Source organism: Cupriavidus gilardii (genome assembly GCF_008801915.1).
Taxonomy (GTDB): Bacteria; Pseudomonadota; Gammaproteobacteria; order Burkholderiales; family Burkholderiaceae; genus Cupriavidus; species Cupriavidus gilardii.
The window spans coordinates 1-57008 of sequence record NZ_VZOV01000024.1; the positions used below are offsets into that span (position 1 = coordinate 1).

A 57008-nucleotide genomic window follows, 5' to 3' on the forward strand; every position below is an offset into this window, starting at 1 on the left:
CGGCCCGCTCCGGCTTCGGCGCCGGCGCCGGCCGTGCCCCCAAACCCGGCAGCGACCGTGTCCGCGACGACGCGCGGCGCCCCGCCCCGGCCCGCAGCCCCGCGCGCCCGCCGTCGAACGCGCATGCCGCCGGCGCGGCGCATGAGCCCGATGGCCTGGTGCGCCTGTCCAAGCGGATGTCCGAACTGGGCCTGTGCTCGCGCCGCGAGGCCGACGAATGGATTCCGCGCGGCTGGGTGCTGGTCGACGGCAAGCCGGTGACCGAGCTTGGCACGCGCATCCGCCCGGACGCGACGATCGAGATCCATCAGGCTGCCCGCTCCGAGCAAGGGGAGCGCGTCACGGTGCTGCTGCACAAGCCTGTCGGCTATGTGTCCGGCCAGGCCGAGGAAGGCTATCAGCCGGCCGCCGTGCTGTTTGCCGCCGAGAACCAGTGGGAAAACGATCCGACCCGCAAGCGCTATGCGCCCTGGCAACACAAGGGCCTGGCCCCGGCCGGACGCCTCGACATCGATTCGACCGGCCTGCTGGTGCTGACCCAGGACGGCCGCATTGCCCGCCAGCTGATCGGCGAGGACTCGAACATCGAGAAGGAGTACCTGGTGCGGGTGGTCTGGGAAGATGCGCCCGATGGGCCGGTCGAGCGCAATGTTTCCGCCGTGTTCCCCGCCGACCGGCTGGACAAGCTGCGCCACGGCCTGTCGCTGGACGGCGAGCCGCTGAAGCCGGCCAAGGTCAGCTGGCAGAACGAGGAACAGCTGCGTTTCGTGCTGCGCGAAGGCAAGAAGCGGCAGATCCGCAGGATGTGCGAGCAGGTCGGCCTGAAGGTGGTCGGACTGAAGCGCGTCCGCATGGGCCGGATCGTGCTCGGCGACCTGCCGGTCGGCCAGTGGCGCTTCCTCGGGCCGTTCGAGAAGTTCTGAGGCCCGGTGCCGGGACCGGCCGCTGCGCGGTCCCGGCCGATCCCGCCTTTTATCGCGCTTGCTGATCGGCCATCGGCTATCGGCTGTCGGCTATCGCCTCTTGCCCTGTTGCCGAGGCGACGGCCCGCGAGCTCAATCGTCCGACGGCACCCCGTTCAGCTCGGGAAACAGCACCTCGGTAAAACCGAACTTGCTGAAGTCCTTGACCCGCATCGGATACAGGATGCCGCGCAGGTGGTCGCACTCGTGCTGCACCACGCGCGCATGGAAGCCCTCGGCGACGCGCTCGATGCGCTGCCCCATCAGATCGAAGCCGGTATAGCGCAGGCTGGTATGGCGCGGCACCATGCCGCGCAGTCCCGGCACCGACAGGCAGCCCTCCCAGCCGTCCTCCATCTCGTCGGACAGCGGCGTCAGCTCGGGATTGATCAGCACCGTCTTGGGCACCTGCGGGGCATCGGGATAGCGCGGGTTGCGTTCGAAGCCGAAGATCACGACCTGCAGGTCCACGCCGATCTGCGGCGCGGCCAGCCCGGCGCCATTGGCATGGTCCATCGTGTCGAACATGTCCTCGATCAGCGTGCGAAGTTCGGGGGTATTGAAGCGCTGGACCGGGCGGGCAACCTGCAGCAGCCGGGGGTCGCCCATCTTCAGAATGTCGCGAATCATTGCTTGTCCTCTGCCTGGGCGGCCGGCGGTCGTACCGGCGGCCGCATGCGGTGGTTCTCCACCGAGATCCGGTCGATTATAGCCAGCGCTGCGCGCCGACGGCCGCGGGGCGCGCGGGTGCCAGGATCGGACCCATGCTCACGCCGCGAAGATCCTGTCCACGTCGACGTTGACCGAGCGCAGGCGTTCGAGCGGCACATGCGGCGTCAGATAGCGCAGCATCGTCTGCGCGCGCGACTCCAGCATGGGACAGCCGAATGTCCACTGCTTGTCGCCGTCCCACATGTCGAGCAGCGGCGCAAACAGGTTCGCGACAATTTGCCGGATGCGAAGCGGCCACGGCACCGGCGACGGCGCGGCCGACACCCGGCACGCGAGACGTCCGGCGCGCCGCTCGACGCTGCCCCTGTGAGACCGGATGCTGCGCAGGATGCCGGTATCCGCATCGGCGAGATATTCGAGCCGAAATGTCTGGCCGCGAAAGACAAAGACCTGCTCGTGCCGCTGCGCCGGTTGCTGCCGCAAGCGCTCGCGCAAGCCGTCGAGCTTGACGCGGACGGCCGGCCAATCGGCGCATGGTGCGGGTTGTGCTGCGATCGGACTCATGGGTGTCTCCTGGTGATGGGAAGAACCCGGCGAGGTTAATCGCGCGGCGGAGGCCGGTTCTTTCGGAATCGCCCCTGCCCCTTTGCTTTGCCGACCGGCGATCCGGCGTCCCACTGGACAGCGCCGCCAATCGCGGCCAGCGCAGTCCTTCGCGCAGTCCTTCGCACCGGCTTCAGCGGTGGCTTCGGCATCAGCCTCCCGCCACCCCGTGCTGCTGCAGCAGCGCCATCATGCCGGCCTCGTCCAGCACCGGCACGCCAAGCTCCTGCGCCTTGGCCAGCTTGCTGCCGGCCTCTTCGCCCGCCACCACGTAGTCGGTCTTCTTCGACACCGAGCCCGCGACCTTGGCGCCGGCTCCTTCGAGCAACGCCTTGGCCTCCTCGCGCGACAGCGTCGGCAACGTGCCGGTCAGCACGAAGGTCTTGCCGGCCAGCGGCGCCGGCGCGCGCGCGGCCGGCTCGCTCTCGGGCCAATGCACGCCGGCGGCGCGCAGCTGCTCGATGACCTCGACGTTGTGCGCCTCGGCAAAGAAATGCGCGATCGACTGCGCGACCACCGGACCGACGTCGTTGACCTCAAGCAGTGCGGCTTCGTCCGCCGCCATCAGCCCGTCGAGCTTGCCGAAATGCCGGGCCAGGTCCTTGGCGGTCGCCTCGCCGACATGGCGGATGCCCAGCGCGAAGATGAAGCGGTTCAGCGTGGTGGCGCGCGACGCGTCGATCGCGGCGACCAGGTTGCTGGCCGACTTGTCGGCCATGCGGTCCAGCGCCGCCAGCTTGGCCACGCCGAGCTTGTACAGGTCGGCGGGCGTACGGACGATGCCCTGCTCGACCAGCTGGTCGACCACCTTTTCGCCGAGCCCTTCGATATCCATCGCGCGGCGCTGCGCGAAATGCAGCAGCGCCTGCTTGCGCTGCGCCGCGCAGATCAGCCCGCCGGTGCAGCGTGCGATCGCCTCGTCCTCGAGCCGCTCGATATGCGAGCCGCACACCGGGCACTCGGTGGGCATCACGAACGGCCGCGCCTCGGCGGGCCGGCGCTCCGGCACCACCGCGACCACTTCCGGAATCACGTCGCCGGCGCGGCGCACGATCACGGTGTCGCCGATATGCACGTCCTTGCGGCGGATTTCGTCCTCGTTGTGCAGCGTGGCATTGGTCACCGTGACGCCGCCGACGAACACCGGCGCCAGCCGCGCCACCGGCGTGATCGCGCCGGTGCGGCCCACCTGGACTTCGATGTCCTCGACCACCGTGGTCATTTCCTGCGCCGGGAACTTGTGCGCCAGCGCAAAGCGCGGCGCGCGCGAGACGAAGCCCAGGCGTTCCTGCTCGTCGACCGCATTGACCTTGTAGACCACGCCGTCGATGTCATAGGGCAAGCTGTCGCGCTTCCTGCCGACGCCGCGGTAGAAGCCGAGCAGCCCCTGCGCGCCCTTGACCACGGCGCGCTCGGCGCAGACCGGCAGGCCGAGCGCGGCAAAGCGTTCGAGCAGCGCCTCGTGGGTGGCCGGGCGCGGCTCGCCGTCAAGCTCGCCAAGACCATAGGCAAAGAACGACAGCGGACGGCGCGCGGTGATGCGCGGATCGAGCTGGCGCAGGCTGCCGGCCGCGGCGTTGCGCGGATTGACGAAGGTCTTCTCGCCGGCCTCGGCCTGGCGCGCATTGAGCCGGTCGAAATCGCGCCGGTACATGAAGACCTCGCCGCGCACCTCGATCACCGCCGGCGCGCCGGCCTTCAGCTTCAGCGGAATCGCCTTGATCGTGCGCACATTGGCGGTCACGTCCTCGCCGGTCTCGCCATCGCCGCGCGTGGCGGCCTGCACCAGCCGGCCGTTTTCGTAGCGCAGCGACATCGCGAGGCCGTCGAACTTCAGCTCGCAGGCATATTCGACCGCGTCGGCGGCCGAGAACAGGTCCGCGGCGCCCTCGGCGGCGACGGTGCGGCCCAGGCCCTGCGCGCAGCGGCGATCGAAACCGATCACGTCGTCGTCGTCGAACGCATTGTTCAGCGACAGCATCGGCAGCCGGTGCCGCACCGTCGCGAACGCCGTCAGCGGCTGCCCGCCGACGCGCTGGGTCGGCGACTCAGGCGTCAGCAGTTCCGGATGCGTGGCCTCCAGCTCCTGCAGTTCGCGGAACAGCGCGTCGTAATCGGCGTCCGGAATGGTCGGCGCGTCGAGCACGTAATACTGGTAGTTGTGGTGCTCGATCTGCTCGCGCAGCCAGTCGGCGCGCGCGGCCGGGGTATCGGGCTTGTCGGCGGAATTGTCCGGACGCGCGGCTTCGGCCGCGTCGGCTGCTTTGGCCGCAGCGGTCCGCGGCGCATCGGCCGGAGTGGGAGCGCCGTGTTTCTTTGCTGGCATGGGCGTGGGCGGTACGAAAAAGCGGTCGGCTGACGGACGGCGAAACGGGCGATGAAAGCGGACGGCGAAAGCGAACGACTGAAAGCGGTGCGGGTCCGCCCGTCAGCTGCTGAACAGGCGCAATGCCACCGGCGATCCGGCCGGCATGCCGCGCGCCTCGAGCTTGTCGTAGAGCGCCTGCAGCTGCTGGAAGATCGCGACGAACGACGTCTCGGTCAGCGGCCGGTGATTGTCGTCGACCAGTCTTGCGCCCATCCGCTGCGCCAGGCTGTCGCCATACTCGCACATCGTCTTCAGCGGCTTGACCGCCTGGGAGGCCTGCGGCACGTCCAGCAGCAGCGTGATCTGGCTGCCCGCCTTGACGGTCAGATCGTCGCGCAGGAAGTTGGTATCGCCGAACTGCAGCGTAAACAGCGCGCGCTGGATGCCGTCGGGGCCGGCCTGGTAGCGGGTGAAGCGGGTGCCGTCGCGCGACAGCACCAGGCCGTCCTGCGTGGCGACGTTCTGCACATAGGCGGCCGACCACGGCGCGCCGTCGGACACCACGTTGACGCCCAGCTGCACGTCGCAGGCGGCGGCGAAGCCGTCGAGCTCGCGTGCATTGGCGACGGTCTCGCTCATGTCGGGCAGTTCGGCCGACGCATCGAGCGATTCGGCCAGCGCCTCGACCGCGTTGACGAACTCGGAGAATTCCAGCGCGTTCAGCGGACCGCCGCGATTGGCCAGCTGCACCGCGACCTGCAGGTCTTCGTACTGATGGCCGGCGGTCACCGGCTCCCACGCGTTGGCGGGCTCGTACAGGCCCTCGATGTGGACCTGCTTGGTGCCGGCCCGGCGCAGGCGCCCGGTCAGCGGCAGGATGCGGTCGCCCGAGGCCTTGCGTTCCAGATGCAGCGGCACGATGCAGTCGATCAGCGGATCGATGACCGCGGGCCTGGGCTGCCCGTCTGCCACGATCGGCTCGGCCACCGGTTCGGGCTGCGGCGCCGCGGCCGGCGCGGCGGCCGTGGCGGAAGGCTCTGCCCGCGCCGTTTTCGGTGCCTCGCCCGCGTCGGCAGGCGTATCCTGGCCGGCGTGCGGGGCGGGGGGCGCGCCGGGAGTGCGCACGGACGGCGCGCTGCGCGCGACACCATCGGCGACTTCCTCGGCCAGCAGCTCGTCGGCATCGGCGCTGCCGGCCATCAGCGGCGAAGCCGCCTGCGCCGCCTGGGCGTCGTCATCGAGCGGCGGCACCGACAGCTTCGGCTCCTTGCGCTGGATCGTTTCGGGACGCGGCGGCTCGTGCAGCTTGGCGCTGACTTCGGGCTTGATTTCCTCGCCCACCACCGGCTCGCGCATCGGCGGCAGGTCGTCCTCGGGTTGCAGCGCGCGCGGACGACGCGACTTGCGGATCTGCCATTGGTTGTAGGCCACCACCAGCAGCAGCAGCACGATGCCGGCGACGACCAGCGCGGTTTGGAGATCCATTACGCGCGCCCTCCACGGTTCGGCGAAAACGCCAGCCGATGCTTGCGCCCATGCGTCAATCGAAGCGATCCGGTCATGCCGCCTCCGCCATCGAAACGGCCGCGTCCATGTCGACGGCGACGATCCGCGACACCCCCTGCTCCTGCATCGTGACGCCGATCAGCTGGTGCGCCATTTCCATTGCAATCTTGTTGTGTGAGATGAAGACGAACTGCGTCTTGTCGGACATGCGCGCGACCATATTGGCGTAGCGCTCGGTATTGGCGTCGTCCAGCGGCGCGTCGACCTCGTCGAGCAGACAGAACGGTGCCGGGTTCAGCTGGAACATCGCGAACACCAGCGCGATCGCGGTCAGCGCCTTTTCGCCGCCCGACAGCAGGTGGATCGTCGAGTTCTTCTTGCCCGGGGGCTGCGCCATCACCTGCACGCCGGCATCGAGGATCTCCTCGCCGGTCATGATCAGCCTGGCCTGGCCGCCGCCGAACAGCTGCGGGAACAGTTCGCCGAAATGATGGTTGACCTGGTCGAAGGTGCCCTGCAGCAGCGCACGCGTTTCCTGGTCGATCTTGTGGATCGCGTCTTCCAGCGTCTGGATCGCGTCGTTCAGGTCGGCCGACTGCGCGTCGAGGAAGGTCTTGCGTTCGCGCGCCGCCGCCAGTTCCTCGAGCGCGGCCATGTTGACCGGGCCGAGCGCGTTGATCGCGTTGTTGATCCGCGTGACCTCGCCCTGCAGATAGGAGGGCTTCAGGTTGGCGCCAAGCTCGCCGGTCAGCTTGCCGGCCAGCGCGGCCTCGTCGACCTCGGCCGCGGCCAGCTGCTCGGCGAACTGCTCCTGCGCCAGGCGCGCGGCCTGCTCCTTGAGCTGCAGTTCGGTGATGCGGTCGCGCAGCGGCTGCAGGCTGCGCTCGGCGGCCAGGCGCTGCTCGTCGGACTGGCGCAGCTGCGCCGACAGCGCGTCGAGCTCGATGCGGGCCGCGGCCAGCTTCTGCTCGCGTTCGGCACGCAGTTCCAGCGCTTCCTGCAGCCCGGTATGCGCGGTCTGCTCGTTGATCGTTTCCAGCTCGGCGCGCGCGTTCTCCAGCGATTCGGCGATGCGCTCGCTCTGGTCGCCCGCGACCTGGATATTGCGGCGCAGCTCGTCGATGCGGGCGGCCAGATTGCGCTCGGCGAACACGGCCTCCTGGGCGGCGCGTTCCAGATCGCGCAACTGCTGGCGCGCGTCGGACAGCTTCGCATCCAGCGCTTCGTAGGCCATCTGGTGGTCTTCGTGCGCGGCCTGCATCTCGGCCAGCTCGGCATCGTGCCGCTCGAAGTTGGCCTCCGATTCGGCCTTCAGCGCGCGCTGCTCGTCGATCTGCGCGGCGATCTCCTCCAGCTCCTCGCGGATCTGGCTGCTGCGCGCGGCGTAGCGCTCCATCGCCTGCGACAGCTTGAGCACGTCCATCTGCAGCCCATGGACGCGCCGCGTGACGCGCTCGCTGTCGGCGCGCGCCTCCACCAGCTTGCGGCTGCCCTCGGTAAAGGCAGCCTCGGCGCGCACCGCCTGGGCCTTGGCCTCGTCGGCCAGCAGCGTCTGCGCGCGGGCCTGCTTCTGCAGATTCTCGATTTCCTGCTCGCGCGCCAGCATGCCGGCCTGCTCGGAGTCGGCGGCATACAGATGCACCGAGCTGCGGCCGACCAGATGGCCTTCGGCGACGACGAAGGTCGCGCCCTCGGGCAGGCTCGCGCGGGCCGCGAGCGCCTGCTCCATGCTATCCGCGGTGTAGACGTCGGCCAGCCAGTCCTGCATCACCGCGCGGATGCCCGGCTCGGTGATCTGCAGCAGCGACATCAGCGGACGCAGTCCGGCCGGCGCTTCGCCGGGGCGTGCCGCCGGCGGCGGCGCGTAGAAGGCCAGCTTGGCCGGTGGCGCGTCGGTCAGCAGCCCCTTGACCCAGTCGAGGCTGGACACTTCCAGCGCGGCCAGCTTTTCGCGCAGCACCGACTCGAGCGCGTTTTCCCAGCCCGGTTCGATATGGATCTTCTTCCACAGGCGCGGCAGCTCGGACAGGCCGTGCCTGGCCAGCCAGGGCTGGACCTTGCCTTCGCTCTGCACGTTCTCCTGCAGCTGGCGCAGCGCGGCCAGGCGCGCCTCGAGCGCCGCGATCGCCGCGGCTTCGCTCTGCACGCGCTCCTGCGCGGCGCGGCGTTCCGCGTCGAGCCGCGGCAGATTGTCCTCGGCCTCGGCCAGCGCGGCCTGGGCGTCCTCGAGCATCGCCTCGTGTTCGGCCAGCTCGGCGCGCAGTTCCTCCAGCCTGACGTCGTCGGGCCGGTCCAGGCCCTTTTCCTCGCCGGACAGGCGTTCGCGGCGCTGCTCCAGCTGCTGCAGCATCTGGTCGGCGTTGCGCTGGTGCGCGGCCTCGAGCTTGAGCGCCTGCTCGGCCTGCATGATGCCGGCGCGCTGCTCGTTCAGCAGCGCCTGCGCGTCGCGCCATTGGGCTTCCAGCGTCGGCAGCGCTTCGCTCTGCTGCTCGACCGCCTGCTGCGCCTCGATGGTGCGGCCCTCGGCCAGCGCCAGTTCCTCTTCGGCCTGCTCGAGCTCGTCCCCGGCCTGCTGGGCCTTGGCCTGCCACTGCTCGCGCTGCGCCGTCAGCGCGGCGATCTGCGCCTGCACGCGGTTGCGCGACTCGACCACATAGCGGATCTCGGCCTCGAGCTTGCTGACCTCGGTATTGGCCTCGTAGAGCGCGCCCTGGGCGGCGTGCATGCCGTCGGAAGCGGCGTAGTGCGCGGCGCGCAGCGTCTCCAGCTCGGCCTCGACGTGGCGCAGCTGCGCGGTCTGCGCTTCCAGGTCGATCTGGGCCTGCTCGATCGCGCGCTGATGGCGTTCCTGCTCGGCCAGCGCCTCGCGCTTGCGCAGCAGCCACAGCAGATGCTGCTTCTCCTCGCCCTCGGCCTGCAGTGCCTTGAAGCGCTGCGCGACCTCGGCCTGGCCCTCGAGCTTGTCGAGGTTGGCCGACAGCTCGCGCAGGATGTCCTCGACCCGGGTCAGGTTCTCGCGCGTGTCCGACAGCCGGTTCTCGGTCTCCCGGCGGCGTTCCTTGTATTTGGAGACGCCGGCCGCTTCCTCGAGGAAGATCCGCATGTCGTCGGGCTTGGCCTCGATGATCCGCGAGATCATGCCCTGGCCGATGATCGCGTAGGCGCGCGGACCCAGGCCCGTGCCCAGGAAGATGTCCTGGATGTCGCGCCGGCGCACCGGCTGGTTGTTGATGTAGTAGGACGAGGTGCCGTCGCGGGTCAGCACGCGCTTGACCGCGATCTCGGCGTACTGGCTCCACTGCCCGGCGGCACGGCCTTCGGCGTTGTCGAACACCAGCTCGACGCTGGCGCGGCCGGCCGGCTTGCGCGCGGTGGAACCGTTGAAGATGACGTCCTGCATCGATTCGCCGCGCAGCTCGGAAGCGCGGGACTCGCCGAGCACCCAGCGCACCGCATCGATGATGTTGGACTTGCCGCAGCCGTTGGGACCGACGATGCCGACCAGTTGGCCGGGCACTTGGAAATTGGTGGGATCGACAAAGGACTTGAAGCCCGCCAGCTTGATCGAGGACAGTCGCACGGTTGGTCTTGAATGGGTTCGAATCCGTGGTGAGGCACGCCCGCGAGCGGCACCCAGAAAGGCCGGGCAGCCTGCGCGACGCCCTGTGCCGACGTGCCGTCCGCACCGCATTCGTCGCGCACTTGTGCCCGAAAATTGGCGCTAATCATACCATCGGTGTGACGCCGTCCAGCCGGATTTACCGGCAGTTACGGGGACGTTGCCGGCCGCTTCCCGCGCCATCCGGGCCGCATCCCGGCCGCATCCGGTGCGCTTCGGCAGCGGTGCCGACGGCACCCCGGCGGCATCCCGGGTACCTCCCGGCGCCAGACCGTGATGGCGGCCCCTACTGCCCTTGCTGCCCCTGCAGGCCGGTACACCGGGCGCCGTCGGCCGCCCGCACCGGCCCGCCGCGGCGGTGCACCAGACCCGACAGCGCCCCGGCCGCCACGATGCACAGGCCGCCGGCCGCCTCCTTCCAGCTCAGCGTCTCGGTCGCCAGCCACCACGACGACACCGCGGCGACCACGATCTCGAACAGCATCAGCAGCGAGACCCGGTTCGCCGGCAGATGCTGCAGGCCGTACTGGACGATCGCGTTGCCGACCACCAGCGTGGCCGCCAGGCCCAGCACCAGCAGCGGCGCCGCCACGCGGGCCTCGGGTGCGATCGTCACCGCGCCGGCGTCCAGCCACAGCGAGGCGACGCCGCCGACCAGCGTGCCGCCGCCGAACACCATCAGCGTGCGCAGCCGCGCGTCCATCTCCGGAAAGCGCTGCCCGGCGCGGCGCGACAGCACGTTGTTGAACGCGAAGGCGATGCCCGCCACCAGACCGGCCCATTCGGCCGCATCGCGCGGCAGCGGCACGCCGACCTCGGGCGTCCACAGCATCAGGCCGGCGCCGAACATCGCCAGCGCCACCAGCATCAGGCCCGCCGGCGAGACGCGCTCGCCGATCAGCAGCCGCGCCACCAGCACGGTCCACACCGGGGTCAGATAGAACAGCAGCAGCACCCGCATCACATGACCGTGGACGCTGCCCCAGACAAAGCCGGCATTGGTGACGCCGGCCGCCAGCGCGATCGCGACGAACAGCCACGACCGGCGCAGGCCGCGCAGCTGCCGCCGCAGCACCAACAGCGCCAGCACGGCGGCGACCGCGCTGACCACCGCCGCGGCCTTCATGCCGCCGAGGCCCCAGGCGTCCAGCAATCGATAGGGATACCAGGCGATGCCCCATACCGAGGCGCCGAGCAGGATCGACAGGGAAGCCTTGAAGCTGTCGGCGTCATGGAGGGCGCCGGGCTGCACATTGGCGTTGGAATGGCTCATGGAATGGAAAACACTGGAGGCGGCACCCGGGAAACGGTGCCTGACATGGCTCTGGGTGGTTCGGGGTGCCCGACCGGGGCCCGTCAAGCCGCTCAAGCCCGTTGGCCCAGATCGGGCCGAATGGGCCGCATGGGCTGGAGGGGCCGAACAGGCCGGATGGGCCGGACGGGCCGGATGGGCCGGATGGGCCGGACGTGGGCGGATCGGGCCGGAGAGCGCGCGGCCCGCCGGTCCCTCGGCGCGGCGCCTCGTCCCCAGCCTCGTCCCTTATAATGCTGCGTTTCGACAGGCCTTCGACCCATCATGAACCCGCGTCTCGATTTGCTGCAGCCCTACCCGTTCGAGAAACTGAAGGCCCTGTTTGCGGGAATCGAGCCGAACGGCGCGCTGCGGCCGATCAGTTTCGGCATCGGCGAGCCCAAGCATCCGACCCCGCGTTTCATCCGCGATGCGCTGGCCGAGTCGCTTGGCGGGCTGGCGAATTATCCCACAACGGCCGGTTCCGAAGCGCTGCGCCAATGCATCGCCGGCTGGCTGGAACGCCGCTACGGCCTGCCCCGCGTCGACCCCGCCAGCCAGGTGCTGCCGGTCACCGGCTCGCGCGAGGCGCTGTTCGCCTTCGCCCAGACCGTGGTCGACGGTACCCGCCCCGGCGCGCTGGTGCTGTGCCCGAACCCGTTCTATCAGATCTATGAAGGCGCCGCGCTGCTCGCCGGCGCGACGCCGGTGTTCGCCAACAGCGATCCGTCCCGCAATTTCGCCCCCGCCTTCGACCGCATTGCCGACGACGTCTGGCCGCGCGTGCAGCTGGTCTACGTCTGCTCGCCCGGCAATCCGACCGGCGCGGTGCTGTCGCTGGAGGACTGGCGCCAGCTGTTCGCGCTGTCGGACCGCCACGGCTTCGTGATCGCCTCCGACGAGTGCTATTCCGAAATCTATTTCGACGAAGGCAAGGCGCCGCTGGGCGCGCTCGAGGCGGCGCACCGGCTGGGCCGCGGCTTCGAGCGGCTGGTGATGTTCTCCAGCCTGTCCAAGCGCTCGAACGTGCCGGGCCTGCGCTCGGGCTTCGTCGCCGGCGACGCCGCGCTGCTGGGCCGCTTCCTGCTGTATCGCACCTATCATGGCGGCGCGATGAACCCGGCGGTGCAGAGCGCCAGCGTCGCGGCCTGGAACGACGAGGCCCATGTGCGCGAGAACCGCGCCGCCTATGTCGCCAAGTTCGCCGAGGTCACGCCGATGCTGGCCGAGGTGCTGGACGTCGCGCTGCCCGACGCGGGCTTCTATCTGTGGGCCGACGTCTCGCGCACCGGCCTTTCCGACACCGAGTTCGCCGCGCGGCTTTACGCCGAGCAGCACCTGACCGTGCTGCCGGGCAGCTATCTGGCACGCGAAACGGACGGCATCAACCCGGGCGCCAACCGCGTGCGGATGGCGCTGGTGGCGACGCCCGAGGAATGCCGCGAGGGTGCCGAGCGCATCGTCGCCTTCTGCCGGGGGCTGACGCGCCGCGGCTGAGCCCGCCGGAGGACAATTCGATCCCACGATTCGACGCCCCCGGACCTGGGATCGGCTCCGGGAATCGGCCCGGGGAATCGGACCCGGAACTCGGACCCGATATCCGCCGCAATACCGGCCGCCACCGGCACCACGCACGGCGGCCTCGAATTCAACCACGACAACACGCGAAGAAACGCATATGACGCAAGCACTGCAAGCTCTGATCGACCAGGCCTGGGAAGACCGCGCCAGCCTGTCGCCCAAGTCCGCCCCGGCCGACATCCGCGAAGCGGTGGCCACGGTAATCGGCCAGCTCGACGCGGGCACGCTGCGCGTGGCCGAGAAGCAAGGCAAGGACTGGATCGTCAACCAGTGGATCAAGAAGGCGGTGCTGCTGTCGTTCCGCCTCGAGGACAATGCGCCGATGGCCGCCGGCGGCTTCGCGCAGTTCTACGACAAGGTGCCGACCAAGTTCGCCAACTGGTCGGCCGACGATTTCGCCAGGGCCGGCTTTCGCGTGGTGCCGCCGGCGGTGGCCCGCCGCGGCTCGTTCATCGCGAAGAACGCGGTGCTGATGCCCTCGTACGTCAACATCGGCGCCTATGTCGATGAGGGCACGATGGTCGATACCTGGGCCACCGTCGGTTCGTGCGCGCAGATCGGCAAGAACGTGCACCTGTCGGGCGGCGTCGGCATCGGCGGCGTGCTCGAGCCGCTGCAGGCCAATCCGGTCATCATCGAGGACAACTGCTTCATCGGCGCCCGCTCGGAAATCGTCGAGGGCGTGATCGTCGAGGAGAACTCGGTGATCTCGATGGGTGTCTACCTGGGCCAGTCGACCAAGATCTACGATCGCGAAACCGGCGAGATCCACTACGGCCGCGTGCCGGCCGGCTCGGTGGTGGTGGCCGGCAACCTGCCGTCGAAGGATGGCAAGTACAGCCTGTACTGCGCCGTGATCGTCAAGAAGGTCGACGCGCAGACGCGCGCCAAGACCAGCCTGAACGACCTGCTGCGCGGCGACTGACGGCAGCGCGGTGGCGGCCCCGTGCCGCCACCGCTGTCGCTTCTTCCGCCCCCCTCGCCCCGACCGGCGCACCGCACCGGCTCCCACGTGAGGTGACCCGTGCCCTCCCTTCGCAAGCGATTCATGGCCCTGGACCCCGCTACCGTCAGCACCGTGCTGTCCCTGCTGCCGACCATTCTCGAGCAGGCCAACAAGACCATCGAGAAGCTCAAGAAGAGCAAGCGCAAGGACGAGCCGGCCGACAGCGGCGACGGCACGCCGGCGCTCGATCCGCAGGCGCAGGCGCGCCAGCTCGCGGCGCGTGTCGCCGAGCTGGAAACGGCCGCGATGCAGCAGGCCGAGAACGTCAAGCTGCTGGCCGAACAGCATGCGATCACGATCGATGCGCTGCGCAAGGAAGCGGCGCGGCTGGACCGCCGGCTGCGGCTGATGACCGCGGTGGCGATGGCCGGCTTCGCGCTGGGCCTGCCGGCGCTGGTGATCGCCGTCAATCTGCTGCTGCGCTGAAGCGGGCTTCGGTCCGCGCCATCGCGCCTGCGTCACCGTCGCCACCCCTGCCAACGTTTCATTCTTCATTCGCCATGACCGTCCAGCTCTACGGCATCCCGAACTGCGATACCGTCAAGAAAGCCCGCACCTGGCTCGAATCCAACGGCGTCGACTACGCCTTCCACGATTTCAAGAAGCAGGGCGTCGACGAGACGATGCTGCGCCGCTGGCTGAAGCAGGTGCCGCTGTCGCTGCTGCTCAACCGCAAGGGCACCACCTGGCGCGCGCTGCCGGACGCCGACAAGGCGCTGGCCGAGAACGCCGACGGCGCGATCGCGCTGATGCAGCGCAGCCCCTCGCTGATCAAGCGGCCGGTGCTCGAGCATGACGGCACGGTTGCGGTCGGCTTTGCCGCGGACCAGTACGCCGAACGTTTCCACGGCTGAGCTCGCTCGCCGCTTGATGCCCTCACCGCCTGACCGCCTCCCCACCGCCGCACCATGACCGCCAACGCCCCCGCAACGCCCGCCGCCAATCCCACGCTGGCGCTGACCGAAGACCTGATCCGCCGCCAGTCGGTGACTCCCGCCGACGAAGGCTGCCAGGCCGTGCTGCAGGCGCGGCTGTCCGCGCTCGGCTTCACCTGCGAATCGCTGGTCAGCGGCCCGGACTCGTTTCGCGTGACCAATCTGTGGGCCGTCAAGCGCGGCCGGCTGGGCACCGGCGGCAAGCTGCTGGCCTTCGCCGGCCACACCGATGTGGTGCCGACCGGCCCGCTGGAGCAATGGACTTCGCCGCCGTTCGAGCCGACGCATCGCGACGGCAAGCTGTACGGCCGCGGCGCCGCCGACATGAAGACCTCGATCGCGGGCTTCGTGGTGGCGATCGAGGAATTCCTGCAGGCTCATCCGGACCATGCCGGCTCGATCGCGCTGTTGATCACCAGCGACGAGGAAGGCCCGGCGCACGACGGCACCGTCAAGGTCGTGCAGGCGCTGCAGGCGCGCGGCGAACGGCTCGACTACTGCGTGGTCGGCGAGCCGACCTCGGTCGACACGCTCGGCGACATGGTCAAGAACGGCCGGCGCGGCTCGCTGTCCGGCAAGCTGACCGTCAAGGGCGTGCAGGGCCATATCGCCTACCCGCACCTGGCGCGCAATCCGATCCATCTGGCGGCGCCGGCGCTGGCCGAACTGGTCGGCGAGCGCTGGGACGAAGGCAATGCGTATTTCCCGCCGACCACCTGGCAGATGTCGAACATCCACGCGGGCACCGGCGCGACCAACGTGATCCCCGGCCACGTGACGATCGATTTCAACTTCCGCTTCTCGACGGCCAGCACGCCGGAGCAGCTGAAGGCCCGCGTGCACGCGATCCTCGATCGCCACGGGCTCGACTACCAGCTCGACTGGACGCTGGGCGGCGAACCGTTCCTGACGCCGCGCGGCGAGCTGTCCGAGGCGATGGCCGCGGCGATCGCCGCCGAGACCGGCGTGCAGACCGAACTGTCGACCACCGGCGGCACCTCGGACGGACGCTTCATCGCGAAGATCTGCCCGCAGGTGATCGAGTTCGGTCCGCCCAATGCAAGCATCCACAAGATCGACGAGCACGTCGACGTGCGCTTCATCGAGCCGTTGAAGAACATCTATCGCGGCGTGCTGGAACGGCTGATCGCCTGAGCGACCCGCCCCGGCCGCGCCACTGTCATCGCGCCGCACCGATCGACCCCTGACCTCTCCTTCGCCATGGCTCACGCCTCTCCCCTGTCCACCGTCCGCGATCTGCTGCGCCTGGCGGTGTCGCGCTTCACCCAGGCCGGCCTGTCGTTCGGCCACGGTACCGACAACGCCTACGACGAGGCGGTCTACCTGATCCTGCATACGCTGCATCTGCCGCTCGATACGCTCGAGCCCTTCCTCGATGCGCGGCTGCTGCCCGAGGAGATTGCCGCGGTGATGGAGGTGATCCGCCGCCGCGTCGACGAGCGCGTGCCGGCGGCCTACATCACGCACGAGGCGTACATGCATGGGCAGCGCTTCTATGTCGACGAGCGCGTGATCGTGCCGCGCAGCTTCATCGGCGAGCTGCTGCAGGACGGACTGGACCCGTGGGTCGGCGATGTCGATGCGATCGGACCGGTGCTGGAGCTGTGCACCGGCTCGGGCTGCCTGCCGATCCTGGCCGCGCAGGCCTGGCCGCACGCGACGATCGACGCGGTCGACATCTCGGCCGATGCCCTCGAGGTGGCGCGCCGCAATGTCGCCGACTATGGGCTCGAGGACCGCATCCATCTGCATCACGGCGACCTGTACGCGCCGCTGCCGCCGGGCGCGACCTACGACGTGATCCTCAGCAATCCGCCTTATGTGAACGAAGGCGCCATGCAGCGGCTGCCCGCCGAGTATCTGGCCGAGCCCCGCATCGCGCTCGCCGGCGGCGACGACGGCATGGACGTGGTGCGCCGGATCGTGGCCGGCGCACGCGCCCGGCTGAATCCCGGCGGCGTACTGGTGGTCGAGATCGGCAACGAGTTCGACAATGTCGAGGCCGCCTTCCCCGATCTGGAACTGATCTGGCTGACGGTCAGCGCCGGCGAGGAACAGGTGTTCCTGCTGACGTACGAAGCGCTGGAGGCAGCGGGGCTGTAGGGCCCTTTGCTGGTCCTGCGTTGCCGGTGATATTCTGCCCCTCAGGGGGAGAGGGCTGGGGAGAGGAGGTGGTTTCTCAGCCTTCCGCCAGCGCCCCCAGCCCCGCCACAGCCGCCCGCACCGCGGTCGTGCACTGCTCGACCACCCCTTCGCGCCAATCGTCGGCGTCGCCATAGAAGGCGCGCCACATGCCCTGGCGGATCAGCGCGCGCTGCGTGTTGTCGGCGTCCGGATGCAGATGCAGCCAGTGGTCGCCGCGCAGCGCCTGCAATACGTCGGGCAGCGGCAAGGTACCGAACTCCAGCGCAATGCCGGCAAAGTCGATATTGGGCAGCGTATCCGGAACGGCGTGCCAGGCCAGCCCGGTCAGGTTGGCCGACGTCGACGAGCCGTCGTACATCGACGTCACGTGCTGGCCCCAGATCGCGCGGGTCCGCTCCAGCTGCGGCGCGTCGTCGGGCCCCATGTAGATCGGCTCGCCATAGCCCCAGGGCCCCAGCCCGGTATGGATGTCGATCCAGCGCAGGCTGGTGCGTCCCGCGCCGTAGCGCGCCAGGATGCGGCGCAGCGTGTAATTGCTCCAGGTCGCCACGCGGCCGCCATAGAACATGCCGTGCGGATCGTCGTACTGGCCCGCGCTGACGGCGGCCTGATACCAGCTCATGCCGCGCTCGGCGATCGCACGCGCCAGCGCGGCCTCGTCCTGCTCCGATGGCGGCCAGTGCGCCGGCAGCAGCAGCGGCGCGACCTCGGCATAGGCGGGGTTTTGCGGCAGCGGCCGCGTGAAATCCATGAAGTTGCGGTTCAGGTCGACGTTGTCCTCGTTGACCCGCCGCATGTGCGAAAAGCCGTAGGGGTTGACCGCATGGACCAGCAGCAGCGCCGCCCCGGCCTTGGCGCATTGCTGCAGCAGCGCGGCATCGTGCAGCAGCGCGATCTGCGCGCCGGAGCCGCAGAAGCCCTCGGCGCCGTGCATCGCCGAGGTGACCAGGATCAGATGGCGCGCGTCGCGCGGGCCGATCCAGGCGACGTCCATCGCCAGTTCCTCGTCCTCGGCGCCGCGCCGCGTCGGGTGCGCGAACGGCGTGGGCACGTCGCCGACGTTCTCGGCGGCGAGCCGGAACTTCGCGCGGGCTTCCTCGTAGCGGCTTGAAAAGCAATCGTGCAGCTGCATCGGCGGCTCTCCGGGCGACCAGGATCGATCACCGCATTAAACGCCATTCCGCCGCGACACGCCAGCCGGTACAATCCCGTCCGCACAAGGTTGGATCGATCCAGCGCGGCCGGCGCGGCTTCCCAGGCCCGCCACGCGTCTCAGGTAACACCAGTCCCGATCTCCAGCCGGATTTCCCTCGCGCCCGTTCCGGGTCCCGCCTCTTCCCTTCATTCCGACCGCCACGTCGTTCGACCGGCCCGGGGTTGGCACGCCCATCCCACCGGCGCACCGGCGGTCTCTTGCTCCTGAAACTTCGACATGATCGTGCGTTATTCCAAGATCGCCGCGGTATTGGCCATGGCCCTGTTCGCCTCGCTGGTGTCGTTCGGCAACATCACCGACTACGGCACCAACTTCGCCTTCGTCCAGCATGTCTTCCTGATGGACACGACCTTCCCCGGCAACGGCATCATGTACCGCGCGATCCGTTCGCCGGTGCTGCATCACGCCGGCTACATCGGCATCATCGCGCTCGAGACGGCCACCGCGCTGCTGTGCTGGGCCGGCGGCATCGCGCTGTGGCGCGCGCGCGGGCAATCGCCGCGCGCATTCCATCGCGCCAAGACCTGGGCGGTGGCCGGCCTGACGCTCGGTTTCCTGACCTGGCAGGTCGCCTTCATGTCGATCGGCGGCGAATGGTTCGGCATGTGGATGTCGAAGGAGTGGAACGGCGTGCCCGACGCCTTCCGCTTCTTCATCACGCTGCTGACCGTGCTCATCTACGTCAGCCTGCCGTACGACGATCTCGATCTCGACGATCGCCGGTAGGCCGCTCCGGGGCGGTTCCGATCAGCCGTCCCAGTCGGCATCCCGCGCTGCCGCCGCAAGCCGCGGCGGCGTCTCCAGCTGCCACGCGCGCGGATGCAGCGCCAGCCCCGCCGCCTCGCCCTGCGCGCGCGTCAGCGTCAGATGGCGGGCCAGCCAGTCCATCACGCCGCGCAGGAAGCGCTGCTGCTCCAGCCGCACCGCCTCGCGCAGCGCGCGCTCCAGCTGCACGTACGCGGTGTAGACGTCGAGCAGATTGGCTGTCTTCAGCGTGGCCGGCGTCGACGGGCTGCGCTCGATCGCCAGCACGCGGGCGGCCTGCTGCTGGGTCAGCTTGCCGTGCTCGCGCCAGGCCGCATACAGCGGCTCGAGCGGAGCGAAACGGACGCTGGGCTGCACGCGCGGCACGCCGGCAACCTTGTCCATGCGCAGCAGCAGATAGCGGACCGCGGCGGCATGCTGGCGAGCCAGTTCGCGTTCGCCGTCCCGTCCTCGTTGCCGGCCCCCGCCGCGGCGCTGCCACACGTCGTCGCGCCAGGGTCCGGCGCCGGCCGCGCGCGCGGTGAAATCAGGCACCGCGTCGAGCGCGCCATGGCCGCCCAGCAGCCGCAGCGCGCAATCGGGTCCGAACGCATGCTCGCGGCCGGCCGCGTCGCGCAGGATATAGGCGTGGCCCGAGCCGATGCCGTGGCCCTTGTTGCCCGCCGGCATGCCGATTCCCGCGCCGGCGCAGCGCGTGCCGGGCTCGACGAAATCCTTGCGGACGGCGGTCCAGGTTGCGGCCGGGTCTGGACCGAGGACGGAAGCGGGCTCGAGGGGCATGCCTTGACGGTGGGACAACGAAGCAGCAAAAAGGAGGCCGAAACGGCGGCGGGGGCGCATTGTCGCGCGAAAACCCGCCGGGCGCGATAGCGCAACGATAGCCTCGCGGCATGCCGCCCGCCGCCCCAAGCTAAAATGCGCGCTGCCCGGCCTCGTGCCGGGCTCGACTTTCCATAGAAGACTCTCGTGATCCGAATCGACCAGCTAGTACTCCAGCGCGGCACCAAGGTGCTGTTCGACCACACCAGCGTGACGCTCAATCCCGGCGAGCGCGTCGGCCTGGTCGGTGCCAACGGCAGCGGCAAATCGACGCTGTTCGCGCTGCTGCGCGGCGAATTGCATCCGGACGGCGGCGACGTCGCGGTGCCGGCGCAATGGCGCGTGGCCCATGTCGCGCAGGAAACGCCGGCGGTCGAGCGCAGCGCGCTGGACTACGTGATCGACGGCGATACCCGGCTGCGCGCGATAGAACAAACCATCGCCGCCGCCCAGCAGAGCGGCGATGGCCACGCCGAGGCCGAAGCGCACGCGGCCTACGCGGACGCCGACGGCTACACCGCGGCCTCGCGCGCCGAGGCGCTGCTGCTGGGCCTGGGCTTCACGCTGGCGCAAGTGGGCCAGCCGGTGGCGGCCTTCTCCGGCGGCTGGCGCATGCGGCTGAACCTGGCGCAGGCGCTGATGTGCCCGTCCGATCTGCTGCTGCTCGACGAACCGACCAACCACCTGGATCTCGACGCGATCGTCTGGCTCGAAGACTGGCTGGCGCGCTATCCCGGCACGCTGGTGATGATCTCGCACGACCGCGAATTCCTCGACGCGATCTGCAACGTCACGGTCCATATCGAACAGCAGCAGCTGCGCCGCTACGGCGGCAACTACAGCCTGTTCGAGACGCTGCGGCTGCAGCAGATGGCGCAGCAGCAGGCCGCCTACGCGCGCCAGCAGAAGCAGATCGCCCACCTGGAATCGTTCATCACCCGCTTCAAGGCCAAGGCGACCAAGGCGCGCCAGGCGCAGAGCCGCGTCAAGGCGCTGGAGAAGATGGAACGGCTGGCGCCGGTGCACGCCGCGGCCGGCTTCTCGTTCGAATTCCGCGAGCCCGATGCCGCCCCCAATCCGATGATGGTGCTCGATGCCGTCGACTGCGGCTACGCGGGGCCGCCGCCGGTGACGATCCTGCGCGGCCTGACGCTGTCGATCCAGAACGGCCAGCGCATCGGCCTGCTCGGCGCCAACGGCCAGGGCAAATCGACGCTGGTCAAGACGCTGGCCGGTACGCTGGCGCCGCTGGCCGGCACGCTGCGGCACGGCAAGGGCCTGCAGATCGGCTACTTCGCCCAGCACCAGCTGGAGACGCTGCGCGACCACGACTCGCCGCTGCAGCATCTGGCGCGGCTGGCGCCCGATACGCGCGAGCAGGAACTGCGCGACTTCCTCGGCAGCTTCAATTTCCGCGGCGACATGGCGACCTCGCCGATCGAGCCGTTCTCTGGCGGCGAGAAGGCGCGTCTGGCGCTGGCGCTGATCGTCTGGCAGAAGCCCAATCTGCTGCTGCTCGACGAGCCGACCAACCACCTGGATCTCGATACGCGCGAGGCGCTGACGATGGCGCTGGCGCAGTTCGAGGGCACGCTGATCCTGGTCTCGCACGACCGGCATCTGCTGCGCGCCACCACCGACCAGTTCATGCTGGTGGCCGACGGCGGTCTGCAGCCCTTCGACGGCGACCTCGACGACTATCGCGACTGGCTGCTGCAGCAGGCCGCCGCCAAGCGCAACGCCGCGGCGGCGGCGCATCGGGCCGATGGCGCTGACGGTGCCATCGACGCGGCGCCCGCGCAGAACCGCCGCGACCAGCGCCGCGCCGAGGCCGACGAAAGGCAGCGGCTGGCGCAGCTGCGCAAACCGCTGGCCAAGGAACTGGAAAAGGTCGAGAAGCGGATGGCCGTGCTGCAACAGGCCAAGACCGAGATCGACGCCTTCATGGCCGACGAGGCCAGCTATGCCGAGGCCAACAAGGCCAGGCTGCTGGAGATGCTCAAGCGCCAGGGCGAGGTCGAAGGGGAACTGGCCGCGCTGGAGGAGCGCTGGCTGGAGTTGCAGGAGCAGATCGAGCAGATCGCCTGATCGGGCGAGCGGCTTCGCGCCGCGAGCCCTTCCTGCTCCCCTACCCCGCTTCCCCGCTTCCCCGCTTGCCGGCCCCTTTCCGGCTGCTGTTTCCGGCTGCCATTTCGCGCTGCCATTTCGCGCTGCCATTTCCCGGCGGGTTTTGCGACCCCGGCCGCTTACTCCTGCAGCGCCTCCTCGGCCGTCAGGAAGCCCCCGCTCTGGTGGGCCCACAGCCGGCTGTACAAGCCGCCGCGCTGCAGCAGCTCGCGGTGCGAGCCCTGCTCGACGATGCGGCCGCGGTCCAGCACGACGATGCGGTCCATCGCCGCCAGCGTCGACAGCCGGTGCGCGATCGCCACCACGGTCTTGCCTTCCATCAGCCGGTACAGGCTCTGCTGGATCGCGATCTCGACCTCGCTGTCGAGCGCGCTGGTGGCCTCGTCCAGCAGCAGGATCGGCGCGTCCTTGAGCATCACGCGGGCGATCGCGATGCGCTGGCGCTGGCCGCCCGACAGCTTGACGCCGCGCTCGCCGACGTGCGCGTCGTAGCCGCGCCGGCCTTCCCGGTCGCTCAGCGTGTGGATGAAGTCCTCGGCCTCGGCGCGCCGCGCGGCCGCCACCATCTCGGCATCGCTGGCATCGGGGCGGCCGTAGACGATGTTGTCGCGCACCGAACGGTGCAGCAGCGAGGTGTCCTGCGTGACCATGCCGATCTGCGCGCGCAGGCTGTCCTGCGTCACGCCGGCGATATCCTGGCCATCGATCAGGATGCGGCCCGACTCGACGTCATAGAAGCGCAGCAGCAGGTTGACCAGCGTCGACTTGCCCGCGCCCGAGCGGCCCACCAGCCCGACCTTTTCGCCGGGACGGATCGTCAGCGTGAAGTCGTCGAATACCGGCCGGCCCGAGCCGTAGGAGAAGCCGACGTGCTCGAAGCGGATTTCGCCCTGCGGCACCCGCAGCGGTACCGCATCGGCACGGTCCTCGATATGCCGGGGACGCGCCAGTGTCGACACGCCGTCGCGCACCGTGCCGATATGCTCGAACAGCTCGGCGATCTCCCACATCGCCCATTGCGAGATGCCGTTCAGCCGCATCGCCATCGCGGTCGCTGCCGCCACCGCGCCGATGCCGATCTGGCCGGCCGACCACAGGTACAGCGCGAGCCCCGTGGTGGCGACGATCAGCATCATGATCAGCGTGTGGTTGACGATCTCGAAGGCGCTGATCAGCCGCCCCTGCGCATAGACCGGCTGCATGAATTCCTGCATCGCGCTGCGCACGTAGCTGGCCTCGCGCCGCGAGTGCGAGAACAGCTTGACGGTCGCGATATTGGTATAGGCGTCGGTCACGCGCCCGGTCATCACCGAGCGCGCGTCGGCCTGATGCGCCGACACGCGCGCCAGCCGCGGCACGAAGTACCACGATGCGCCGACATAGGCGACGACCCACAACAGGAACGGCGCCAGCAGCCAGCCGTCGAAATTGGCCAGCACCACCGCCGCCGACACCAGGTAGATCACGATATAGACCAGGATATCGGCGACCGTCATCACCGCGTCACGCACGGCCAGCGCGGTCTGCATGACCTTGGTGGTGACGCGGCCGGCGAACTCGTCCTGGAAGAAGCCCATGCTCTGGTTCAGCATCAGCCGGTGGAAATTCCAGCGCAGCCGCATCGGGAAGTTGCCGAACAGCGTCTGGAACTTCAGCATGCTCCAGACCGCGACCACGACGATGCTGGCCAGCACGATGCCGGCGAGCAGCAGCAGGCGATTGGCATAGGTCGACCACAGCTGCTGCGGCTGGACCTGGGCCAGCCAGTCGACCAGACGGCCCAGCATGCTGAACAGCACGGCCTCGAAGATGCCGATCGCCATCGCGCACAGCACCAGCAACAGCAAGTAACGCCGCACGCCCGCGGTGCAATCGACGATGAACGCGATCCAGTGCTGCGGCGGCGTATCGGGAAGCGAATCCGGGTAGTTGTGGATGCGCCTTTCAAACCAACGGAACACGGCCAGTTTCTCCAATGATGTTGCCGAGCGGCCGCGGGGGCTCGCTCAACGATAGTTGCGCTCGCGCCGGATCAGTCCGACCGCCAGCACGCCGGTCAGCACCACCAGCCAGATCAGCGACCAGCCGGGGATCGAGATGCCCAGCACCGGCGGCAGCGGCGCGGTGCACAGACCGTCGGAATAGAAGACCTGCGGCAGCACGCGCGCGGTCGGCAGCGCGTTGACCCAGTTCTCGAGCGGATCGATGCCGCAGCTCGCCTTCGGATCGAGCAGCAGCGAGATGTGGTAGCCGGCGACCGCGATGCCGCCGACGCCCGACAGCATCGCCAGCCCTTGCCACAGCGTGCGGGTGCCCTGCCCCAGCGCGGCCAGCAGCGAGAACAGGCCGATCGCGACGAAGGCGAAGCGCTGCATCACGCAGAGCGGACATGGCTGGTAGCCCTGCGCGTGCTGCAGATACAGGGCGTAGCCGACCAGCCCGAACGAGACGATGGCAATCAGCAGGAAGTAGGCGCGGGAATTCGCTTGCATGGCGGAATGGCGGTCGACAGAGCGGTGAACAAGAGCGGTGAACTGGATCCGGAGCGTTCCGGATAGACAAGGCATGGCGATAGCGGTGGTCCGGCATCGCGGACAGGCGCCATCTTACCGATTTTGCAACGCGCGCGTCGCAGCGATGCGATGACCCCTGCACGCGCTGGGGGCATCGTTGCGGCCGATCGCCGCAGCGCGGCGGCTTTGCATTGCCGAGGCCGGCGATCGCGCCAACAATGCCGTTCATTGTGTCGGCGCGATGCGATCCCGTGCGATCCCCATGCGTCCGCCCCCGGCTTGGTTGAGGACAGTACCCATGAAGAGCAATGCGCTGCGCGCGGTGCGCAGCAACGATGTGCGTGCCCCGCGTTTTCGTACGACCCCGCCGCCCGCTGCGTCCATGGCCCGGCGCGACGCGGCGGCCAACTCGGCAAACGCCGGGAAACCCTCGGTACCGGTGGTGCCGGTCGGCTATCGCCAGGGGTTCATCACCGCGATCTCCGTGCTGCTCGCCTTTACGCTGGCCTTCTGGCGCTACTGGAGCTTCGAGAGCCCGGGCGCGTGGAATCCGCTGTCGCTGGCGGTCGAGGTCTCGCTGGGCGTCGCGGCCGGCCTGCAGGTGGTCGCGCTATTCCGTTCGCTGCGGGTCGAGGACGACCAGGTGCCCGAATATCGCCGCACGCAGCGCTGGCTGTTCGTGTCGGCCGTGGTGCTGATCGCCGCGCTGCTCGGCGCGCTGTGCGAGGACTCGGTGTTCGGTTGAGGCCCGTGCTTCGGCCCGTCTCTATCCGGGCGCGCGCATGGCCGCCCCACGGACCGCGAATCTAGCCGTCGAGGTAGCGCACCCGCTCGATCGCCTGCTCGATTCGCTCGACGGCGATCACCTCGAGCCCGTCGATCGGCTGCTTCGGCGCATTGGCCTTCGGGATCACCGCCTGCGTAAAGCCCAGCTTGGCGGCCTCGCGCAGCCGGTCCTGGCCGCGCGGGCTCGGGCGGATCTCGCCGGCCAGCCCCACCTCGCCGAATACCACCAGTCCGCGCGGCAAGGGCTTGTTGCGCATCGACGAATGGATCGACAGCAGCACCGCCAGGTCGGCGGCCGGTTCGGTGATCTTGACCCCGCCCACCGCATTGAGGAACACGTCCTGGTCGAAGCAGGCGATGCCGGCGTGGCGGTGCAGCACGGCCAGCAGCAGCGCCAGCCGGTTCTGCTCCAGGCCCACCGCCAGGCGGCGCGGATTCGGCACGTGCGCCGCATCGACCAGCGCCTGGATCTCGACCAGCAGCGGGCGCGAGCCCTCCTGCGTGACCATCACGCAGGACCCGGACACGGTCTGCTCATGCTGGGACAGGAACAGCGCCGACGGATTGCTGATGCCGCGCAGGCCGCGCTCGGTCATCGCGAACACGCCCAGCTCGTTGACCGCGCCGAAGCGGTTCTTGAACGCGCGGATCAGCCGGTGCGACGAATGCGTGTCGCCCTCGAAATACAGCACCGTGTCGACGATATGCTCGAGCACGCGCGGCCCGGCCAGGCTGCCTTCCTTGGTCACATGGCCGACCAGGATGATCGTGGTGCCGCTGCTCTTGGCGATCCGCGTCAGCTGCGCCGCGCATTCGCGCACCTGTGCCACCGAGCCCGGCGCCGATGTCAGCGCCTCCGAGTACAGCGTCTGGATCGAGTCGATCACCGCGACCTCGGGCTTGTCGGCGTCGAGCGTCGCCTGGATCTTCTCGAGCTGGATCTCGGGCAGCAGCCCCAGGCTCGGACTGTCGATGCCGAGCCGCTGCGCGCGCAGCGCGATCTGCGCGCCCGACTCCTCGCCGCTGACATAGAGCACGCGCCGGCTGGCCGCCAGATTCGCCAGCGCCTGCAGCAGCAGCGTGGACTTGCCGATGCCGGGGTCGCCGCCGATCAGCACCACGCCGCCAGCGACCAGCCCGCCGCCGAGCACCCGGTCGAATTCCTCGATGCCGCTGGTAAAGCGCGGCACGTCGGACGCCTCGATTTCCGACAGCCGCTGCACCGTGCTCGAGGCTGCCAGCGGCTGGAAGCGCCGCGCCGACGGCGTCTCGGGCACGCTCTCGACCAGCGTGTTCCATTGCTGGCAATGCGGGCACTGCCCCTGCCAGCGCGGCACGGAGCCGCCGCATTCGGTACAGGTGTAAACGGTCTTGGTCTTTGCCAACGGAAATCCTTGGGGCCGGAGAGCGGAGAGCGGAGAGGCGCCGATTCTACTTGGCCGGCGCGGCCTCGGCCACGCCGGGCGCATCCGGCACCGTCAGCGTCGCGACCGTCACCGGCACCCGCGGCGCCAGCGCGCACATCAGCTCGTAGCCGACCGTACCGCTGGCGGCGGCGACATCGTCGATCGGCAGGCCGTGGCCCCACAGCGTCACCGGCGAGCCGACCCGCGCCTTCGGACACGGCGTCAGGTCGACGCACAGCATGTCCATCGACACGCGGCCGACCAGATGCGTGCGTACGCCGTCGACCAGCACCGGCGCCGGCTGGTCGCCCCAGCCCGCGGCATGGCGCGGATAGCCGTCGGCATAGCCGCAGGCGACCACGCCGATCCGCATCGGCCGCTCCGCGGTATACAGCGAGCCGTAGCCGACCGTGTCGCCGGGCCGCAATTCCTGCACCGCGATCAGTTCGCTGTGCAGCGACATCGCCGGCATCAGCCCGGTGTCCGCGATGTCGGCGTGCCGGCCGCTCGGCGAGGCGCCGTACAACACGATGCCGGGCCGCACCCAGGCGCGGTGCGCGGCCGGATGCCACAGCGTGGCCGCGGAGTTGGACAGGCTGGCCTCGCCCGGCAGATTGGCGGTGGCGGCGTCGAACACCTCCAGCTGATGCGCGATGCCGCGCTCGCCGTCGGCGTCGGAGAAGTGCGTCATATGGACGATGCTGCCGACCCCGGACAGCGTGCGGGCGCGCTCCCAGGCGGCACGATACTGGTCCGGTGCGAAGCCGAGCCGGTTCATGCCGGTATTGAGCTTGAGCTGGATCGCCAGCGGCCCCTTGGGACGGGCAACCTCGAGCATGCGCAGCTGCTCCTCGTTGTGGATCGCGGTGGTCAGCCGGTACTCCTCGAGCAGCGGCACGTCCTGGGGCTGGAAGAAGCCCTCGAGCAGCAGGATCGGGCCCTGCCACCCCAGCTCGCGCAGCAGCACGGCCTCGTTCAGGTCCAGCAGGCCGAAGCCATCGGCCGCGCGCAGGCCGGCGAAGGCGCGCCGGATGCCATGACCGTAGGCGTTGGCCTTGACCACCGCCCAGACGCGGGAAGCCGGCGCGTGCCGGCGCACCACCTCGAGGTTGTTGGCCAGGGCGGGTTGATGGATGACAGCGTGAATCGGTCTTGGCATGGGGATCAGGGAAGGTTCGTCACAGCGGCCTCGCGGCGTCGCAGGGGCCCTGGCGGCTATTTGCCTGGGCGGGCGCGCCGAAGTGGTGCGCGGGGCACTGTCAGCGGGAACACCGCGGATTGACCGGGGCGTTCGGCATCCATGCGCGGCAGCACACCGAAGGGGCACCGCGTAGACCGTTATTTGACCACATTGGTTCGGCAATTCCCGGGAATCCGCTCCGGAGCGAATGGTCAAATCGGGTCAATTTGCGGTCTTCCCTTCTTCGGAATTGAAAGACTTTCGTGATATAAAGCCGGACGTTCCGGCCATGTTTCAAAAGTGATTCAATATGACGGGTCACGTCAGGTACGTACACGCCCCCGCCACGCCGAACCGGACCCGGCGCGGGCGACCCGTGCGTCCCGGGCCTCCTTTTGGCACGGCCGCCGTTCACCCCCTCCGCACGATGCCGACGGCCGTTGGCGCGGGCACGCCAGTAGCGCAAGGAAATCGCGATGGAGACAGAGTCCAAGGTATGAAGAAGGGTTTTTACACCATCATGGCCGCGCAGTTCTTTTCTTCGCTGGCCGACAACGCTCTGCTCATCGCCGCCATTGCCCTCCTCGCCGAATTGCACTCCCCGCAGTGGATGACCCCGCTGCTCAAGCTGTTCTTCGTGCTGTCCTATGTCGTGCTGGCCGCCTTCGTCGGCGCCTTTGCCGACTCGATGCCCAAGGGCAAGGTGATGTTCATCACCAACACGATCAAGATCGCCGGCTGCGCGATCATGATGTTCGGGCTGCACCCGCTGCTGGCCTATGGCGTGGTCGGCTTCGGCGCGGCGGCCTATTCGCCGGCCAAGTACGGCATCCTGACCGAGCTGCTGCCGGCCGAGCGCCTGGTGGCCGCCAACGGCTGGATCGAGGGCCTGACGGTCGGCTCGATCATTCTGGGCACGGTGGTCGGCGGCGCGCTGATCTCGGTCAAGGTATCGAGCCTGATGCTGGCGATCGACCTGCCGTGGATCGAGACCGGCATCGATACGCCGGCCGAGGCGGCGATGGTGGTGATCATGCTGTTCTACGTGATCGCCGCGCTGTTCAACCTGTTCATCCCCGACACCGGCGCCCGCTATCCGCAGCAGGAAAAGAACCCGATCAAGCTGATCGCCGAGTTCGCCGACTGCTTCACCGCGCTATGGAAGGACAAGCTCGGCCAGATCTCGCTGGCGGTCACCACGCTGTTCTGGGGTGCCGGCGCGACGCTGCAGTTCATCGTGCTGAAGTGGGCGGAAAAATCGCTCGGCCTGAACCTGTCGCAGGGCGCGCTGCTGCAGGCCGTGGTCGCGGTCGGCGTGGCGGTCGGCGCCATCATGGCGGCGATGCGCATCCCGCTGCGCAAGTCGCTGTCGGTGCTGCCGTTCGGCGTCGCGATGGGCGCGATCGTGATGCTGATGGCCTTCTACACCAAGGACGCGATGCCCGATGTCGCGCTGGACGTGCTGGGCATGCGGATGCCGCTGTATATGGCGATCGCCTATGTGTTCCTGATGGTGGTGGGCGGCATGTCGGGCTACTTCGTGGTGCCGATGAACGCGCTGCTGCAGCATCGCGGCCATGTGCTGCTGTCGGCGGGCCACTCGATCGCGGTGCAGAACTTCAACGAGAACGTTTCGGTGCTGCTGATGCTGTGCCTGTATGCGCTGCTGATCAAGCTGAACGTGCCGATCGGCATCGTGATCATCGCCTTCGGCATGTTTGTCTGCGGCACCATGCTGCTGGTGATGCGCCAGCATCGCAAGAATGTCCGGCTGTACAACTCGCTGGCGATGATCGGCGAGGACAAGCACCACTGAGACGGCGCCGGCCCGCCGTCGCCGCCGCGGACGCGGGAACCCGGTGGCCTGCGCAGAGACGGGCAAGGACGCCGGGTTCCCGCCTTCGCGGGAATGACGCGACGATCTAACGCGGCGATCTAACGCGGCGATCTAACGCGGCGGCTGCGCGATGCGCTGCCGCGCCCTCTCCTCCCATCCCGGCGGTACCACGAAGCCGCGCGAACGCTCGCGCCACCAGCCCGGCGCCAACGCGCCGGCCGGTTCCATCTCGCAGATCATCACCGGCGACTCGCGCCGCCAGGCCAGGTCGCGATGCGGCTCGGCGAAGCGCGCGGCCAACGCGTCGTGCAGCGTCTCGAACGGTTCGGTGTCGTGCTCGGGCACCAGCGCCGGCGACAGCCAGCGGGCGCGCGGCAGCCGATGCCAGCGTACCGGCGCTGCCGAGGCGGACGAAGCCGAGGCGGACGAAGCCGACCCGCCGACCCGCTGAGCCCATTGCTCCAGCGTCGACCACCAGCCGCGCAGATGGGCCGGATTGAGCCCGAGCGCGTCGAGGCCGGCCGGCATCCGCCCATCGCGATAGAACAGCCAGCCGAGCAGATAGATTTCGCTGCGATCGACGCGGCCGCCCAGCAGCGCCTCGGCCTCCGGCGTGCGCGACAGCGGCAGCTGGCGGCGGACGATATGCGACAGCTTGTCGCCGAGGCGGTCGACCAGGTTCGGGCCGACGAAGGCCTGCAGCCAGGCAGTGCGCTCGGCGGGCGCCGCCGCGTCTGGCGCATCCCCGCCGGGCTCCACCAGCAGATAGAACTTGGCCGCCATCTCCCAGTGCACCAGCTGGCCGGCACCGCCTGCGCCAGCCGTACTCTGCCGCCAGACGAAGTCCAGCTCGCCCAGCGTCTGCACGCCGTGCGCGCCATGCCGGCGCACCGGCAGATTGGACGCGACCAGCTCGATACCGTCGCCGTGCTCCAGCGCGAAATGCAGCAGCCGTTCGGCATGCCGGCCCAGCCGCAGGCTGCGCGCGGCCGGAGCCAGCGCCTGGACGGCGCCGGGCAAGGCGGACAGTTCCTCGATCGTGGGCGGCAGCTGCCGGGGATCGGCGGCGGCCAGCCAGCGCTGCCAGGCCGCGAGGGCGGCGGGCGGCCAGCTCGCCAGCGCCGCGCCGCCCCCTTCGGCGAGCGCGGCCAGCGCGGCGACATCGCGCGGCAAGCCGCTCAGCAGCGGCGGCGCCAGCGTGCACCAGGCCAGATCGCGCACGCGCGCCGACGTGGCGGCGCGCCACAGCGGCTCGGCCGTGGTCGCGCCGGCGCCGGCCAGTTCAGTGACCGGCTCCCGCATCGCCGCCGCCGGCAACGCCGGCCCGTGATAGGTCGCGCAACGGGGAATCGTGCTGCCCGGAATCCAGCAGATCGGCCGGCGCGGCCGGATCGCTCTGCCGATAGACATCGCGCGCCAGGCACAGGTCTTCCCAGGCACGCGCCTTGTCGGAGAGCGTGCGCAGCAGGTAGGCCGGGTGGTAGGTCACCACCACCGGGATGCCCTCGTAGCGATGCACCGTGCCGCGCAGCTTGCTGATCGGCGTGGTGGTGCGCAGCAGCGTCTGCGCGGCGAAACGGCCCAGCACGACGATCAGGCGCGGACGCACCAGGGCGATCTGCCGGCGCAGGAAGGGCTCGCACTGCTCGACCTCGGCCGGCTCGGGATTGCGGTTGCCCGGCGGCCGGCACTTCAGCACGTTGGCGATGAACACGTTGCGCCCGCGCGCCAGCTGCAGCGACGCCAGCATGTTGTCGAGCAGCTTGCCGGCCTGGCCGACGAAGGGCTCGCCCTGACGGTCCTCGTTCTCGCCCGGGGCCTCGCCGACCAGCATCCAGTCGGCCTCGCGATCGCCGACGCCGAACACCGTGCGGGTCCGCGTGCCGCACAGCTGGCAGGCGGTGCAGCCGGCCACGCGCGCTTCCAGCGCCTGCCAGTCGAGCGTGGCAAGGTCGTCCGCGGGCTGCGCGACCGACTCGCCGAGCGGCAGCCGCAAGCCGTCGTCGGCAACGATCGGAATGACCGGCTGGCGTGGCGTCGGCGCGGGGGCGGGGGCGGTCGTCGCGCGGGCAGCGTCGAGGCGCGGCGCCTGATGGTCCGGCGCTGGATGGTCCGGCGCTGGATGGCTCGGCGCTGGATGGCTCGGTCCTTCGAAGCCTGTCGCTTGCCGCTCCGGCAGCCCCGTTGCCGCCGCGGCCTCGGGCTCCGCCTGAACCGCCGCGGCATGCCGCGGCACCCATTCGGTGCCGATGCCGAGCGCCTCCAGAAACAACGCGCGCCGGTTCATGCCGATGCCTCCCGCGGGCCGTCCTGCGTGCCGTCCTGTGCGCCGTCAAGGGCCGTGTCCCAGCGGCGCCGCAGCACCAGTGCGTCCTCGCGTCCGTCGGCGGCCGGGTAATAGCCCTTGCGCCGGCCGATCGTCTCGAAACCGGCGGCCTCGTACAGCGCCAGCGCGGCGGTATTCGACGGCCTGACTTCGAGCAGCACATTGGGCAGCCGATGCTGATGCGCGGTGGCCAGCGCCACCGCCAGCAGCAGCTTGCCGAGTCCCTGCCGATGGCGCGCCGGCTCGATCGTGATATTGAGCAGGTGCATCTCGTCGACCACCGGCATCAGCACCGCGTAGCCGGCCAGCTGCCCGGCCGGGTCGCGCAGCGTCAGGCCGATATGGCCGGCCTTGACCGAGTTCTCGAAATTGCCGCGGGTCCAGGGGTGGGTATAGGCGCGCTGCTCGATGTCGACCACCGCGTCGAGGTCGCGCGCGGTCATCCGGGCCAGCGCCCAGCCGCTCGGCAACACCGGCATGGCCGGCACCGCGGGCCAGGGGACGGCGCGGGCACGGCTGTCGCCGAGCGCGGCGCTCATTGCCGCTCTCCGGTCGCTGCCAGCGACGCGCGGCCGGCCGCCGCGGCCTGGCGCTCGGCGACGGTCTGCGCGACCTTGTCGCGCAGATACAGCGGCGCCGCATCGGCCGCCGCCACGGTTTCGCCGCGCGTCAGCGCACGCTGCGCCAGCGCCACCACTGCGGCCGCGTGCGGCATCGCGTCGGGGATCGTGCGCGCGGCCTGCGCGGCGGCGTGCAATCGTTCGCCATGGACCGTGACGCCGTTGCCGGCCAGCCAGAATGTCGCGGACGGCGCCTGCACCGCCTCGGGCGGGACCACGCCCATCGGACCGGCCTGGTGCCATTCGCCGCGGGCCGCGTCCCAGCCGAACAGCCCGGTGTAGACCTCGTCCATGCGCGCGTCCAGCGCGACCAGCACCGGCATGCCGGCGGGCAGCGGCTCGGCCGTGGCGTCGCCCTCCAGCGCGGCCCCGGGCACGCCGCGCACGCGCTCGGCGCAGGCCATCAGCGTATTGACGGGAACGACCGGCAGATCGGCGCCGAAGGCCAGACCCTGGGCGATGCCGCAGGCGGTGCGCAGGCCGGTGAACGAGCCCGGGCCCGCGCCGAAGGCGATCGCGGCACAATCGGCCAGCCGGATGCCGGCCTCGGCCAGCAGTTCGCCCGCGGCGGGCAGAACCCGGCCCGACGAGCGCGGACCGGTCTGTTCGTGGCGGGCCAGGCAGCGCAGGCCGCCGGCTGGCGAGGCGTGGCCGAGCGCGACCGAACACCACTCGGTGGAGGTTTCAACGGCAAGAATCCATGACATGCCGCGATTGTATCCGCTGGCCGCCGAACCGAAGCCGTCCTCGGTTTTTTCCGGGCCGGATCGGCGGCACCCGCGGCTATCATCGCGGGTCGATCCCCCTCACCGTCCCGGAGTCCCCATGAGCGACCTGCAGCAGCGCTTCGAGCAAGCGCAGAACGACGTCAAGCAACTGTCCGAACGCCCCAGCAACATGACGCTGCTGCGCCTGTACGCGCTGTACAAGCAAGGCAGCGAGGGTGACGCCCATGGCGACAAGCCCGGCATGACCGACTTCGTCGGCCGCTACAAGTTCGAGGCGTGGGAAACGCTGAAGGGCACCAGCCAGCAAGAGGCGATGCAGAAGTACATCGAGCTGGTCGAGGAGCTGAAGTCGGGCGCGGCGAGCTGACCCTTGGCGTACCGTCGTCCCCCCGCAGGCGGGGACCCGGCGGCTTCAACGCAAGACCGCCGGCACACGGAGCCCCGCCTGCGCGGGGCGCCGCGATCGGTCACTCGACAAGGCGCTACTGCCCCACCCGCTCCGGCTGCCGCCGCGGCCGGATCCGCCAGGCCGCGAGGATCGCGGTCGCGATCACCAGCCCGACCGCCAGGAAGGTTTCGTCGAACGCGCGGATGCGGGCCGCGGCATCGGCGCCGGCCTGATTGCCGGCCAGCAGCGCGCCATGCGACTCGAGCCGCCATTGCAGGCCGACGCCGGCCAGACTGACGCCGATCGCACCGCCCAGCTGCCGCACGAAGTTGATCACGCTCGAGCCCTGCGCGATCAGCGAGAAATCGACGCCCCGCATCGCACCCAGCGACAGCGACGGCAGGATGCAGCCCAGGCCGATGCGGCCCAGCACCGCCAGCGCGATCAGCACCACGTAGGGCGTCGTCAGCGAGCCCAGCGCCATCAACAGGAACGACGCGGCCAGCAGCGCGAGGCCGGCCGACACCTGGATATGCGGCGGCACGCGGCTGGTCAGCCGTCCGGCCAGGGCGATGGTCACGGCCAGCGCAATGCCGGCCGGCAGCAGCACGAAGCCCGCCTGCGACGGCGAGTACTGCAGCGCCATCTGCATATAGACCGGCAGCAGATAGGTCGAACCGAACAGTCCGGCGCCATAGATGAAGGCGACCACCGCACCGGCCGAAAACTGCCGATAGCTGTACAACCGCATGTTCATCAGCGGGTCCGACGCGCGCAGCTGCCACAGCACGAACAGCACCAGCAGCAGCACGCCGAGCCCCGACAGCAGCATGCCGGTGGCCGTGTCCTCGCGCAGCTCGACCAGGCCGTTCAGCAGCATCACCGTGGCGACCCCGGCCAGCGCCAGCCCCTGCCAGTCGAGCGGCTTGCGCTCGCCCATCATCGCCGAATCGATCGCCATGAAGCGGCGCGCCATCAGTCCGGCGACGATCGTCAGCGGCACCACCACGAAGAAGATCGAGCGCCAGCCGAACGATTCGACCAGGAAGCCGCCCAGGCTCGGCCCCAGCGCCGGCGCCAGCACCACGCCGAAGCCGAACATGCCCATCGCCCGGCCCTGCTCGCGTTCCTCGAACACGCGCAGGATCAGGATATTGGGCAGCGGCTGCATGATGCCCGCGGCGATGCCTTCGGCCACGCGCATCGCGATCATCACGCCATAGCTGGGCGAGAAGCCGCCGACCAGCCCGCCGACGCCAAGCAGCACCGCCGCGCCGAGAAAGGTGCGGCGCAGGCCGTAGCGGTTCAGCAGCCATGGGGTCAGCAGCATCGCCAGCGTCATCGCGATCATGAAGCTGGCCGCGACCCATTGCGCGCGCTCCTGCCCCAGCCCGAAATGCCGGCTCAGGTCCGGCACCGCGACGTTGACGATGGTCGACGACACGATCGACGACATCGTGCCGATCATCAGCGTGACCAGCACCAGCCAGCGCAGCTTGTCGCCATAGCGCTCGCGCAGCTGGGCGCGCGTGGGGGCGCTGCGGGCGCGGCCGTCGCCGCCGCGCGGCGGCAAGGCGTCCTCGCTCACCCGAGCCTGCCGGTGCTGGCCAGTTCGCGGATCTTGCGGACCGTATCGAGATCGGCCTCGTGATAGGCCGACTTGACGATCTCGGCGTAGCGGTCGTCGCCGCTGGCGTCGACGGCCGGCATCGTCGTCTCGTAGGTAAAGCGCAACAGCAACGCGCCGGGGCCCGGCGTCTCGACCGTCATCGTCAGCGTGCCGCCGGCATGGTCGGCGGTGGCGGCGGTCTCGTAGCGGACCGAGCGGCGCGGTTCGAACACGACCCGGTCGCGAATCTGCGCGTTGCCGAAATGCAGCACGCGTTCGATCCAGTCGTCGCCGCGGCCCGTGATCTCGGCACGGTCCAGGCCCAGCACGAACAGCTCCGGCGACTGGCCGCGCAGTACCAGCCCCTGCCAGACCTGGTCCGCCGTCAGCGGTTCCAGCGCCGGCATGTTGGGGTCATTGATCTCTACCAGATGCTCGAAGCGCAACTTGATTCTCCCTCTTGCTCAAGCCGCCATTATGAGGGCCTCGCGCCGCAGCCGCATTCCGCAAAGCAAAAAGCCCGCGGATGCGGGCTTGTCCAAGGTGTGCGATCCACCAGTGATCCGCCCTCTCCCGCAAGCGGGAGAGGGCAACGCCATCAGATCTCCTCGTACAGCGGCAGCGTCAGGAATTCGGCGAACGATTCCGACGTCGACATCTGTTCGAAGATCTCGGCGGCGCGGTCGTAGGTCTTCGTGTCGCCACCGACCACTTCCTTGACCTTGGCCAGTTCTTCCGGAATCAGCGCGCGCACCATCTCGGCGGTCACCTTGCGGCCGTCCTCCAGCACGCCCTTCGGCGAGCGGATCCACTGCCAGACCTGCGAACGCGAGATCTCGGCGGTGGCGGCGTCTTCCATCAGGTTGTGGATCGGCACGCAGCCGTTGCCGGCCAGCCAGGCGCCCAGGTAATGGATGCCCACATTGATGTTCATGCGCAGGCCGCCTTCGGTGATCGGCGTCTCCGGCTGGAAGTTCAGCAGGTCGGCGCCGCTGACGTTGACATCCGGGCGCTGCTTGTCGAACTGGTTCGGCTTGTCGCCCAGCACCGCGACGAATTCCTTCATCGCCGGCTCGACCAGGCCCGGGTGAGCCACCCAGCCGCCGTCATAGCCGTCGGTCGCATCGCGGCGCTTGTCGCCGATGATGCCCTGCATCGCGATCTCGTTCTTCTCCGGATCGTTCTTGATCGGGATCAGCGCGCTCATGCCGCCGATCGCGGGCGCGCCGCGCTTGTGGCAGGTCTTGAGCAGCAGCAGCGCGTAGGCGCGCATGAACGGCGCGGTCATCGTGACCTTGGCGCGGTCGGCCAGGCAGAAGTTCTTGTCGGTCTTGAACTTCTTGATGCACGAGAAGATGTAGTCCCAGCGGCCGGCGTTCAGGCCCGCGCTGTGCTCGCGCAGCTCGTACAGGATCTCTTCCATCTCGAAGGCGGCCAGGATCGTCTCGATCAGCACGGTCGCCTTGATGGTGCCCTGCGGCAGGCCGATCTCGTTCTGCGCCATCACGAAGATGTCGTTCCACAGGCGCGCTTCCAGATGGCTTTCCATCTTCGGCAGATAGAAGAACGGACCGGCGCCGCGCGCGATCTGCTCCTTGGCGTTATGGAACAGGAACAGCGCGAAGTCCCAGATGCCGCCCGACACGCGCTGGCCGTCGATGGTCACGTGCTTCTCGTCCAGATGCCAGCCGCGCGGACGCACCTGCAGCGTGGCGATCTTGTCGTTCAGCTTGTAGACCTTGCCCTTGGCCTCGAGCGTCAGCGTGCGGCGCACGGCGGCCTTCAGGTTGACCTGGCCCTGCAGCTGGTTGTGCCAGTTCGGCGTGTTCGAATCCTCGAAGTCGGTCATGTAGCTGTCCGCGCCCGAGTTGAACGCGTTGATGACCATCTTGGCTTCGACCGGGCCGGTGATTTCGACGCGGCGGCATTCGAGCGCCTTCGGGATCGGCGCGATCTTCCAGTCGCCTTCGCGGATCGACCTGGTCTCCGGCAGGAAGTCGGGGCGCTCGCCCGCGTCCAGGCGCTTGGCGCGTTCGACGCGCGCGGCCAGCAGCTGCTGGCGGCGCGGCTCGAAGGCACGGTGCAGCTTGTCCACCAGGGCCAGCGCTTCCGGCGTGAGGATATCTTCGTAGGCCGGCAGGATTTCGCCGGTAATCTTCATGCCCGCAGGCAACGTGATGGCCATCAATGTTCTCCTGTGATCGATGGGGGTTGTGCCATGCCTGCCCTCTTCATCCATGCGCGACGGCGATGCCGCGTGCGCGCACGAAATCGAGCAGGTCGTTCATGTCGTGCCCGGTCCCGCTCGGCTCGGCGTCGAGCCGCTCCGCCGGGTGGCCGGCACGATTGATCCAGAACGTGGTGTAGCCGAACCAGGTCGCGCCGCACGCGTCCCAGCCGTTGGACGAGACAAACAGCATCTCGTGCGCCGGCACGCCGAAGGCCGCGGGACCGAGCGCATAGGCGGCCGGCGCGGTCTTGTACTGGCGCACCGCGTCGACCGACAGCACATGGTCGAACAGGCCCTGCATGCCGGCGCTCTTGACCGAGATGTCCAGCATCTCCGGATTGCCGTTGGACAGGATGCCCAGCGGCAGGCCGGCCGCGCGCAGGCGGCGCAGCGCGCCCAGGTTTTCCGGAAAGGCCGACAGGCACGCGTATTCCTTCAGCAGCTGCCCCTCGGCGGCGGCATCGAGCCGCAGATCCAGCCGCTGCGCCGCATAGCGCAGCGCGTCGACGGTGATCGCCCAGAACGGCTTGTACCAGGCCCCGTCGGGCGCCGCCATCGTGCGGATCCGCGTGTAGTCGATCTGGCGGTCGCGCCACAGCAGCGCCAGCGCCTCGCCCTTGCCGGGAAACAGCTGCTCCGCGCGCGCCGTGACGGAATACACGTCGAACAGCGTGCCATAGGCATCGAAGACGACGGCGCGGATCGGGTTCATAGCAGCAAGGACCAGGGGTTGGCGGCCGCGGCACAGGGCCGGCGTACCACGAATTCCGAGCATTGTAGGCAGGCGCTGCAGCGCGGCATAGCCGACCCGGGTCACTTGATCTTTTACTTTTGCGCTACTAATCTTGGCGAACCGCCGGAAGATCCGAAACCAATATCGGCTCCGGCCCGCCCATCCGCCGGCGCGCACGTACCGCCAAGATCGCTTTTTGTCGCGCCGGCCGCAAAACATCGGGGACACGTGGATCATTTCAAGCAACTGGCGACCTTCGTTTCGGTCGCCTCGCGCGGCAGCCTGTCGGCGGCCGCCACCGCCGAGGGCGTCGCGCCGGCCATCATCGGCCGCCGCATCGACGCGCTGGAGGAACGGCTCGGCGTCAAGCTGCTGGTGCGCACCACTCGCAAGATCACGCTGACCTTCGAGGGCTCGGCCTTCCTGGAGGACTGCCAGCGGATCCTGAACGATCTGCAGAACGCCGAGGCCAGCGTCTCGGCCGGCGGCGTCAAGGCCAGCGGCCATCTGCGCGTGACCGCACCCGCTGGCTTCGGCCGCAAGCACGTCGCGCCGGTAGTGCCGCTGTTCATCGAATCGCATCCGGACGTGACCATCACGCTGGACCTGTCGGACCGCGTGGTCGATCTGGTCAACGAGGGCTTCGACTGCGCGATCCGCCTGGGCGACCTGCCCGATTCGAGCCTGGTGTCGATCCGGCTGGCGGAGAACCGCCGCGTGGTGGTGGCCGCGCCGTCGTACCTGGCGCGGCGCGGCACGCCGCAGACGCCGGAAGAACTGGCGGCCCACAACTGCCTGGCCTTCGGCGCCAGCGCCAACGTGCAGCGCGGCTGGGTGTTCCAGCAGGACGGCCGCCCGGTCACGGTCAAGGTCGGCGGCAATATGGAATGCACCGACGGCGCGGTGCTGCATGCCTGGTGCCTGCAAGGGCATGGCTTGGCGTGGCGCTCGTGGTGGGAGGTCGGACACGAGATCGCGACCGGGCGCCTGGTTACCGTGCTCGACGAATTCCAGGCGCCGCCGATCGGCATCCATGCGGTGTTTCCCCAGCGCAAGCATCTGCCGCTGCGGGTGCGGCTGTTTATCGATCATCTGAAGAACACCTACGGCAATCCTGCCTACTGGCGCCGCGGCGAGCAGGCGCCGCTGCCCGCGGCCGACGAGCCGGTCGGTGCCTGACTCGGCACGACGAGCGTGCAAGGGTTCGCCCGCGATGCATTAGCCGCCACACTGGCTACAATGAAGTCAGCGCGGGTCGGTTCCTTCGCCCCGCTTCCGGTGCCCTCGGGCATGCCTTTGGACTCATCGCAAGGAGATCGGCCATGTTCAAGCACATCCTGCTCCCCACTGACGGTTCGGAGCTGTCCAAGAAAGCGATCGACGGCGGCATCGAACTGGCCAAAGCCATCGGTGCGCGGGTCACGGCCTATGTCTGCCTCGAGGAATATCCGTACACGCCGTTCAGCGAGATCGTGGTCGAGGCCCCGCAGGCCTTCAAGGACCGCATCGAGGCGCAGGCGCGCATCTACCTGAAGGAGGTCGAGACTGCCGCCACCGCGGCCGGTGTGCCATGCGACACCGATATGTCGACCTTCGCCGTGCCCTATCTGGGCATCATCGACGCGGCCGAACGGCATGGCTGCGACGTGATCTTCATGGCCTCGCACGGCCGCCGCGGCCTGTCCGGCCTGCTGCTCGGCAGCGAGACGCAGAAGGTGCTGACGCATACCGATATTCCGGTGATCGTCTACCGGTGAGTAAGGCCGGCCTGCCCAGCCACACGCTGCGATGATGTTCCCCCTCTCCCCACGGGGGAGAGGGTTGCGGAGAGGAGGTGGCTGCAGGAACCGCATCGGCCTGTGCGCCGCCGCCTTTCCTCTCCCCCAACCCCTCTCCCGCAAGCGGGAGAGGGAACCAGCACGCGCAAGTCTTACGACTTCAAGCCACCTTCTTGTCGAAGAACTGCTCGTCCTCGGTCGAGCCCTTCAGCGCGGTGGTCGACGACTGGCCGCCTTCGATGGTCTGCGTGACCGCGTCGAAGTAGCCGGTGCCGACTTCGCGCTGGTGCTTGACCGCGGTGAAGCCCTTCTCGGCCGCCTTGAACTCGGCCTCCTGCAGCTCGACGAACGCGCTCATCTGGTTGCGCGCATAGCCGTAGGCCAGGTTGAACATCGAGTAGTTCAGCGAGTGGAAGCCGGCCAGCGTGATGAACTGGAACTTGTAGCCCATCGCGCCCAGCTCCTTCTGGAACTTGGCGATGGTGGCGTCGTCCAGGTTCTTCTTCCAGTTGAACGACGGCGAGCAGTTGTAGGCCAGCAGCTTGCCCGGGAACCTGGCGTGCACGGCCTCGGCGAACTTCTTGGCGAACTCCAGATCCGGCTTGCCGGTTTCGCACCAGACCAGGTCGGCCACTTCCGCATAGGCCAGCGCACGCGCGATCGACTGCTCGATGCCGGGCCGGGTCCGGTAGAAGCCTTCGACGGTGCGCTCGCCAGTGCAGAACGGCTTGTCGCGATCGTCGATGTCCGAGGTCAGCAGATCGGCCGCTTCCGCATCGGTACGGGCGATCACCAGCGTCGGCACGCCCATCACGTCCGCCGCCAGGCGCGCGGCGGTCAGCTTGGCGACGGCCTCGCGGGTCGGCACCAGCACCTTGCCGCCCATGTGGCCGCACTTCTTGACCGAGGCGAGCTGGTCTTCGAAGTGCACGCCCGCGGCGCCCGCTTCGATCATCGCCTTCATCAGCTCGAACGCGTTCAGCACGCCGCCGAAGCCTGCCTCCGCGTCCGCCACGATCGGCGCAAAGAAATCGACATCACCCTTGCCCTCGCTCCACTGGATCTGGTCGGCGCGCTGGAAGGTGTTGTTGATGCGCTTGACCACCTGCGGCACCGAGTTGGCCGGATACAGCGACTGGTCCGGATACATCTCGCCGGCCAGGTTGGCGTCGCCGGCGACCTGCCAGCCCGACAGGTAGATCGCCTTCAGGCCGGCCTTGACCTGCTGCATCGCCTGGTTGCCGGTCAGCGCGCCCAGCGTGTTGACGAACGGCTCGGTATTGAGCAGATGCCACAGCTTCTCGGCGCCACGACGGGCCAGCGTGTGCTCGATCTGCACCGAGCCGCGCAGCCGCACCACGTCCTCGGCCGTGAAGTTGCGGCGGATACCCTTCCAGCGCGGGTTGGTTTCCCAGTCTTGCTTGAGCTTTTGTGCTTCGATTTCGCGGGACATGTCACTCTCCTGTTAATGGGGTTCGGCAAATCTTTGCGACGCGACCGGCCGGGGAGCCGGTCTGCCGACCTGGGCGCCGGTGCCGGTTTCAGCGTTCCGGAAGCGCCGCAAGTCATATGTCTTATATAAGAGTGTAGAGAAGCATCCCGCGACGCAACAAGGCTCGATGCGGCCTTCGCCGCAGATTTTTTATCCTTAAATTTCAGTATGTTATCGAAAACATTTCACGATACGGCAAGACCTTTCCCATCATGAGAAACGACGGTTGTGCCGCGCACCCATGTATTTTTGCGCATCAAAACGTCTTTCCGCATCGTGAAATTGTGTGCAAGGGCTGTCGGACGGCTCAGGCCGCCTTGCCCCCCTTGCCCAACTCCACGTCGGACACCAGCACACCGTCCTCGTCGGCGTAGATCCAGTTGCCCGGACGCACGACCGCGCCGGGCATCTGCAGCGCGACGTCGCGCTGCCCGCTGTTGCGCTTCTCGCTCTTGCGCGGATGCACGCCCAGCGCGCGGATGCCGATCTCGCAGTCGTTCAGCTCGACGGTGTCACGCACATAGCCGTTCAGCACGATGCCCGCCCAGCCGTTCTTCTGGCCAAGCTGGCCGAGATTGCCGCCGACCAGCGCGCAGCGCGCCGAACCGCCGGCGTCGACCACCAGCACCCTGCCCTGCCCCGGCGACTCGAGGGCCTCGCGCACCAGCGAGTTGTCCTCGAACACCTTCAGCGTCATGGCGGGACCGGCAAAGCGCGCGCGCTTGCCGAACGCCTGCCAGCCCGGCGTCAGCACGCGCAGCGAGCCGTCGGCCAGGCGAGCCTCGTGATCGTCGCAAAGGTCGGTGGTGGCGAAATCCATGGCAATTCACTCCTCGATCAGCAGGGAAATAAAGGGAAACAACGGGGAAACGACAAAAGGAAAGCGAAGGCGGCGCGACGCCCGGGTGCGCGCCGTGGTGCGGCGCAACCGGAGCATCATAGTGGAAAACCGCTGGGGAAACGGCGCATCGCGCGCCGGCCGCGCGTTACATCTGCTTGAACAGATAGGCGTACTGGCGCGCCACCGGCAGCGTCTCGGGGCGGTTGCGCAGCTTCAGCGCGAGGCGCCCCAGCGACTGGTTGACCGCGGCGGCGACGCAGTCGATGTTGACCACCGTGCCGCGATGGATCTGCCAGAAGCGGTCCGGATCGAGCTGCTGGGTCAGTTCGCGCAGGCTGGTGCGGATCAGCGCCTCGCCGCTGTTCGACACCACGTTGACGTACTTGTCGGTGGCCTCCAGATAGATCACCTCGTCGACCGGGATGATGCGCACCTCCTGGCCCACCAGCGCCTTGATGAAGCGCAGATACGGACCGCCGGTGCGCGCGATGGTGTCGCGGTCCAGCGCCTCCAGCCGGTTCAGCAGCTGCTCCAGCCGCTCGCCTTCGAGCGCGCCCGCCGAGGCGTTGCCGTCCATCGCCTGCGGCGGCATCGCCAGCCGCGTCTTCAGCCGGTTGACGGTGGCCTCCAGCCGCTCGCGCTGGATCGGCTTGAGCACGTAGTCGACCGCCGCGCTTTCGAAGGCTTCCAGCGCGAACTGGTCGTAGGCGGTGACGAACACCACCAGCGGCGCGCCGGGCTTGCCGAGCAGGTCGCGCGCCACCTCCATGCCGGTGATGCCGGGCATCCGGATATCGAGAAAGGCGACGCGCGGCGCGTGCTGGCGCACCGCCTCGAGCGCCGACACCCCGTCATGCACGGTCGCGACGACCTGCGCCTCGGGCCACAGGCTGGACAATTCGGCGTGCAACACGCGGGCGAGCAGCGGTTCGTCGTCGGCAATCAGCAAGGTCGGCGTCATCGTGGAATCGGTGGCAGTCGATCGATGGATCATCGACGGGCGCGAAGGAGATCGGCGACCGTCGGCGCTAACGGGGCGGGCGGCGGCAACACACGGCCCGGCCCGCGAAATCGGTATCAGGATCGGGGGACGACCGACGCGGCCGAGCCGGCCGGAATCGGCGGCACCGGCACCGCCGGCGCGGCCCCGCCCTGCGCCGCACCGCAACTGGCGGCCGGCGCCGGCACGCCCTGCGCGGCCGGCTTGCGCGTCACGGGCACGGTCAGCCGCACCACCACGCCGCTGGGCACGTTTTCCTCGATCTGCATCGTGGCCGCGGCGCCGAAGATGCGCGCCAGGCGTTCGCGTACATGGGTCAGTCCCAGGCCCGAGCCCTTGACCGGGGCCTGCGCGAAGCCGACGCCGGTATCGGCGATCGACACCTGTACGGCATTCTCGCCCTGGGCGCGCGCCGACACGGTGATGCGCCCGCCCGCCATGCACGGTTCGATGCCGTGCGTGACGGCGTTCTCGACCAGCGGCTGGATCAGCATCGGCGGAATCTCGACCTCGGCCAGATCGTCCGGCAGATCGAACTGATAGGACAGCCGCTGGCCGAAGCGCAGCCCCTGGATATCGAGATAGCTGCGCAGCAGCGCGAACTCCTGCTGCAGCGTGCATTGCTCCGCACGGGTATGGGCCAGCGAGCGCCGCAGGAAGCCGATCAGCCCCTGCAGCAGCTTGCGCGCGGCATGCGGATCGGTGGCGATCAGGCCGTCGAGGTGGGCCAGCGAATTGAACAGGAAGTGCGGTTCGATCTGCGCCTGCAGCGCCATCAGCTGCGCGCGCACCAGCTGCTTCTCGGCCTCCTCGCGCTGCAGCGCGTCGAGCGCGGCCTGGCGCTGCAGGAAGGCCAGGCGTTCGCGCGACCAGTAGAAGTAGATCATGCTGGTCGCCGCCAGCATCCCGACCACCAGGCACATCCGCAGCATGTCGTTGGCCTCTTCCATCGACTTGGGCGGCAGGTCCATCACCATCCGCGTCGCCCAGCTGCCGAACAGCACGCCCAGCGGCACCGCGGCGATCGCCAGCAGGATGAAGGGCCAGCCGGCCGGGCGCTCGTTGCGCCAGATCACCACGCGCGGAATATCGATCAGCGCCCAGATCGACAGGCCGATCAGCTGGCTATAGACGAAGTTCTTCAGGAAGGTGCCGCCGGTCTGGAAGCCCCAGGTCAGGCTGACCGCGATCACGCCGTTCATCACGAGCACGAACACCAGGTCGCGCCCCAGCAGCGTCAGGCGGGAGGGAATGGCGTGGGTGAAACAGCGGTGCGTCGATCTCATGTCGCCTCCGTCCTTCCACCGCCACCTCGGCGACGCGGGTGTGGGGAGGGACTGTTGCCTCATTCTAGCCGCCGCCCGCCGACGTTCCATGCGGCAGTGCGGCCCCCACCGCGGCATTCGCCAACTGTCCGGCGGATCGCACGCGGCACGGGATGACCGGCGATGCGGTGCAGCATGGCGCGCGGCCGCTGCATCGGACCGCATCCCGTGTCCGTGCGCGTAATGTAACCCGGGTGGCGGCGCGAATGAAACCCGGATGCGACGAACGGGCGGCCGGCGGCGCGAAGGGGCCGCTGCCGGGCCCGAACCGAACGCGGCGGGATCCACGTATGACGAGACGCAGCAGAGTGCAAGCGCGGCGAGCGCCCGGCGCAGAACCATGCCGGCATGCGGCAGCGCCGCGATGCTTGCGGCATGGCAGTCCCTGTGGGTCTTCTGCCCTCTCCCGCTTGCGGGAAAGGGGCCGGGGCAGAAGGCAGCCGCGTTGGCAACCGCGCCGCGAACGCCTACGCGGCCTCGGCCGTCAGCGCGCCCAGGCTGCCGCCTTCGGACAGCGCGCTGCTGACCGCCTGCTCGGACAGCTGCGGCGCGAACAGCTGGATGAAGGCATGCGCGTAGCCGCGCAGATAGGCCCCGCGGCGCACCGCCACGCTGGTGGTGTTCGGCGCGAACAGATGATCGGCCGAAATCCGCACCAGGCCGCTGTCCTTGCGCGCGTCGTAGGCCATCGACGCAATGATGCCGACGCCCAGATCGAGCTCGGCATAGGTCTTGATCACGTCGGCGTCCAGTGCGGTCAGCACGATCTCGGGCTGCAGGCCGGCCTGTGCGAACGCGCTGTCGATCTTGCGCCGGCCGGTAAAGCCAGCGTCGTAGGTGATGATCGGAAAGCCTGCCAGGTCCTCCAGCGTCGGCTCGGGCAGCCGCGTCAGCGGATGGTCCGGCGCCACCACCAGCACATGGCGCCAGGTATAGGCGTCGAACGCCGTCAGCGACGGTTCGCTGGCCAAGGCCTCGGTGGCGATGCCGATATCGGCCTGTCCCGACAGCAGCAGCTCGACGATATGGTTGGGCGAGGCCTCCTGCAGCGCCAGCGTGACGTGCGGGTAGGCACGCCGGAATTCGGTGACGACCTTGGGCAGCGCATAGCGCGCCTGCGTATGCGTGGTGGCGACCGTCAGCCGGCCGGTATGGCGGCCGGCGAATTCGTCGCCGGCCTGGCGCAGGTTCTCCGCCTCGAGCAGCAGGCGCTCGACGATGCGGACGATCTCGCGGCCCGGCGCGGTCAGCCCGGTCAGCCGCTTGCCGTAGCGCTCGAAGATCTCGACACCCAGTTCCTCCTCGAGCTCGCGGATCTGGCGCGACACGCCGGGCTGCGAGGTGTACAGCGCGTTGGCGACCTCGGTCAGGTTGAACTGGCGGCGCACCGCCTCGCGGATCGATCGCAGTTGCTGGAAGTTCATCGCGACGCTCCTGCCGATGCCGGCGTGCGTGCCGCCTGCCGCGCGCCCTGCTCTCCGGCGAACACCCGCATGCGGCGCGGCCGCGCCGCCAGCAGCTCGCCCTCGCGATAACCGTCGCGCTGGAAGCGTTCGAGCGGCAGCACCACCTCGATCAGCTCGCGGTTGTCCTCGCGCTCGAGTTCCAGCTGCGCGACGGGCCCGAGCGCGAGCGCACGCCGCAGCGTTGCGACGATGCCTTCGGCGCCGGGCGCATAGCGCTCGAGCTCGACGTCGTGCGGACGGACGTAGCCGATGGCCTCGGCGCCATCCACCTCGTCGACCGAGCCCAGGCCCTCGTCATCAGGACCGCTGCACAACGACAGCAGCGCCGCACCGCTACGCAGCGCCCCGCCCCCGGCTCCGCGCTCGAGCCGCCCGTGAATGCGGTTGACATGGCCAAGGAAGCCGAACACGAACGGCGTGGCCGGATGTTCGTAGACCGCCTGCGGCGAGCCCACCTGCTCGACACGGCCGCGCTGCATCAGCACCACGCGGTCGGCCACTTCGAGCGCTTCCTCCTGGTCGTGCGTGACGAACACGCTGGTCACGTGCAGCTCGTCGTGCAGCCGCCGCAGCCAGCGCCGCAGCTCCTTGCGGACCTTGGCATCGAGCGCGCCGAACGGCTCGTCCAGCAGCAGCACGCGCGGCTCGACCGCCAGCGCGCGGGCCAGCGCGATGCGCTGGCGCTGCCCGCCCGACAGCTGCGGCGGATAGCGGTCGGCCAGCCAGTCCAGCTGCACCAGTTCCAGCAGCGCGCGCACGCGCTCGCGGATCTGCGCCTCGCCCGGCCGCTCGCCGCGCGGCTTGACGCGCAGGCCGAAGGCGACGTTCTCGAACACCGTCATATGGCGGAACAGCGCGTAGTGCTGGAACACGAAGCCGACCTGGCGCTGGCGCACCGGCTGCCCGGTCGCATCCTGGCCCTCCAGCAGCACCTGCCCGCGATCGGCGCGCTCCAGTCCCGCGATCACGCGCAGCAGCGTGGTCTTGCCGCAACCGGACGGCCCCAGCAACGCGGTCAGTTCCCCTTCCGCGAAATCGAGCGTGACGTCGTCCAGCGCGACGAAATCGCCGAACTGTTTGTGCAGATGCCTTACCTGAATGCTCATGATGTCCATCCCAAGCTGTCTTGCGGATCGGCCCCGGCGGCCGGACGGCGCACCTTGGCGGGTTGCGCGGCGCACACCGATTCGTTGGCGAACGCCGCGGCCTGCGCCGGCACGGCAAGCGCCGACGCAGCCGGCAGCATGGCCGGCGCGACCGGCATGCCTTCCTCGTTCGCCTCGCCCAGTTCGCGCCGGGTACGGAATTCGACCAGCGTCTTGATCGCCAGCGTCAGCAGGGCCAGCAGCGTCAGCAGCGAGGCCACCGCGAAGGCCGCGACGAAGTTGTATTCGTTGTAGAGAATCTCGACGTGCAGCGGCATCGTGTTGGTCAGCCCGCGGATATGGCCCGACACCACCGACACCGCGCCGAACTCGCCCATCGCCCGGGCATTGCACAGGATCACGCCGTACAGCAGGCCCCAGCGGATATTGGGCAGCGTCACGCGCCAGAAGGTCTGCCAGCCCGATGCGCCGAGCACGATCGCGGCCTCCTCTTCCTCGGTGCCCTGCGCCTGCATCAGCGGAATCAGCTCGCGCGCGACGAAGGGAAAGGTCACGAAGACGGTCGCCAGCACAATGCCCGGCACCGCGAACAGGATGCGGATGTCGTGCTCGGCCAGCCACGGTCCGAACCAGCCCTGCGCGCCGAACAGCAGCACATAGATCAGGCCCGAGATCACCGGCGAGACCGAAAACGGCAGGTCGATCAGCGTGGTCAACAGGCTCTTGCCGGGGAATTCGAACTTGGCGATGGCCCAGGCCGCGGCAACGCCGAACACCAGGTTCAGCGGCACGGCGATCGCCGCGACGGTCAGCGTCAGGCGGATCGCAGCCAGCGCGTCGGGCTCGACCAGCGCGCTCCAGTAGGCGTTCAGCCCCTGGCGCAGCGCCTCGTAGAACACCGCGGCGAGCGGCACGAACAGGAACAGCGTCAGGAACAGCGCGGCGACCGCGATCAGCGTGCGGCGCACCCACGGCGCCTCGGCGGTGGCGTCATGCACCGGCGTCGCCGGCAGCGCGCGTGCCGCGCCCACGGGAAGGGAGCCGGCCATCTCAGAAGTCTCCGGCCGCGGTCAGCGAACGCGATGCCCCCGCCGCGTCGTCGCCGCGCGGCTGCGCGGGCGCCTGGCGGCCGCCGTTCTGGCGGCGCCGCGACCACGCCTGCAGGCCGTTGATCAGCAGCAGCAAGGCGAACGAGATCAGCAGCATCACCACCGCCACCGCGGTCGCGCCGGCATAGTCGTATTGCTCGAGCTTGGCGTAGATCATCAGCGGCGCGATCTCCGACACCATCGGCATGTTGCCGCTGATGAAGACGACCGAGCCGTACTCGCCGGTGGCGCGGGCGAAGGCCAGCGCAAACCCGGTCAGCAGCGCCGGCGCGATCGCCGGCACGATCACGCGGCCGAAGGTCTGCCAGCGCGTCGCGCCCAGGCTCGCCGCGGCCTCTTCGAGCTCGCGCTCCAGTTCTTCCAGCACCGGCTGCACCGTGCGCACGACGAACGGCAGGCCGATGAAGGTCAGCGCGATCACGACGCCCAGCGGGTTGAAGGCGACCTTGATGCCGAGCGGCTCGAGCCAGCGGCCGATCCAGCCGTTGCCGGCGAACAGCGCGGTCAGCGCGATGCCGGCCACCGCGGTCGGCAGCGCGAACGGCAGATCGACCAGCGCATCGACCAGGCGCCGGCCGGGAAAGCGATAGCGCACCAGCACCCAGGCCACCACCAGGCCGAACACCGTATTGACGATCGCCGCGATCAGCGAGGCGCCGAAGCTGAGCTTGTAGGCGGCCAGCACGCGCGGCGCCGTGACGATGGCCCAGAAGCTGTCCCAGCTCAGCGTGAACGCCTTCAGGAAGGCGGCCGCCAGCGGAATCAGCACGATCAGCGTCAGATACAGCAGCGTGAACCCGAGCGACAGGCCGAAGCCCGGCAGCACCGTATGGCGGGCGCGCAGCGGGCCGGGCAGCCGCCGCGGAAAGGTCGGCGCCGCTGGCACGGTATCGGTCAATGGCAAGGTGGCAGGCATGGTGTCGGATGCGAAAACCGGCGAAGGCAACGTGGCGCGCCGCGCTGGGCGCGCGTTCGACGCGCGTTCGACGTGCGATGGGCACCGCCGGCGCGGCTTTATGCGGCGACGGCAGCGGACCAATAGATTGTGCAGAGCAGCGCTTATATTCAGAACGAATATTTACGCATGTCTTTAGTCGATTCAGATATATGGGACGGTGGGGATCACTTCGAGCCCGGCTTCCCATGCGGTGCCGTGCTTGTCATGGGCACGGCCGGCGCCGCGGGCGTCGATCCTTTGCAGCAGCGTGCCGAGCAGGCCGAGCCCCTCCGGCCAGCGGCCCAACCCGGAATCCGCATTGATGTGACCCAGGCTGCCCGCATCGTGCAGCTCGCTGCCCCACAGCGTGCCCCAGGTGAACGCGGTCCGCTGCGCCATCCACGGGTCGTTGCGGCTCGCGGCGAGCAGCGTCGGGAACGGCAGCCGGAAGGTCGGCAGCAGCGGCGCGACGCCGAACTTGTCGGGGTCGGCCGGCGCGACCAGCACGGCGCCGGCGATGCCGTCGGGGTCGTTCGCCGCCTGGCGCAGCGTCGCCAGGCAGCCGAAGCTGTGGGCGACCAGCACCGCGCCGCGCGGTGCGACCCGCCGCACCCGAGCGACCGCGTCGCCGACGCGCTCGGCCCACAGATGCAGGCTCGGGCGCGACCAGTCGCGCTGTTCGACCCGCTGCCAGTCGGGAAAGCGGCGTTCCCAACGGCTCTGCCAGTGCTCGGGTCCGCTGCCGTGCAGGCCAGGCACGGTCAGGATGCCGAGCCCCGGCGGGACCTCGAGCTCGATGTCGGCGGCATGGGACAGCAGACGCGACGTCATCTGGGTTCCTCCTGGTCGTCGTGCTGGGAATCGGGGCGCCGTGAGTCGGGGCGCCGTGAGTCGGGGTGGCGCAAGTCCGGGTGGCGCAAATCTCGGCGGTGCGGGTCGGGACGCTGCGAGTCGGGACGGCACGACAGTGGTCCCGCGCGCCGCAGTTCGCCCGGGCCGAGCGTCGCGCCGGCGTGGGTCCCCTGCCCCAGTTCGATGCCCGCCGCCTGCAGCCGCAGCGCGGTTTCGGCGCTGTCGAGCCGGCGGCCGATCAGCGTCACGCCGGCATCGGCGGCGCTGGCCCGCAGCCCCGCCAGTTGGCGGTCGGTCCACAGCCGGCCCATATCGAGCTTGAGCCAGTCCGGCCGCGCCTGCGCGATCAGCACGCCCGCCTCGGCCGGATCGGACGCCTGCAGGCTGACGGCAAAGCCGTTGCGCCGGTAGTTGCCGACCACTTGCAGCAGCAGCGGCAGATTGTCGTTGGCGCTGGCCGGCACCTGGATCACCAGCTGCGACTGCGGCAGGTCCAGCGCCTGCACCGCGCGCCGGAACGCGGCGCCATGGTCGTCGGCCACCGCCGCCAGCAGCCGGTTGTGCACGTTCAGCACCAGCCGGCCCGTGCCGCCCGCGGCCACGTAGTTGATCGCATGCAGCAGCCGCGACAGCCGGTCGAGCGCGACCAGCGAGGCGTCGTCGGCTGCCAGTGCGAACAGTTTCCACGCGGCCAGGCCGGGCTGCTCGCCTGCGTACGTCCGGATGGTGCCCTCATGGCCGATCACGCGGCGGTCGGCCAGCGCGATCAGCGGTGCGAATGCGCTGGTCAGCGAGCACTGGTGGAAGCGCCCCTGCACCTGGCCGCGGGCGTCGCGCCACAGCGAATAGCCGGGCTCGGGTCGCGCTGGCAGCGCCTCCAGATAGCGGGCCAGCGCGGCCGGAAGCGGCAGCGCGCCGGCCGATTCGAACCGCGCGGCGGCGCACCGGTCGAGATCCTGTTGGTCGCCCTCTTGTGCGAGTGGCCGTCCATCGGCGGGGGCGCGGCGGGCGAGCGTGCCACGTTCGGTGCCACGGTCGGTGCCGCGTTCGGTGCCAGTTTGGGTCATCAACGCTCCCGGTCCCCCGCGGCTCAGCGGCGGCCAGGCTGATAGACCTGGTCGAAGGTGCCGCCGTCGGCGAAGTGGGCCTGCTGCGCCTTCTGCCAGCCGCCGAACACTTCGTCGATGGTGAACAGCTTGACCTTCGGGAAGGCCGACGCGTACTTGGCCGCCACCTTCTCGGAGATCGGCCGGTAGTAATTGCGCGCGGCGATCTCCTGGCCCTCGTCGGTATAGAGGAATTGCAGATAGGCCTCGGCGGCGCGGCGGGTGCCGCGCTTGTCGACCACCTTGTCGACCACCGCGACCGGCGGCTCCGCAAGGATCGACACGGACGGCGCGACGATATCGAACTTGTCCGGACCGAGCTCCTTGATCGCCAGCAGCGCCTCGTTCTCCCAGGCGATCAGCACATCGCCGATGCCGCGCTCGACGAAAGTCGTGGTCGCGCCCCGGGCGCCGGAGTCCAGCACCGGCACGTTCTTCAGCAGCTGCGCGACGAAATCGCGCGCCTTGGCCTCGTTGCCGCCCGGCTGGCGCAGCGCATAGCCCCAGGCCGCCAGATAGTTCCAGCGCGCGCCGCCGGAGGTCTTCGGATTGGGCGTGATCACCTGCACGCCGGGCTTGACCAGGTCGCTCCAGTCGCGGATGGCTTTCGGGTTGCCCTTGCGCACCAGGAACACGATGGTCGAGGTATAGGGCGAGGCATTGTGCGGCAGCCGCTTCTGCCAGTCCGGCTTGATCAGGCCCTTCTGCGCGATCGCATCGACGTCGTAGCCGAGCGCCAGCGTCACTACATCGGCCTCCAGCCCGTCGATGACCGAGCGCGCCTGCTTGCCGGAACCGCCGTGCGACTGGCGGATCGTCACGTTGTCGCCGCCCCTGGCCTTCCAGGCCTTGGCAAAGGCGGCATTGACGTCGACATACAGCTCCCGCGTGGGGTCGTAGGACACGTTGAGCAGGGTCGTTTGGGCATGCGCGAGACCGGCCGCGCCGGCAAGGGACAACACTGCGGCCGCAATGGCCAACTGGCGAATCATCTTCAAGGGCTCCCGTCCGTCGGAAAAAATGAGGCTGGCATGCGCGACGGCATGCATGGGCCATCGCGACAGCATCGAGACTACCGGCGGGCAAGGCGACAAGGAACGAATGGTTTCGCCGATCCAAGCACGTTTTTCGCATAAGGCCGCGGGGCGGCCGTGCCTCGGGCAACGACAAGGGCAATGGCGGCCGTGGCGGCAGTGGCCGCAGTGGCGGCAGTGGCCGCAGTGGCGGCAGTGGCCGCAGTGGCGGCGATGGGGCCGCGGCCGAGCGCCCCAAAAGAAAAAACCCGCGGTACGGGAGCACCGCGGGTCAAGTTTCCAGCAAGGAAACGGGTAGACAGTCATGAAGTGCGCCCCCGCAGCTTCATGACGGAGTCGATGTTAGGGCCGCGGAACGGACAGCGACTTGATGCAGGTCAAGAAACGCGCACTGCGGTGGTTCAATTTCCTCAGACAGGTCGATAAGTGGAAAATCACGATCGACGAGGAAAAAGACCGAACCATGAAGCAACGCCGCAAATTTGACCCTGCCTTCAAGCTGGAGGTGGTCCGGATGATCCGGGATCAAGGCCTGTCGGTGGCCGAGGTGTGCCACTCGATGGCCATTGGCGAGACGGCCGTACGGCGCTGGCTGGCCCAGTACGACGCCGAGCTCAAGGGCGAGAAGGGGATTGGTAGGCCGCTGACGCCGGAGCAGCAACGCATCCGTCAGCTGGAGGAAGAGAACCGGCGCCTGAAGGAGGACAACCTGATCCTAAAAAAGGCATCGGCCTTCTTCGCCCGCGAACTGAAGTGATGTATCACGCAGTCAGTGGTTTGCAGAAGGAGGCCATTCCCCTGAGCCGCGCCTGCCTGGCGCTGGGTGTCAGCCGCGCTGGCTATTATGCGTTCTTGCGCCGCCCCGGTGGCGACGCCAAGCGGACCAGACAGATGGTGTACGTGCGCGCCGCATTCGAGGCCAGCGGGCGCACCTATGGCAGCCGGCGGGTGGCGCGGGATGTGAGCCGGCAAGGGGTCAAGATCGGCCGGTATCGCGCTCGCACGCTGATGCGTCAGGCCCATCTGCGTCCGGTGTGGAAACGCAAATTTGTGGCAACGACCAACAGCCGGCACGACCGGCCGGTCGCGCGCAACGTGCTGGATCGACAGTTCAGACCCGCGGCGCCCAACCAGGCGTGGGTGTCGGATATCACGTATATCCGCACGCTAGAGGGCTGGCTGTACCTGGCGGTGGTGCTGGACCTGTACTCCCGCAAGGTCGTGGGCTGGTCCATGGCCGCGGCCATGCCGTCCACCCTGGTGGTAAGCGCGTTGCAGATGGCCATTGCGCACCGCAAGCCGGGGCCGGGTCTGATCGTGCATTCGGATCGTGGCAGCCAGTACGCCAGCGACGAGTACCAGAGCTTGCTGGCGCGTCACGGGATGGTCTGCAGCATGAGCCGCCTGGGCGACTGCTGGGACAACGCGGTGGCCGAACGCTTCTTCCTGAACTTGAAAATGGAGCGCGTGTGGCAGCGCCGCTACGCCGACCGGGCCGAAGCCCGGCGCGACATCATGCAGTACATCGTTGGCTTCTATAACCCCATGCGTCTGCATTCGACACTGGGGTATGAGTCGCCGCAGGATTACGAGGACAAGTTCAACCAGACCACCTTAACGACTGTCTGATAAAACTTGACCACCGCAGTTTCAATCCACAGTGGCATAACAAGAGCCGCTTGCCCTCTCCCCCGCCCCTCTCCCGCAAGCGGGAGAGGGGAACCCGAACCGGACAGTCAGGCTTCAGGAATGCAGGCGCTTGCCGACTTCAAGGGACCATTGCGCGAGGGCGGCGGCCCCCGTCTTGCCATGAACAGTGGCCGGAATGGCATGCAGGCGCAAGCCAAGCGCCGCGACAATCCTCAAGACAGTCGCAAAGTCAGCGGCCGACTTCGTATTCAGAACCTTGCCGAGCGCGTCGACGGACAGACCGGCGCGTACTGCCACATCGCGAAGGCCCTTCGCACGAACGATGTCACCCAGCGCCGCGATCACCAGTTCGGGATCCTGCTCCTCGAGACAGGCCTCCAGATACAGCGCCATCTGGCGATCCGTCTTGAGGTGATCGGCAACGTCAAAGATTCGGGGTTTTGCGGTCATTTCCTACTCCAGATGCAGGCGAGCAAGGCGCAACGCGCTTCAAATTCGGTGGTGGCGCGGATCGTCGGCATGACCCGACGCTACCGAGGCCCTTATCGGAGGACCATGAGACCCACGGTCCGTCAGACCAAATCCGAACATACGCGGCAAAATAAAAAACGCCGGGCCAAGGCCCGGCGTCTTCATGTGGCGGAATTCGCCGAAACGACTGTCGCCCCGCGGGTCAATGCACCACCCGCCCAAACGTGAACTCGCCGTTCTGGTAGTCCACCGGCACGACGTCCTTGGCGGCGAACTTGCCCTCGAGGATCAGCCGCGCGACCGGGTTTTCGATCTGCTGCTGGATCGCGCGCTTCAGCGGGCGGGCGCCGAACACCGGATCGTAGCCCGCGCTGGCGATGCGCTCGAGCGCCGCGTCGCTGACCTCCAGCGCCATGTCCATGCGCGCAAGACGAGACTGCAGCCGCTGCAGCTGGATCTTCGCGATCGACTCGATGTGCTTCTGGTCGAGCGCGTGGAACACCACCACTTCGTCGATGCGGTTCAGGAACTCCGGCCGGAACTGCGTCTTGACCTCCTGCCACACGGCGCCCTTGACGGCCTCGTGCGGTTCGCCGCTCATCTGCTGAATGATCTGCGAGCCCAGGTTCGAGGTCATCACGATCACCGTGTTCTTGAAGTCCACGGTGCGGCCCTGGCCGTCGGTCAGCCGGCCATCGTCGAGCACCTGCAGCAGCACGTTGAACACGTCCGGGTGGGCCTTCTCGACTTCGTCGAGCAGCACCACGCTATACGGCTTGCGCCGTACCGCCTCGGTCAGGTAACCACCTTCCTCGTAGCCGACATAGCCCGGCGGCGCGCCGATCAGCCGCGACACGCTGTGCTTCTCCATGAATTCGCTCATGTCGATGCGGATCAGGTGCTCCTCGGAGTCGAACAGGAACTCGGCCAGCGCCTTGCACAGCTCGGTCTTGCCGACGCCGGTCGGGCCGAGGAACAGGAACGAGCCATACGGCTTGTTCTCGTCGGCCAGCCCCGCGCGCGAACGGCGGATCGCGTCGGACACCAGCCGCACGGCCTCGTCCTGGCCGACCACCCGCTTGTGCAGATAGTCCTCCATCGCAATCAGTTTCTCGCGCTCGCCCTGCATCATCTTCGCCACCGGAATGCCGGTCGCGCGGCTGACCACCTCGGCGATCTCCTCGGCGCCGACCTGCGTGCGCAGCAGCCGGTTCGGCTGCTTCTGCTCGCTGGCCTCCGCCGCGGTGGCGGCCTTGAGCTTGCCTTCGAGTTCCGGCAGCTTGCCGTACTGCAGCTCGGCGACCTTGTCGAGCTTGCCCTCGCGCTGCAGCCGCGCGATCTCCAGGCGGATCTTGTCGATCTCCTCCTTCAGCGCGGCGGCGCCCTGGGCAGCCCCCTTCTCGGCCTTCCAGATCTCGTCGAGATCGGCGTACTCCTTCTCGAGCCGTTCGATCTCCTGCTCGATCAGTTCGAGCCGCTTGCGCGAGGCCTCGTCGGTCTCCTTCTTGACCGCCTCGCGTTCGATCTTCAGCTGGATCGTGCGGCGCTCGAGCTTGTCCATCTCCTCCGGCTTGGAGTCGATTTCCATCTTGATGCGCGCGGCCGCCTCGTCGATCAGGTCGATCGCCTTGTCCGGCAGGAATCGGTCGGTGATATAGCGGTGCGACAGCTCGGCCGCGGCGACGATGGCCGGGTCGGTGATCTCGACACCGTGGTGCAGCTCGTACTTTTCCTGCAGACCGCGCAGGATCGCGATGGTCGCCTCGACCGTGGGCTCGTCGACCAGCACCTTCTGGAAGCGGCGCTCCAGCGCGGCATCCTTCTCGATGTACTTGCGGTATTCGTCCAGCGTGGTGGCGCCGATGCAGTGCAGCTCGCCGCGCGCCAGCGCCGGCTTGAGCATGTTGCCGGCGTCGATCGCGCCCTCGGCCTTGCCGGCGCCGACCATCGTGTGGATCTCGTCGATGAAGACGATGGTCTGGCCCTCGTCCTTGGCGATATCGGACAGCACCGCCTTGAGCCGCTCCTCGAACTCGCCGCGATACTTGGCGCCGGCCAGCAGGCCCGCCATGTCGAGCACCAGCACACGCTTGTTCTTCAGGGTCTCGGGGACTTCGCCGTTGACGATGCGCTGCGCCAGGCCCTCGACGATCGCGGTCTTGCCGACGCCGGGCTCGCCGATCAGCACCGGGTTGTTCTTGGTGCGGCGCTGCAGGATCTGGATCGCGCGGCGGATCTCGTCGTCGCGGCCGATCACCGGATCGAGCTTGCCCATGCGGGCGCGCTCGGTCAGGTCGATCGTGTACTTCTTCAGCGCCTCGCGCTGGGCCTCGGCATCGGCGCTGTTGACCGACTCGCCGCCGCGCACCGCGTCGATCGCCGCCTCCAGCGACTTGCGGCTCATGCCGTGCTCGCGCGCGATGCGGCCGGTCTCGCCCTTGTCGTCGGCGACCGCGAGCAGGAACAGCTCGCTGGCGACGAACTGGTCGCCGCGCTTGATCGCCTCCTTCTCGGTGGCGTTGAACAGCGCCGCCAGCTCGCGGCCGAGCTGGACCTCGCTGGTGCCCTGCACCTGCGGCAGCCGCTTGATCGCGGCGTCCAGCGCGCTGGCCAGGCCGTTGATGTTGACGCCGGCGCGCGAGAGCAGCGCGCGCGCCGAGCCGTCGTTCTGCGCCAGCAGCGCGCGCAGCAGGTGCTGCGGTTCGATGTATTGGTTGTCGTTGCCGATCGCCAGCGTCTGGGCATCGGCCAGCGCTTCCTGGAATCGGGTAGTCAGTTTGTCAAGACGCATAGGGAAACCCTCTCTGGGATACGTGTCCCGAGGCGGCCCCAGCGGCGCAGTCGCAGAGCACCGCGTCGTCGGCCGGCAGGACACCGGATGTCACTGCCGAAGATAGGGCTTTGCCGTG

48 protein-coding genes are annotated in these 57008 nt (G+C 68.8%); 15 read left to right on the top strand and 33 right to left on the bottom strand.

Annotation, left to right across the window (positions count from 1 at the left end):
* Window positions 1–923: pseudouridine synthase (locus tag F7Q96_RS21725; RefSeq protein ID WP_151023270.1), on the top strand; the 923-nt coding region annotated here is incomplete at its 5' end.
* A 132-nt stretch (window positions 924–1055) separates the two neighbouring features.
* On the opposite strand, the gene def is transcribed toward F7Q96_RS21725, so the two are convergent.
* From def to F7Q96_RS21755, 6 genes are all read right to left on the bottom strand, one after another.
* Entirely contained in the window at window positions 1056–1592 is a 537-nt protein-coding gene (def, locus tag F7Q96_RS21730; RefSeq protein WP_053821655.1) for a peptide deformylase, read from the bottom strand.
* 138 nt (window positions 1593–1730) lie between these two features.
* Entirely contained in the window at window positions 1731–2312 is a 582-nt protein-coding gene (locus F7Q96_RS21735) for a hypothetical protein (protein ID WP_151023272.1), read from the bottom strand.
* A gap of 76 nt (window positions 2313–2388) precedes the next feature.
* Complete coding sequence (ligA, locus tag F7Q96_RS21740) at window positions 2389–4563, bottom strand: NAD-dependent DNA ligase LigA (protein WP_082371444.1); 2175 nt, start codon at window positions 4561–4563, stop codon at window positions 2389–2391.
* Between the two features lie 102 nt (window positions 4564–4665).
* On the bottom strand, window positions 4666–6030 hold the full coding sequence (locus tag F7Q96_RS21745; protein ID WP_151023274.1) for a cell division protein ZipA C-terminal FtsZ-binding domain-containing protein: 1365 nt from the start codon (window positions 6028–6030) through the stop codon (window positions 4666–4668).
* A 73-nt stretch (window positions 6031–6103) separates the two neighbouring features.
* Complete coding sequence (smc, locus tag F7Q96_RS21750) at window positions 6104–9631, bottom strand: chromosome segregation protein SMC (RefSeq protein WP_053821653.1); 3528 nt, start codon at window positions 9629–9631, stop codon at window positions 6104–6106.
* A 325-nt stretch (window positions 9632–9956) separates the two neighbouring features.
* On the bottom strand, window positions 9957–10943 hold the full coding sequence (locus F7Q96_RS21755) for a DMT family transporter (RefSeq protein ID WP_053821652.1): 987 nt from the start codon (window positions 10941–10943) through the stop codon (window positions 9957–9959).
* 303 nt (window positions 10944–11246) lie between these two features.
* Between F7Q96_RS21755 and dapC the strand changes: the two genes are divergently transcribed.
* From dapC to prmB, 6 genes are all read left to right on the top strand, one after another.
* Entirely contained in the window at window positions 11247–12458 is a 1212-nt protein-coding gene (gene dapC, locus F7Q96_RS21760; protein ID WP_151023276.1) for a succinyldiaminopimelate transaminase, read from the top strand.
* Window positions 12459–12639: 181 nt separating this feature from the next.
* Window positions 12640–13467, top strand: coding sequence for a 2,3,4,5-tetrahydropyridine-2,6-dicarboxylate N-succinyltransferase (gene dapD, locus F7Q96_RS21765; protein ID WP_053821651.1), 828 nt, complete (start codon window positions 12640–12642; stop codon window positions 13465–13467).
* A 123-nt stretch (window positions 13468–13590) separates the two neighbouring features.
* Complete coding sequence (locus F7Q96_RS21770) at window positions 13591–13974, top strand: hypothetical protein (protein WP_170265973.1); 384 nt, start codon at window positions 13591–13593, stop codon at window positions 13972–13974.
* Between the two features lie 74 nt (window positions 13975–14048).
* Entirely contained in the window at window positions 14049–14402 is a 354-nt protein-coding gene (locus F7Q96_RS21775) for an ArsC family reductase (RefSeq protein WP_053821649.1), read from the top strand.
* 54 nt (window positions 14403–14456) lie between these two features.
* Window positions 14457–15638, top strand: coding sequence for a succinyl-diaminopimelate desuccinylase (dapE, locus tag F7Q96_RS21780; RefSeq protein WP_053821648.1), 1182 nt, complete (start codon window positions 14457–14459; stop codon window positions 15636–15638).
* Window positions 15639–15704: 66 nt separating this feature from the next.
* On the top strand, window positions 15705–16607 hold the full coding sequence (gene prmB, locus F7Q96_RS21785) for a 50S ribosomal protein L3 N(5)-glutamine methyltransferase (RefSeq protein ID WP_053821647.1): 903 nt from the start codon (window positions 15705–15707) through the stop codon (window positions 16605–16607).
* A 76-nt stretch (window positions 16608–16683) separates the two neighbouring features.
* On the opposite strand, the gene F7Q96_RS21790 is transcribed toward prmB, so the two are convergent.
* A complete protein-coding gene (locus tag F7Q96_RS21790) occupies window positions 16684–17781 on the bottom strand; it encodes a M14 family metallopeptidase (RefSeq protein ID WP_053821646.1) in 1098 nt (365 codons plus the stop codon).
* A gap of 300 nt (window positions 17782–18081) precedes the next feature.
* Here F7Q96_RS21790 and F7Q96_RS21795 point away from each other — a divergent pair, with 300 nt between their 5' ends.
* A complete protein-coding gene (locus F7Q96_RS21795; protein WP_053821645.1) occupies window positions 18082–18591 on the top strand; it encodes a DUF2165 family protein in 510 nt (169 codons plus the stop codon).
* Window positions 18592–18612: 21 nt separating this feature from the next.
* Here the strand turns inward: F7Q96_RS21795 and F7Q96_RS21800 are convergent, their stop codons facing one another.
* Entirely contained in the window at window positions 18613–19410 is a 798-nt protein-coding gene (locus tag F7Q96_RS21800) for a hypothetical protein (protein WP_053821644.1), read from the bottom strand.
* A 186-nt stretch (window positions 19411–19596) separates the two neighbouring features.
* Here F7Q96_RS21800 and F7Q96_RS21805 point away from each other — a divergent pair, with 186 nt between their 5' ends.
* Window positions 19597–21537 (top strand): ATP-binding cassette domain-containing protein, encoded by a 1941-nt coding sequence (locus tag F7Q96_RS21805; RefSeq protein ID WP_053821643.1) that lies wholly within the window; start codon window positions 19597–19599, stop codon window positions 21535–21537.
* A 158-nt stretch (window positions 21538–21695) separates the two neighbouring features.
* Here F7Q96_RS21805 and F7Q96_RS21810 read toward each other — a convergent pair whose 3' ends face one another.
* On the bottom strand, window positions 21696–23537 hold the full coding sequence (locus tag F7Q96_RS21810; RefSeq protein ID WP_053823062.1) for an ABC transporter ATP-binding protein: 1842 nt from the start codon (window positions 23535–23537) through the stop codon (window positions 21696–21698).
* Between the two features lie 45 nt (window positions 23538–23582).
* Window positions 23583–24068: a disulfide bond formation protein B gene (locus F7Q96_RS21815; protein WP_006577845.1), complete on the bottom strand. Its 486-nt coding sequence runs from the start codon at window positions 24066–24068 to the stop codon at window positions 23583–23585.
* Between the two features lie 319 nt (window positions 24069–24387).
* Between F7Q96_RS21815 and F7Q96_RS21820 the strand changes: the two genes are divergently transcribed.
* The gene (locus F7Q96_RS21820) at window positions 24388–24834 is read left to right on the top strand and encodes a hypothetical protein (RefSeq protein WP_315904144.1); all 447 of its coding nucleotides are present in this window, start codon (window positions 24388–24390) and stop codon (window positions 24832–24834) included.
* Window positions 24835–24895: 61 nt separating this feature from the next.
* On the opposite strand, the gene radA is transcribed toward F7Q96_RS21820, so the two are convergent.
* Together radA and alr are read right to left on the bottom strand one after the other, a co-directional pair.
* Entirely contained in the window at window positions 24896–26260 is a 1365-nt protein-coding gene (gene radA / locus F7Q96_RS21825; RefSeq protein ID WP_023263825.1) for a DNA repair protein RadA, read from the bottom strand.
* A gap of 46 nt (window positions 26261–26306) precedes the next feature.
* On the bottom strand, window positions 26307–27440 hold the full coding sequence (alr, locus tag F7Q96_RS21830) for an alanine racemase (protein WP_053821642.1): 1134 nt from the start codon (window positions 27438–27440) through the stop codon (window positions 26307–26309).
* A gap of 517 nt (window positions 27441–27957) precedes the next feature.
* Between alr and lplT the strand changes: the two genes are divergently transcribed.
* Window positions 27958–29277 (top strand): lysophospholipid transporter LplT, encoded by a 1320-nt coding sequence (gene lplT, locus F7Q96_RS21835; RefSeq protein ID WP_053821641.1) that lies wholly within the window; start codon window positions 27958–27960, stop codon window positions 29275–29277.
* 132 nt (window positions 29278–29409) lie between these two features.
* Here lplT and F7Q96_RS21840 read toward each other — a convergent pair whose 3' ends face one another.
* Genes F7Q96_RS21840 through tsaB form a run of 4 tightly spaced genes read right to left on the bottom strand, consistent with a single transcriptional unit; the run spans window position 29410 to window position 32951 of the window.
* Window positions 29410–30600 carry a DUF1853 family protein gene (locus F7Q96_RS21840; RefSeq protein ID WP_053823061.1) on the bottom strand — a complete coding sequence of 397 codons (1191 nt, stop codon included), beginning with the start codon at window positions 30598–30600 and terminating at the stop codon, window positions 29410–29412.
* The gene (locus tag F7Q96_RS21845) at window positions 30581–31585 is read right to left on the bottom strand and encodes a uracil-DNA glycosylase (RefSeq protein ID WP_151023278.1); all 1005 of its coding nucleotides are present in this window, start codon (window positions 31583–31585) and stop codon (window positions 30581–30583) included. The genes F7Q96_RS21840 and F7Q96_RS21845 overlap by 20 nt, the downstream gene beginning before the upstream one ends.
* Entirely contained in the window at window positions 31582–32163 is a 582-nt protein-coding gene (gene rimI, locus F7Q96_RS21850; protein ID WP_053821640.1) for a ribosomal protein S18-alanine N-acetyltransferase, read from the bottom strand. The genes F7Q96_RS21845 and rimI overlap by 4 nt, the downstream gene beginning before the upstream one ends.
* Window positions 32160–32951 (bottom strand): tRNA (adenosine(37)-N6)-threonylcarbamoyltransferase complex dimerization subunit type 1 TsaB, encoded by a 792-nt coding sequence (tsaB, locus tag F7Q96_RS21855; RefSeq protein WP_053821639.1) that lies wholly within the window; start codon window positions 32949–32951, stop codon window positions 32160–32162. The genes rimI and tsaB overlap by 4 nt, the downstream gene beginning before the upstream one ends.
* A 118-nt stretch (window positions 32952–33069) precedes the next feature.
* Here tsaB and F7Q96_RS21860 point away from each other — a divergent pair, with 118 nt between their 5' ends.
* Window positions 33070–33339, top strand: coding sequence for an acyl-CoA-binding protein (locus F7Q96_RS21860; protein WP_053821638.1), 270 nt, complete (start codon window positions 33070–33072; stop codon window positions 33337–33339).
* A gap of 115 nt (window positions 33340–33454) precedes the next feature.
* Here the strand turns inward: F7Q96_RS21860 and F7Q96_RS21865 are convergent, their stop codons facing one another.
* From F7Q96_RS21865 to F7Q96_RS21880, 4 genes are all read right to left on the bottom strand, one after another.
* Window positions 33455–34948: a DHA2 family efflux MFS transporter permease subunit gene (locus F7Q96_RS21865; RefSeq protein ID WP_390885757.1), complete on the bottom strand. Its 1494-nt coding sequence runs from the start codon at window positions 34946–34948 to the stop codon at window positions 33455–33457.
* A complete protein-coding gene (locus tag F7Q96_RS21870) occupies window positions 34945–35415 on the bottom strand; it encodes an SRPBCC family protein (RefSeq protein WP_053821636.1) in 471 nt (156 codons plus the stop codon). The genes F7Q96_RS21865 and F7Q96_RS21870 overlap by 4 nt, the downstream gene beginning before the upstream one ends.
* Window positions 35416–35567: 152 nt before the next feature.
* Complete coding sequence (gene aceB, locus F7Q96_RS21875; protein ID WP_053821635.1) at window positions 35568–37154, bottom strand: malate synthase A; 1587 nt, start codon at window positions 37152–37154, stop codon at window positions 35568–35570.
* Window positions 37155–37200: 46 nt separating this feature from the next.
* Window positions 37201–37911, bottom strand: coding sequence for a haloacid dehalogenase type II (locus F7Q96_RS21880; RefSeq protein WP_053821634.1), 711 nt, complete (start codon window positions 37909–37911; stop codon window positions 37201–37203).
* Window positions 37912–38160: 249 nt separating this feature from the next.
* On the opposite strand from F7Q96_RS21880, the gene F7Q96_RS21885 reads away from it, so the two are divergent.
* Entirely contained in the window at window positions 38161–39111 is a 951-nt protein-coding gene (locus tag F7Q96_RS21885) for a LysR family transcriptional regulator (RefSeq protein WP_053821633.1), read from the top strand.
* 143 nt (window positions 39112–39254) lie between these two features.
* Window positions 39255–39689, top strand: a complete 435-nt coding sequence (locus F7Q96_RS21890) for a universal stress protein (RefSeq protein WP_006576556.1) — start codon at window positions 39255–39257, stop codon at window positions 39687–39689.
* A gap of 181 nt (window positions 39690–39870) precedes the next feature.
* Here the strand turns inward: F7Q96_RS21890 and aceA are convergent, their stop codons facing one another.
* The 11 genes from aceA to F7Q96_RS21945 all read right to left on the bottom strand — a co-directional run bounded on the left by aceA (window position 39871) and on the right by F7Q96_RS21945 (window position 51936).
* A complete protein-coding gene (aceA, locus tag F7Q96_RS21895; protein WP_053821632.1) occupies window positions 39871–41163 on the bottom strand; it encodes an isocitrate lyase in 1293 nt (430 codons plus the stop codon).
* Between the two features lie 346 nt (window positions 41164–41509).
* Complete coding sequence (gene rraA / locus F7Q96_RS21900) at window positions 41510–42022, bottom strand: ribonuclease E activity regulator RraA (RefSeq protein WP_053821631.1); 513 nt, start codon at window positions 42020–42022, stop codon at window positions 41510–41512.
* Between the two features lie 166 nt (window positions 42023–42188).
* Window positions 42189–43004: a LytR/AlgR family response regulator transcription factor gene (locus tag F7Q96_RS21905; RefSeq protein ID WP_053821630.1), complete on the bottom strand. Its 816-nt coding sequence runs from the start codon at window positions 43002–43004 to the stop codon at window positions 42189–42191.
* A 116-nt stretch (window positions 43005–43120) separates the two neighbouring features.
* A complete protein-coding gene (locus F7Q96_RS21910; protein ID WP_053821629.1) occupies window positions 43121–44329 on the bottom strand; it encodes a sensor histidine kinase in 1209 nt (402 codons plus the stop codon).
* Between the two features lie 506 nt (window positions 44330–44835).
* Window positions 44836–45792, bottom strand: a complete 957-nt coding sequence (locus F7Q96_RS21915) for a CysB family HTH-type transcriptional regulator (RefSeq protein ID WP_053821628.1) — start codon at window positions 45790–45792, stop codon at window positions 44836–44838.
* Window positions 45789–46940, bottom strand: coding sequence for a sulfate/molybdate ABC transporter ATP-binding protein (locus F7Q96_RS21920; RefSeq protein ID WP_053823060.1), 1152 nt, complete (start codon window positions 46938–46940; stop codon window positions 45789–45791). Before F7Q96_RS21920 ends, F7Q96_RS21915 begins: the two co-directional genes overlap by 4 nt.
* Window positions 46937–47989: a sulfate ABC transporter permease subunit CysW gene (cysW, locus tag F7Q96_RS21925; RefSeq protein WP_082371440.1), complete on the bottom strand. Its 1053-nt coding sequence runs from the start codon at window positions 47987–47989 to the stop codon at window positions 46937–46939. The genes F7Q96_RS21920 and cysW overlap by 4 nt, the downstream gene beginning before the upstream one ends.
* Before the next feature lies 1 nt (window position 47990).
* Window positions 47991–48965, bottom strand: coding sequence for a sulfate ABC transporter permease subunit CysT (cysT, locus tag F7Q96_RS21930; RefSeq protein ID WP_053821627.1), 975 nt, complete (start codon window positions 48963–48965; stop codon window positions 47991–47993).
* A 183-nt stretch (window positions 48966–49148) separates the two neighbouring features.
* The gene (locus F7Q96_RS21935) at window positions 49149–49817 is read right to left on the bottom strand and encodes an RBBP9/YdeN family alpha/beta hydrolase (protein WP_151023280.1); all 669 of its coding nucleotides are present in this window, start codon (window positions 49815–49817) and stop codon (window positions 49149–49151) included.
* On the bottom strand, window positions 49814–50905 hold the full coding sequence (locus tag F7Q96_RS21940; protein ID WP_170265986.1) for an EAL domain-containing protein: 1092 nt from the start codon (window positions 50903–50905) through the stop codon (window positions 49814–49816). The genes F7Q96_RS21935 and F7Q96_RS21940 overlap by 4 nt, the downstream gene beginning before the upstream one ends.
* A 23-nt stretch (window positions 50906–50928) precedes the next feature.
* Window positions 50929–51936, bottom strand: a complete 1008-nt coding sequence (locus tag F7Q96_RS21945; protein WP_151023282.1) for a sulfate ABC transporter substrate-binding protein — start codon at window positions 51934–51936, stop codon at window positions 50929–50931.
* A gap of 481 nt (window positions 51937–52417) precedes the next feature.
* Between F7Q96_RS21945 and F7Q96_RS21950 the strand changes: the two genes are divergently transcribed.
* Window positions 52418–53607, top strand: a protein-coding gene (locus tag F7Q96_RS21950) for an IS3 family transposase (protein ID WP_390885778.1) whose coding sequence is annotated in 2 segments (ribosomal slippage) — window positions 52418–52706 and window positions 52706–53607 — 1191 coding nt in all. Because the reading frame shifts where the segments join, the coding sequence is not laid out codon by codon here.
* Window positions 53608–53721: 114 nt separating this feature from the next.
* Here the strand turns inward: F7Q96_RS21950 and F7Q96_RS21955 are convergent.
* On the bottom strand, window positions 53722–54078 hold the full coding sequence (locus F7Q96_RS21955; protein ID WP_151023284.1) for an addiction module antidote protein: 357 nt from the start codon (window positions 54076–54078) through the stop codon (window positions 53722–53724).
* 223 nt (window positions 54079–54301) lie between these two features.
* Window positions 54302–56890 carry an ATP-dependent chaperone ClpB gene (gene clpB, locus F7Q96_RS21960; protein ID WP_053821626.1) on the bottom strand — a complete coding sequence of 863 codons (2589 nt, stop codon included), beginning with the start codon at window positions 56888–56890 and terminating at the stop codon, window positions 54302–54304.
* Window positions 56891–57008: the final 118 nt, after the last annotated feature.

What these genes read in the sequence shown, in the direction of transcription:
- def (WP_053821655.1), bottom strand. Translation starts at nt 1,592, where the DNA reads ATGATTCGCGACATTCTGAAGATGGGCGACCCCCGGCTGCTGCAGGTT.
- ligA (WP_082371444.1), bottom strand. Translation starts at nt 4,563, where the DNA reads ATGCCAGCAAAGAAACACGGCGCTCCCACTCCGGCCGATGCGCCGCGG.
- F7Q96_RS21745 (WP_151023274.1), bottom strand. Translation starts at nt 6,030, where the DNA reads ATGGATCTCCAAACCGCGCTGGTCGTCGCCGGCATCGTGCTGCTGCTG.
- F7Q96_RS21755 (WP_053821652.1), bottom strand. Translation starts at nt 10,943, where the DNA reads ATGAGCCATTCCAACGCCAATGTGCAGCCCGGCGCCCTCCATGACGCC.
- dapC (WP_151023276.1), top strand. Translation starts at nt 11,247, where the DNA reads ATGAACCCGCGTCTCGATTTGCTGCAGCCCTACCCGTTCGAGAAACTG.
- dapD (WP_053821651.1), top strand. Translation starts at nt 12,640, where the DNA reads ATGACGCAAGCACTGCAAGCTCTGATCGACCAGGCCTGGGAAGACCGC.
- F7Q96_RS21770 (WP_170265973.1), top strand. Translation starts at nt 13,591, where the DNA reads ATGGCCCTGGACCCCGCTACCGTCAGCACCGTGCTGTCCCTGCTGCCG.
- F7Q96_RS21775 (WP_053821649.1), top strand. Translation starts at nt 14,049, where the DNA reads ATGACCGTCCAGCTCTACGGCATCCCGAACTGCGATACCGTCAAGAAA.
- dapE (WP_053821648.1), top strand. Translation starts at nt 14,457, where the DNA reads ATGACCGCCAACGCCCCCGCAACGCCCGCCGCCAATCCCACGCTGGCG.
- prmB (WP_053821647.1), top strand. Translation starts at nt 15,705, where the DNA reads ATGGCTCACGCCTCTCCCCTGTCCACCGTCCGCGATCTGCTGCGCCTG.
- F7Q96_RS21790 (WP_053821646.1), bottom strand. Translation starts at nt 17,781, where the DNA reads ATGCAGCTGCACGATTGCTTTTCAAGCCGCTACGAGGAAGCCCGCGCG.
- F7Q96_RS21795 (WP_053821645.1), top strand. Translation starts at nt 18,082, where the DNA reads ATGATCGTGCGTTATTCCAAGATCGCCGCGGTATTGGCCATGGCCCTG.
- F7Q96_RS21800 (WP_053821644.1), bottom strand. Translation starts at nt 19,410, where the DNA reads ATGCCCCTCGAGCCCGCTTCCGTCCTCGGTCCAGACCCGGCCGCAACC.
- F7Q96_RS21815 (WP_006577845.1), bottom strand. Translation starts at nt 24,068, where the DNA reads ATGCAAGCGAATTCCCGCGCCTACTTCCTGCTGATTGCCATCGTCTCG.
- F7Q96_RS21820 (WP_315904144.1), top strand. Translation starts at nt 24,388, where the DNA reads ATGAAGAGCAATGCGCTGCGCGCGGTGCGCAGCAACGATGTGCGTGCC.
- alr (WP_053821642.1), bottom strand. Translation starts at nt 27,440, where the DNA reads ATGCCAAGACCGATTCACGCTGTCATCCATCAACCCGCCCTGGCCAAC.
- lplT (WP_053821641.1), top strand. Translation starts at nt 27,958, where the DNA reads ATGAAGAAGGGTTTTTACACCATCATGGCCGCGCAGTTCTTTTCTTCG.
- F7Q96_RS21840 (WP_053823061.1), bottom strand. Translation starts at nt 30,600, where the DNA reads ATGCGGGAGCCGGTCACTGAACTGGCCGGCGCCGGCGCGACCACGGCC.
- F7Q96_RS21845 (WP_151023278.1), bottom strand. Translation starts at nt 31,585, where the DNA reads ATGAACCGGCGCGCGTTGTTTCTGGAGGCGCTCGGCATCGGCACCGAA.
- rimI (WP_053821640.1), bottom strand. Translation starts at nt 32,163, where the DNA reads ATGAGCGCCGCGCTCGGCGACAGCCGTGCCCGCGCCGTCCCCTGGCCC.
- tsaB (WP_053821639.1), bottom strand. Translation starts at nt 32,951, where the DNA reads ATGTCATGGATTCTTGCCGTTGAAACCTCCACCGAGTGGTGTTCGGTC.
- F7Q96_RS21860 (WP_053821638.1), top strand. Translation starts at nt 33,070, where the DNA reads ATGAGCGACCTGCAGCAGCGCTTCGAGCAAGCGCAGAACGACGTCAAG.
- aceB (WP_053821635.1), bottom strand. Translation starts at nt 37,154, where the DNA reads ATGGCCATCACGTTGCCTGCGGGCATGAAGATTACCGGCGAAATCCTG.
- F7Q96_RS21880 (WP_053821634.1), bottom strand. Translation starts at nt 37,911, where the DNA reads ATGAACCCGATCCGCGCCGTCGTCTTCGATGCCTATGGCACGCTGTTC.
- F7Q96_RS21890 (WP_006576556.1), top strand. Translation starts at nt 39,255, where the DNA reads ATGTTCAAGCACATCCTGCTCCCCACTGACGGTTCGGAGCTGTCCAAG.
- aceA (WP_053821632.1), bottom strand. Translation starts at nt 41,163, where the DNA reads ATGTCCCGCGAAATCGAAGCACAAAAGCTCAAGCAAGACTGGGAAACC.
- rraA (WP_053821631.1), bottom strand. Translation starts at nt 42,022, where the DNA reads ATGGATTTCGCCACCACCGACCTTTGCGACGATCACGAGGCTCGCCTG.
- F7Q96_RS21905 (WP_053821630.1), bottom strand. Translation starts at nt 43,004, where the DNA reads ATGACGCCGACCTTGCTGATTGCCGACGACGAACCGCTGCTCGCCCGC.
- F7Q96_RS21910 (WP_053821629.1), bottom strand. Translation starts at nt 44,329, where the DNA reads ATGAGATCGACGCACCGCTGTTTCACCCACGCCATTCCCTCCCGCCTG.
- F7Q96_RS21915 (WP_053821628.1), bottom strand. Translation starts at nt 45,792, where the DNA reads ATGAACTTCCAGCAACTGCGATCGATCCGCGAGGCGGTGCGCCGCCAG.
- F7Q96_RS21920 (WP_053823060.1), bottom strand. Translation starts at nt 46,940, where the DNA reads ATGAGCATTCAGGTAAGGCATCTGCACAAACAGTTCGGCGATTTCGTC.
- cysW (WP_082371440.1), bottom strand. Translation starts at nt 47,989, where the DNA reads ATGGCCGGCTCCCTTCCCGTGGGCGCGGCACGCGCGCTGCCGGCGACG.
- cysT (WP_053821627.1), bottom strand. Translation starts at nt 48,965, where the DNA reads ATGCCTGCCACCTTGCCATTGACCGATACCGTGCCAGCGGCGCCGACC.
- F7Q96_RS21935 (WP_151023280.1), bottom strand. Translation starts at nt 49,817, where the DNA reads ATGACGTCGCGTCTGCTGTCCCATGCCGCCGACATCGAGCTCGAGGTC.
- F7Q96_RS21940 (WP_170265986.1), bottom strand. Translation starts at nt 50,905, where the DNA reads ATGACCCAAACTGGCACCGAACGCGGCACCGACCGTGGCACCGAACGT.
- F7Q96_RS21945 (WP_151023282.1), bottom strand. Translation starts at nt 51,936, where the DNA reads ATGATTCGCCAGTTGGCCATTGCGGCCGCAGTGTTGTCCCTTGCCGGC.
- F7Q96_RS21955 (WP_151023284.1), bottom strand. Translation starts at nt 54,078, where the DNA reads ATGACCGCAAAACCCCGAATCTTTGACGTTGCCGATCACCTCAAGACG.
- clpB (WP_053821626.1), bottom strand. Translation starts at nt 56,890, where the DNA reads ATGCGTCTTGACAAACTGACTACCCGATTCCAGGAAGCGCTGGCCGAT.